The following is a 57671-nucleotide window of genomic DNA, read 5'->3' as shown; positions in this document are numbered from 1 at the left end:
GCCGGGCTGACCCGGTTCGGCGAGGAGGTGGTCCGTGAGATGAACCGGCTCGGCGTGCTCGCCGACCTCTCCGGCGCCTCCGCCGACACCATCCACCGCGCCTTCGCCGTCTCCAAGGCGCCGGTCCTGTTCACCCGCTCCGCCGCCCGCGCCCTGCGCCCCCACCCCGCCAACCTCCCCGACGACCTGCTCACCGAGCTGGGCGCCGCCAAGGGCCTGTGCATGGTGCCGCTCACGGCGGAACAGACCGGCCCGTCCGTGCGCGACGTCGCCGACCACCTCGACCATGTGCGCGAGGTGGCGGGCCCGGAGTGCGTCGGCCTGTCCGGTACGTACGACGCCGGCACCGCCCACCCCCAGGACCTCGGCGACGCCTCCTGCTACCCGCACCTCATCGCCGAGCTCCTGCACCGCGGCTGGTCCGAGCCCGACATCGCCCTGCTGACCTGGGGCAACGTCCAACGCGTCGTACGCAGCGCCGACTTCACGGCCCGCGCCGCCCAGCAGCGCCGCGAGCCGTCCACGGCGAAGATCGCCGACCTGGACGGTTAGCCGACGGGACCTGCGGCCGCTCGGTTCAGCAGGCGCAGAGGCAGAACGGGTGGCCGGCCGGGTCGGCGTATACGCGGAACGTCCGTGAGCGGTCGTCGGTGTCCAGCGGTTTGGCGCCGAGCGCCAGGACGCCTTCCTCGGCCTTGTCTAGGTCCTCGACGGTCAGGTCCAGGTGGAACTGCTGCGAGTGGTCGGGTGCGGGCCACTCGGGGGCGACGAAGCCGGGGGAGGCCTGGAAGGCCAGCGCCCGGCCGTCGGGGGTGGTGAGGTCCGCCCAGCCGTCCTCCACCTCGACCGTGCCGCCCAGCAGCTCGGCGTAGAAGCCGACGAGCGCGCGGGGGTCGGGGCAGTCCAGGACGACGGCACCGAGCTTGGCGAGAGCCATGACTTCCTCCAGGTGTTACCGGTAGATGCGCTCAAGGAGTAACTGTTACTGCATGCTCCCGCATTGGAGGTAACATCGCAAGGGGAAATGCGGAAGGTAGCGTGCAGCCATGAGCGATGGGAGATCGGCCGCGCCCGGGGGCCTGGCTCTGGTCGAGTCCCTGGTCAACACCCTGGACATCGAGTCGGGCGCCGACGCGCTCGGCACGGCGGACGGCAGGGCACGCTTCGGGCTCACCGAGGACGAGGCCGAGGGGGCGCGCGAGCTGCGGGAGTCGCTACGGGTGGCGCTGCTGGCGCACGCGGGCCATCCGCCGCACGCCCGGGTGACGCCCCTGGGCGACCTGCTGGCCTCGGCGCCGCTCAGGGTCACCGTCGACCCGGCGGACGGCTCCGCGGCCCTCGCCCCCACCGACGCCGACGCGCTCCACTCCCGTGTCGCCGCCGCCGTGGCCCAGTCCCTGGTCGACGGCACCTGGGCCCGCCTCAAGGCCTGCGAGGCCGAGACCTGCCACTGGGCGTACTACGACCGCAGCCCCGCCGGGCGCGGCCGCTGGTGCTCGATGCAGGTGTGCGGGGCGCGCGCCAAGATGCGGCGGTACCGGGCCAAGTAGTTCCCCGGCCGCGGCACAGGCCGGTGGTGCAGAATGCAACCAGACGCCGGTTCGGCCGACTGAGCCTCGGCCGAACCGGCGTCGTGACGTCTGGGCTTCCGAAGTGGTCAGGCCTGCGGGCGGCCCATCGCCCGGTACGTCCAGCCGGCCTTCCGCCACAGCGCCGGGTCGAGCGCGTTGCGCCCGTCCAGGACCACCCGGGCCGCCGCGACCTCGCCGAGCGCCGCCGGGTCCAGCTCGCGGAACTCCTGCCACTCGGTGAGATGCAGTACGACGTCGGCGCCCCGTACGGCCTCGACCGCGCTGTCGGCGTAGCCGAGGGTCGGGAAGACCCGGCGGGCGTTGTCCATGCCCTTCGGGTCGTACACCGTCACCTGGCCACCCTGGAGGTGGATCTGCCCGGCGACGTTCAGCGCGGGGGAGTCCCGGACGTCGTCCGAGTCGGGCTTGAAGGTGGCGCCGAGCACCGCGACCCGCTTGCCGAGGAACGGCCCGCCGCCCAGTATCTGCCGGGCCAGCTCGACCATCTGCCCGCGCTGGCGCATGTTGATCGAGTCGATCTCGCGCAGGAAGGTCAGCGCCTGGTCGGCGCCCAGCTCACCGGCGCGCGCCATGAACGCCCGGATGTCCTTCGGCAGACAGCCGCCGCCGAAGCCGATGCCGGCCCGCAGGAACTTCTTCCCGATCCGGTCGTCGTACCCGATCGCCTCCGCCAGCTTGGCGACGTCGCCGCCGGAGGCCTCGCACATCTCCGCCATCGCGTTGATGAAGGAGATCTTGGTGGCCAGGAAGGAGTTCGCGGAGGTCTTCACCAGCTCGGCGGTCGGGAAGTCGGTGACCACGAAGGGCGTCCCCTCGGAGATCGGCGTCGCGTACACCTCCCGCAGCAGCCGTTCCGCCCGCTCGCTCCGGACGCCGACCACGAGCCGGTCGGGGTGCAGCGTGTCGTCCACGGCGAACCCCTCCCTCAGGAACTCCGGGTTCCAGGCCAGCTCGGCGTCCTCGCCGGCGGGGGCGTTCTCGGCGAGGAAGCGGGCGAGCCGGTCGGCGGAACCCACCGGCACCGTCGACTTGCCGACGACCAGGGCCGGGCGGGTCAGATGCGGGGCGAGAGCGGCGAAGGCGGAGTCGACGTACGACATGTCGCAGGCGTACTCGCCGTGCTTCTGCGGGGTGTTGATGCACAGGAAGTGGACGTCGCCGAAGGCCCCCACCTCGGCCCAGTCCATGGTGAAGCGCAGCCGCCCGGTGGACCCCTCGATCCCGGCGACATGCTTGCGCAGCAGCTCGTCGAGGCCGGGCTCGAACATCGGGGCCTCGCCCCGCTCCAGCATCTCGATCTTCTCCGGCACCACGTCCAGACCGAGCACCTCGAAGCCCAGCTCGGCCATGGCCGCGGCGTGCGTGGCGCCGAGGTAGCCGGTGCCGATCACGGTGATCTTGAGGCTCATGCGTGCTCCAGAGGGGGGACGGGGTGGCTGCGCTGCCCGAGCATATCCGGGGCATGTCGGGGGCCTTCCCGGGGCACTTTTCCCCCTGTCGCCAAGCTCACGTATCACTCGCGTGGACCGCCCCCTAAAATTTGAGTTACTTAACGGTAATTAGCGTCGGCAATCACAGCGTTTTGGAGCGTGAGAGACCTTGGCCGGATCGGCTGACTTCGACCTGTACCGCCCGTCCGAGGAGCACGACATGCTCCGTGACGCGATCCGTTCACTGGCCGAGGCGAAGATCGCGCCGCACGCCGCCGCGGTGGACGAGGAGGCCCGCTTCCCGCAGGAGGCCCTGGACGCGCTGGTCGCGAGCGACCTGCACGCGGTGCACGTACCCGAGGAGTACGGCGGCGCGGGCGCCGACGCGCTGGCCACGGTGATCGTGATCGAGGAGGTGGCGCGCGTCTGCGTCTCGTCCTCCCTGATCCCCGCGGTGAACAAGCTGGGCTCGCTCCCGGTGATCCTCTCCGGCTCCGAGGAGCTGAAGAAGAAGTACATGACCCCGCTCGCCAAGGGCGACGGAATGTTCTCGTACTGCCTCTCCGAGCCGGACGCCGGCTCGGACGCGGCCGGCATGAAGACGAAGGCTGTCCGTGACGGCGACTTCTGGGTCCTGACCGGCGTGAAGCGCTGGATCACCAACGCCGGCGTCTCCGACTACTACACGGTCATGGCGGTCACGGACCCGGCCAAGCGCTCGAAGGGCATCTCCGCCTTCGTCGTCGAGAAGTCGGACGAGGGCGTCTCCTTCGGCGCCCCCGAGAAGAAGCTCGGCATCAAGGGCTCCCCGACCCGCGAGGTCTACCTCGACAACGTCCGCATCCCGGCGGACCGCATGATCGGCGACGAAGGCACCGGCTTCGCCACCGCCATGAAGACCCTGGACCACACCCGCATCACCATCGCGGCCCAGGCCCTCGGCGTCGCCCAGGGCGCCCTCGACTACGCCAAGGGCTACGTCCAGGAGCGCAAGCAGTTCGGCAAGCCGATCGCCGACTTCCAGGGCATCCAGTTCATGCTCGCCGACATGGCCATGAAGATCACGGCGGCCCGGGCCCTCACCTACCAGGCGGCGGCGGCCTCGGAGCGCGGCGACAGCGACCTCACCTTCCAGGGCGCGGCGGCGAAGTGCTTCGCCTCGGACGTGGCGATGGAGGTCACGACGGACGCGGTCCAGCTGCTGGGCGGCTACGGCTACACCCGCGACTACCCGGTGGAGCGGATGATGCGCGACGCCAAGATCACCCAGATCTACGAGGGCACGAACCAGGTCCAGCGGATCGTGATGGCGCGGAACCTGCCGTAACGCCGTCACAAGGCGTGCGGAATCCGCCGTAACAAGGCATCAAGGCATCGAAGAATCAAGACATTACGGAAGCCCCGGCCCGGACAGGTCGGGGCTTCTTCCGTCCCGCCCGGGCTCAGTCGTCCAGCCCCTCCGCCGTCCGCCTCTCCCGCAGTTCCATGATCTCCCGGCGCCTCGCCAGGCGATGCGTGCGGCGGATCTGGGCCTCCTGGTACCGCCGCTTGTCCTTCTCCGTCTCCGGGTGGACCGGGGGTACGCGGCGGGGCTTGCCGTCGGAGTCGACCGCGGCGAAGACGAGGTAGGCGGAGCCGACCTGGGTGGCGGGCGTCGACTCGTTCCAGCGCTCGGCCAGGACCCGGACCCCCACCTCCATCGACGTCCGGCCCGTCCAGTTGACCTGCGCCTTCACATGGACCAGGTCGCCGACCCGGACCGGCTCCAGGAACGCCATCTCGTCCATGGACGCGGTGACCGCGGGCCCGCCGCTGTGCCGCCCGGCCACGGCGCCCGCCGCGTCGTCGACCAGCTTCATGATCACGCCACCGTGCACGGTGCCCAGCAGGTTCGTGTCGTTGTGGGTCATGATGTGACTGAGCGTGGTCCGGGACGCCGAGGTGGGCTTGCCCGGGATCTCCGGAGTATCCGTTTCCGTGGCCTGGGCCTGGTCTGTCATGGCCCCCACCTTATGCCGACCGGACATCTGCGGACTTTGTGTTGGGTTCGCAACAGCAGTGCCCTGATTTTCCTACGACCCTTGTAAAGGGGACCGCCGCTCCCTGCACACTGGGGCCCATGAACGATTGGCCCGAGGGATGGTCCGGAGACAACCGCGGCAACCGGTACGGGGGCGGCAGCGCGAGCGCACAGCCTGAGAGCGCTCGTGTCATGCGCCAGGTCCGCCGGCCCGCCTCGGGCGCGTACGGGGGCTCCGGCCCGTCCGCGCCGCCGTACGGCCAGGGCATGCCCCAGCAGCCGACGTATGTCGACGGCCAGGGGTACGGCGGCAATCAGTACGGCAACGACCAGTACGGCAACGACTACGACAGCGGCTACAACACCGGCCAGGTCTACGGCGGCGGGTCCGGCGGTCCCGGCGGCCCGGGCGGCGAGCCGCGGCCGCGGCCGAACTGGCGGCGCCGTATCAAGTGGACGGCGATCACGCTGGTGACGGCGTTCGTCGTGACGTCGGTGGCCACGTACTTCTGGGCCGACGGCAAACTGCACCGGGACGTCGACCTCTCCACGGTCATCGACCGTCCCGAGGCGGGCGACGGCACCAACTACCTGATCGTCGGCTCCGACAGCCGCGCCGGGCTCTCCTCCGCGCAGAAGAAGGAGCTGCACACCGGCTCCGCGGAGGGCAAGCGCACCGACTCGATGATGATCCTGCACGTCGGCGACAGCGGCGACACGCTGATCTCGCTGCCCCGCGACTCGAACGTGACGATCCCCACGTACAAGGGATCCACGTCCGGGAAGACCTACCAGGGCACCGGCCGCCAGACGAAGCTGAACGCGGCGTACGCGGAGGACGGGCCGACGCTGCTGGTGCGCACGGTCGAGGCCAACATGGGCCTGCACATCGACCACTACGTGGAGATCGGCTTCGCCGGCTTCGCGAACATCGTGGACGCGGTGGGCGGTGTCGACATCACCATCGACAAGGCCTTCAAGGACAAGTACTCGGGCGCCGACTTCAAGGCCGGCAAGCAGACCCTCAACGGCGAGCAGGCGCTGGCCTTCGTCCGCACCCGGCACGCCTTCGCCGCCTCCGACCTCCAGCGTACGAAGAACCAGCAGAAGTTCCTGTCGGCGCTGGCCCACCAGGTGGCGACGCCGTCCACGGTCCTCAACCCCTTCAAGCTGTACCCGACGATGAGCGCGGGCCTGGACTCCCTCACCGTCGACAAGGACATGAGCCTGTGGGACCTGGCGTCCATGTTCTGGGCCATGAAGGGTGTCAGCGGCGGTGACGGTACGTCGATGAACATGCCGATCTCCGGCTCGACCGGCGGCAACCTCGTCTGGGACAAGGCGAAGGTGAAGACGCTGGTGAACGAGCTCAACAACGACCAGAAGGTCACGGTCTCGAGTGACTGACAGCAACATCACCGACAGCAGACCGCCCTTCGGGGCGGTTCTGTGTGACGTCGACAACGTGGTCCGGTCCTTCGACTCCGCCCGTCTGGAGGCGTTGGAGCGGGCCGCGGGGATCTCCGAGGGCACCACCAAGAAGGTGGCGTTCGCGCCGGAGACCGACCTGCCGCTGCTGCTGGGCGAGATCACCCCGCAGGAGTGGGCGGAGCGGATAGCCGACGGCCTCGCGGGCCTGATCCCCGAGCCACAGACGGCGTACGAACTGGCCCGGGCCCTCCTGGAGTCCCCCTTCCACGCGGACGACGAGGTCGTCGCCCTCCTGCGCCGGGCCCGCATCCGGGTCCCCCTGGTCCTGGTCTCCAACGCGTCCCTGGACCTGGAGTCCGACCTCGACTCCCTCGGCCTGACCGACCTCGCCGACCACGTCGTCAACAGCGCCCGGGTCCGCCTCGCCAAACCCGACCCACGCATCTACCACCACGCGGCCGACCTGGCGGGCGTACGCCTCGAACGCTGCCTGTTCGTCGACGACAGCGAGGAGAACGTCGAGGCGGCGGCCGCGCTCGGCATGCGGACGGTGCACTTCCACGAGGCGGCGGACCTGGCACGGGCGCTGGAGCCGCTGTTCACCTAGCCGACGCCGCTGTTCACGCAGCGGTCGCGGAGGCGAGCAGCGCAATGTGCGGGAGGAGCAGATTCCCGTCCCCCTGGGCGAATTCGGTACGGAGGCGGTCGTACTCCGCCCGGATCCGCGCGGTGGTCTCCTGGTCCGGCGGAGTGACATACGCCGGTCTGAGGTAGAGCCGCGTGCCCAGTCCGCCCCACCACCACTCGACCCGGGTCTCATGGCTCCAGGCGACCTCGGCCGCCTCCGCCTGTGCGAATCCGGTCCCGTCGAGCAGCTCCAGGACTCCGGCGGGTGTGCGGACGAAGTCCTCGGCCGGGTCGAGCGGCGGCGGGTCCGAGGGCGCATCGCGGTCCAGCCGGTCCGGCGGCAGTACGACGCCGCCCGCGGCGCAGGCCCGCGGGAGCAGGTCCTGGCCGGCGCCGCGTCGCTCGCTCCACAGCGTCAGCGCGATCCGGCCGCCGGGCCGCAGAACGCGCCGCAGTTCGGCGAGCGAGGTACGCGGACGCTCGACGTGGTCGAGGACGAAGTTGGCGAGGACCATGTCGAACTCGCCGTCGCCGTAAGGCAGTTGCGGCAACGCGTGCCGGATCGCGTCCACCCCGCCGCCTCGCGCGTGCATGATCGCCAGGGGATCGGTGCCCACGGCCCGTACCCGGGCACCACGCTCCACCGCCGCCCTGGCCGCCTTCCCGGCGCCGACGTCGAGGACGTACGCTCCCTCCGCCACCCCGGCCGCGTCCAGCAGCGCGTCGACCGTGTGCTCGCGCAGCTCTTGAAAGGTCCGGTCGTACTGCTGGGAATCCGCTATCCAGAGGATCGCCTCGCGGTCGCTCAGACCGTCTCTGGCTCCCGTGTCCGCCATCCCCTCAGCATCCCCGCGCCAAGGGGCGAGGACACCCGCCGTGGCAGGTGCCCTCGATCACGGTCAGGTGGACGTCACATCGTCGCGCCCGCCATCGCCCGGCACATCTCCGCGCAGCGGCGACACGCCTCCGCGCAGCGCATCATCTGGGGATCGTCCGGCATGGACATACACGCCTCGGCGCACATGTCGCAGGCCTTGGCGCACATCGCGCACATCTCGGCCGACATGGGGGAGCGGCGCATCATCATGTCCGCGCACATGCGGGTCATCTCGGAGCAGTCGATGAGCGCGCGCATGATCTGCATCTGGGCCTGGCCGCCCATCTGCATGCAGGAGCTCATGGTCTCCTCGCAGATGCCGTGGCACGCCATGCACGCCTCGACGCAGTCCTGCATCTCCTTGCTCATCGCGGTCATGGGTCCGGTCTGGGTCATGGCTCCTCCTAGGGGGTGAGGCCCGGGGGTGGGCCCTGTGCCCTTCCCGTCCTACGCCCGCCGCGTACCGGGCGCCATCGGGCGGACGGGAACAATCCGCCCATTCGAGTTACGACCCATGTCTACGGACACACCACCTGGTCCCCCGTGACCACCCCGAACTCCCCCTGCGTCGCGTCCTCCGCCCGAACCTTCCGTACGTCCTTGAAGTCCGCCCCCACGATCACCTTCAGCGTCGGTCCCAGCCCCTTCACCGCCCGCAGTTCGCTCCCGGGCAGCGCGGCCGCCAGCGACTTCGCGGAGCGGTCCCAGCGGGGGTCGTACTCGACGATCGTGCGCTTGAGCGTGCGGTCGGCGGAGTTGGCGGGGGTGCGGGTGGTGCGGAAGCCGGTGCCCGCAAGGGCGGTGTCCACCTGCCTGCCCAGACCCGCCGTCGCCGTGCCGTTCTCGACCTGGACGCGGATCTGCTGCGGGGCGACGTCGACGCGGACCGTCCGCGGGGCGGGCGGGCGGTGCACGGTCAGGGGCTTGTCGTCGCGGAGGTCCTGGAAGAGGCGGTCTGCCTTCGCGGTGTCCCACTTCAGGGTCGAGCCGATGCCCTTGACGACGTATCCCATCTGGCCGATGGGGACGGTCGTGAACTCCGAGGAGGACGGGGAGAAGTTGCGCATCGCGCGGCCGAGGTCGAGGAGTTCGTCGGTGCCGAAGCCCTTGTCCGCGCGGACCGAGCCGAGGACCGCGTGGGTCACGTCCCGGAACTTCATGGGGTTGAGGAGGATGCCGGAGGAGGTCGCGCGGTCGATCAGCGCGGCCAGGAAGCGCTGCTGGCGCTTCATCCGGCCGAGGTCGGAGGCGCCGTCGACGTGCCGGGCGCGGACGAACTGGAGCGCCTGGCCGCCCATGAGGGTGTGTGTGCCGGCCGGGAGGCCGAGGCCGGTGTACGTGTCCTTGAGGGGTTCGGTGGTGCAGATCTTGACCCCGCCGAGGACGTCCACCGTCTTCATGAAGCTGGTGAAGTCGACCTCCAGATAGTGGTCGATCTTCACGTGCGTCATGTCCTCGACCGTCTGCACGGTGAGGTTGGGGCCGCCCTCCGCGTACGCCGCGTTGATCTTGATGGGGTGGCCGTTGTGCCGCCGCCCGGTGGTCTCGTCGACGTGCGGCGGCGTCATGGCGTACGAGTCGCGTGGCAGGCTCACCACGCTCGCCCGCTCCCGGTCCTCCGAGATGTGCACGATCATGATCGTGTCGGTGCAGTGACAGGGGGCGCCGCCCAGGTGGTAGCGGTGCCGCTCCTGCTCGGTGATCCTGTCGCGCCCGTCCGTGCCGACCAGCAGCACGTTCATGCCGTGACCGGCGGCCGGACGGTTCTTCATGTCCTTGAAGGGGTCGACCCGGGCGATGTCCGCGTCGAGGCTGGTGACCACCGCGTGCCCGATCCCGGCGGAGGCGAGCACGACGACCGACAGGGTCGTCACCGCCCGCATGGCCCAGCGGGGCTTCTTGCGCCGGACGGGGGGCCGAGGGCCGCGCTGCTGCGGGGCACGGGCGGGGTGGGGGCGGCGCTGCGGACGGGGCGGGGCGGCGGACCGAGGCGGCGTGGGCAAGGGGGACACCTCCGGGCGACGGCCGTACGTGGGATCCTGAGCACCGTAGGTCCATACGATCTGTGGCCCGGTCCGCCGCCCCGGCGGGGCGCGAAGGTGTCCCCCGTTCGCGGTAACGTGAGCACCGATGAACGCCAATTCCGACGTGCGACTCCCCGCCGTGTCTGTGATCATGCCCGTCCTCGACGAGGAGCGGCATCTGCGCGGAGCCGTCCAAGCGATCCTCGCGCAGGAGTACGCCGGCGAGATGGAGGTCGTGCTCGCCCTCGGTCCGTCCAAGGACCGCACGGACGAGATCGCGGCCGAGCTCGTGGCCGAGGACCCCCGCGTGCACACCGTCCCGAACCCGGTCGGCCGTACGCCCGCCGCCCTCAACGCCGCGATCAAGGCCTCCCGCCACCCGATCGTCGTCCGCGTCGACGGCCACGGCATGCTCTCGCCCAACTACATCGCCACCGCCGTACGGCTCCTGGAGGAGACCGGCGCGCAGAACGTCGGCGGCATCATGCACGCCGAGGGCGAGAACGACTGGGAGCACGCCGTCGCCGCCGCGATGACCTCGAAGATCGGGGTCGGCAACGCGGTCTTCCACACCGGCGGCGCCGCCTGCGAGGCCGAGACCGTGTACCTGGGCGTCTTCCGGCGCGAGGCGCTGGAACGGCAGGGCGGGTACAACGAGGAGTTCATCCGCGCCCAGGACTGGGAGCTCAACTTCCGGATCCGCGAGGCCGGCGGGCTGATCTGGTTCTCGCCGGAGCTGAAGGTGTCGTACCGCCCGCGGCCGAGCGTGAAGGCGCTGGCCAAGCAGTACAAGGACTACGGGCGTTGGCGGCACGTCGTCGCCCGCTACCACGAGGGCTCCATCAACCTGCGCTACCTCGCCCCGCCGACCGCGGTGCTGGCGATCGCGGCGGGTCTGGTGGTCGGTGCGGCACTGACCCCGTGGGGCTTCCTGATCCCCGGCGGCTACCTCGCCGCGATCGTCCTGGGCTCGCTCCCGGCCGGCAAGGGGCTGCCGCTGAAGGCACGGCTGCAGATCCCGGTCGCCCTCGCCACCATGCACATGTCGTGGGGCTGGGGCTTCCTGACCAGCCCGAAGGCGCTGGCCAGGAAGGTCATCGCGTCGCGGCGGCCGGCGGTCGTCACCGCCGGCTGAAGTACTGCGGGGCCAGTGGTATGTGACATAGCACTGGCCCTCCCGACCCGGACTACCAGGTGTAGTCCGGGTCGACGTGCATGCACGCCTTGCTGTCCGCCCCGTTCAGCGCGCTCGCCGAGGCCGGCGTCGTGTCGTCGTCGGCGGTGTACTTGGTGCCCGAGCGCCAGTCCGCGCCGACGACCAGTGTGACCCCGGAGACGTCCGTCGACTTCTTCACCTGGCTCGTCGGGATGCCGAGGGCCTTGGCGACGGCCTGCGCGTCACCCTCCAGGTCGGCGCTCGGGTAGCGGACGACCGTCTCGTCCTCGCTGAGCAGCGTCGAGGAGTCCGCGACCGCCTTGTCGAAGCCCTTGCCGACGAGGACCCCGGCGACGGCGGTGGCCCGCCCGGTCACCGCGGACTCGGTGTCGGACCGGGTGCCGTTCTGCACCTGCACGGCGATCTTGTCGTCCGCCGCGGCCGGATCCGAGGACGTCTTGGTGGCCGTCTTCTTCTTGTCCTTGCCGTCCAGCGCGATGTCCTCGCGGACCAGGCGGAACAGCTTCGCCGCGTCCGTCGGCTTGGGCAGCACCCGGTTGCCGTCCGAGGAGTACACCCACGGCATCGTCGTCATGGTGATCCGCTTGGTGGGCACCTCCTTCAGCTGCTTGCTGAGGTCGTACAGCTTGGCCACGGTCCCCAGAGCGTCGTCCACCGTCAGCGACTTGGTGGCCGTCTCGGCGAGCGCCCGCAGCTTGCCCGGGTTGCTGAGCGTCGCGTTGGCGCGCAGCTGGCGGACCATCGAGTTCATGTACATGTGCTGGGCCTTGGTGCGCGCGATGTCGCTGCCGTCCTCGAAGCCGTACCGGGTGCGCAGCCACTGCAGCGCCTGCTTGCCCTTGACCGCGGTGGTGCCCTTCTTCAGCTTCAGGCCGGAGCCGTGGCCGGAGGAGGTGTGCGAGTAGATGTTGGCGTCGACGCAGACCGGGACGCCACCGATGGCGTCGGCCATGGACACCACACCCGAGAAGTCGACCATCATGAAGTGGTCGATGTGGATGTTGGTGAGCTTCTCCCAGGTGGCGACCGTGCAGCCGGGGCCGCCGCGTTCCAGGGAGGCGTTCGTCATCGTCGAGGTGGTCGCCGCGTAGACCTTGCCGGTGTCGGGGTCCGTGCACTTCGGGATGGAGACCAGGGTGTCGCGGGGCATGCTCACGACCGACATGTTGGTGCGGTCCGCGGAGACGTGCAGCAGCATCTGGACGTCCGCGCGCGGCGCGGTGTTGTACGTGTCCTTCGCGCCGCCGAGCTTCTGGTTCTCGGCGGAGTCGCGGGCGTCGGAGCCGATCAGGAGGATGTTCAACGGGGTCTGCCCGGCCGCGTTGGCCTTCGACTTGGCCGCGCGGTCCGTGGCGTCCGCGTTGTTGAGGTTCTCCTTCTGGATGTTGTCGTTGAGGTGCTGGTAGTAGAGATAACCGGCACCCGCGGTGCCCACTATCACCACCGCCAGGACCGTCGCCGACCAGCGAAGTATTCGCCGTCTGCGGCGCTTGCGGTCGCCGTCGCCGGGACCGCCCCGTCTGCGGCCGCCGCCGTCGTGCCGCCGCTGCTCGGGCACCCGCTCGCCGCCCACCGGGGTGAGGGACATGGTGTCCTCGACCGCGGGGACCTCCCCGCGCACACTGCTCCGCGCCAACTCCGTGTCCTCCCACCCGAGCGCCTGACACAGCGCCGTGGATCGCCGAGTCGGCCCGGGGGGCTCTCGGACTTGAGCGCGCATCATCTTTCTGTAGAGAGATAAGAGTTTGCTGTGGGTGCCTGAGGGGAAAGCGCCCGTTTCTGTTACTTCCAGGTGAAGCCCGGGCTGACGTGCATACAGGCCCCGTCGTCCGCGCCGTTGAGGGCCTGCGCGGACTCGGGGGTACGGTCGTCCGCCCCGGGCGCCTTGTACGCCGTACCCTCCCGCCAGTCGGCGCCCACGACGAGGGTGATCCCGGAGACGTCCGTCGACCGCTTCACCGCACTCACCGGGATGCCCAGAGCCTTGGCGACGGCCTGGGCGTCGCCCTCCAGGTCGGCGCTCGGGTAGCGGACGACGGTGGTGGGCTCGCTCGGCAGGACCGACTGGTCGGCGGACGCCTCGGCGAAGCCCTTGTCCCGCAGCAGCCCGGCCACGGTGGTCGCCCGGCCGCGGGCGGAGGCGAGGGCGTCGGTGCGGGTGCCGTTGCGCACCTGTACGGCGATCTTGTCGTCCGCCGCGGCCGGGTCCGAGGACGTCCTGGTGGTCGTCTTCTTCTTGTCCCTGCCGTCCAGGGCGATGTCCTCGCGGACCAGGCGGAACAGCTGCTCGGCCTCCTCGGTGGGCTCGACGCGGGCGCCGACGTACCGGTTCGGCATGGTGGTCATCGTGATGCGCTTCGGCTCGACCTTGCGCAGCTCGTCGCTGAGGTCGTAGAGCTTCTTCACGGTGTCCAGGCCCGGGTCGACGGTGATCGCCCTGGTGGCCGTCTCGGCGAGGGCGCGCAGCCTGCCCGGGTTGCCGAGCGTCGCGCCCGCGCGCAGCTGGCGGACCATCGAGTTCATGTACATGTGCTGGGCCTTGGCCCGGGCGAGGTCGCTGCCGTCCTCGAAGCCGTACCGGGTGCGCAGCCACTGCAGGGCCTGCTCGCCCTTGACCGAGGTGGTGCCCTCGGGCAGCTTCAGCCCGGAGCCGTGCCCCGAGCCGTCCCGGGACAGGATGTTGGCGTCCACGCAGACCGGGACGCCGCCGATGGCGTCGGCCATGGAGACCACGCCGGAGAAGTCGACCATCATGAAATGGTCGATACGGATGCCGGTGAGCGCCTCCCAGGTGGCGACCGTGCAGCCGGGGCCGCCGTGGCCGAGGCTCTGGTTGGTCATCACGCGGCCGTCGCTCGCCGGGTAGGTCTTCCCGGTGTCGGGATCCGTGCACTCGGGGATCTTCAGCAGGGTGTCGCGGGGCATGCTGACGACTGACATGTCGGCCCGGTCCGCGGACAGGTGGACCAGCATCTGGACGTCCGCGAGCGGGGTCGAGCCGAAGGTCTCGCGGGCGCCGCCGAGTTCCTGGTTCTCCTTGGTGTCCCGGGCGTCCGAGCCGATGAGCAGGATGTTCAGCGGCGTACGGCCCGCCTCGTCGGGGGTCGGCGCGGGCGCCTTGGCGTCGCCGAGGTTGAGGTCGGCCTGCTGGATGTTGCCGTTGAGGTGGCGGTAGTAGAGGTAGCCGGCACAGGCCGAGCCGAGTATCAGCACGGCCAGGGTCGTCGCGGCCCATCTGAGCACACGGCGGCGCCGCTCACTGTTCTGCCCCAATTTCCTCTGCTCCCCACCCGGTTGCGCACCCCTGGACACCCACGGCTCAGGCCCGCCGTACGTCCAGGAGACATACGAGGGGCCTGTGAGGTTGCCCTGAGCGCGTCAACCGGCGCACTGCGCCTGCTCGGCGGTCAACCGGCGCACTGCACCTTGTCGGCCGTCGACTTGTCCACGTTCGCGGCGGACGCCGAGGTGGAGTTCAGCTTCACGCCCGCGCCCTTGAAGTCCTTGCCGAGGGTGAGGGTCATGGTGGGCAGGCCCTGGGCGTTGGTGACGCTCTTGCCGGGCTTCAGGGCCGCGCCGGACAGGCCGAGGACGTCGGCGAGGCGGCGGGCCTGGGCGGCCTGGTCGGGGGCGTATTCGAGGGTGGTCCTGGCGAGTCGGGCGTCCGCGTTGCCGTCGTTCTCGGACTTGGTGACGCCCGCCTCGGTCTGGAGCCAGGTCAGCTCGGTCTGGGCGCTGCCGGCGGGGGCGCCGCCGTTGAGGATCCGCACCCGGACCTCCGAGGCGGCCGACCTGGTGCCCTTGAGGCGGGCGGCGACCTCGGCCTTCTCCTTGGCCTTCGCCTTCTTGACCTCGGTGAGCGACTCGTCGTTCCTGATCAGGTCGAAGAGCTGCGGGCCCCGGGACTCGTCGACGACGACCGTCGCCCGGATCTTCTCGGCCGGGTTGTCCTTCACCGGCACGGTGGTGAAGGAGATGTTCTTCGTCGGCACCTTCTTCAGCTCCAGGGCGATGTCCTTGAGCGTGCCGACATGGCCGATGGCCTTGTCCACGGTGAGCGCGTCGGTGGCCGCCTCGGCCAGCTTCCACAGCTTGGTGGGGCTGGTGAGGGTGTCTCCGGAGGCCATCTTGCGCATCAGCGAGCCGAGGAACTGCTGCTGGACCTTGATGCGGTCCAGGTCGCCCTGGTTGCCGAAGCTGTGCCGGGTGCGCACGAAGGCGAGCGCCTTCTCGCCCTCGACCTTCGACTCGCCCGCGGGCAGGACGAGCTTGGACTCCTTGTCGTTCACGGCGTGTTCGACACAGACACCGACCCCGCCGACCGCCGTGGTCAGGGTCTTCACCGCGTTGAAGTCGGCCATCATGAAGTGGTCCGGCGAGATGCCGGTGGCCGCCTTCACCGTGCGCATGGTGCAGCCGGGGTCGCGGCCGCTCTCGCCGAGGCTCCGGTTGAAGCGGACGCCCTGCTGCCCGGCGACGACCGTCTCGGTGCCGTCCGCCTGCTTCGTCCGGCAGTCCGGGATGTCGACGATCAGGTCGCGCGGGATGCTCAACGCGGTCGCGTTCGTACGGTCCTTGGAGACGTGCAGCAGGATGTTGGTGTCGGCGTGCCCGACGCTGCCCTTGTCGCCGTACCCCTCGTTCCCCTTACCGGTGCGCTTGTCCGTACCGATGATCAGGATGTTGAAGGCCTCGTCCTTGCTGAAGTCGCTCTTGGCCGCGTTGCCGACGTCCTCCGTGTGGACGTTCCCCTCCAGGTGCCTGATGTAGAGGTAGGCGGCCGAGCCGACGGCGACCAGGACGAAGGCCATGGTGCCGCCGGTCCACAGCAGGGCCTTCTTCGCCCGGCCCTTCTTCCTGACCGGCCGGCGTCCGCGCCGCCCGGCCGGCGGCTCACCGGGGGCGGTGCGGCGCCCGCGCTGCGGCGGGACCTGGCCGCGGGTTCCGCGCGGGCCGGGCACCGCCGGGCGGGACGGCGCCGCGGCGGACCGCAGTTCGTATTCGCCGGTGCGGGGGTTACGTACCCACTGGTCTGCGGGATCGACACCGTCCGCCCGCCCACGGCCTTGCACATCCACTGGTCTCAGAGCCTCCGTCAGACATGGATCACCCACAGTATCCGCACAGTTGGCTCCTGCTGTCGACGGGCGGAGGCCCCGGGGCCTACCACTGATAGGGCTGGTAGACGGGCATGCACTGGCTCTTGTCCGAGCCGTTGATGGCGTCCGCGTTGCTCGGCAGCGTGTCGTCGGACTTCGACTGCTTCGGATACGCCGTACCCTCCCGCCAGTCGGCGCCCACGACGAGCGTGACCCCGGAGACGTCCGTCGACCGCTGCACCGAACTCAGCGGAATCCCCAGGGACTTGGCGATCCGCTGGGCGTCGCCCTCCAGCTCCGCGCTCGGATAGCGCACGACCGTCCGCTCCGCGGAGAGCCCGGCGGTGGCGTCCTTGGCCGCCCGCGCGAAACCTTTCGTCACCAACTCCTGGGCGACCGCGCCCGCCCGCCCGGGGACCGGGCCGAGCGTGGTGGTCCCGGTGGCGTTCTGCACGGTCACGCCGATCTGGGCGTCCGGCGCCGAAGGGGCCTTCGTGGCCTCGGCCTTGGCCGTCGCCTTGGCGGCCGTCGCCTTGCCCTTGCCGTCGAGCGGGACGTCGTCGCGGAGCAGCTGCCAGAGCTTTGCGGCGCCGGTGGCCTCCGGCACCAGGTGGTCGCGGTTCTGCGGGTCCTCGACGTTCGGCATCGTCAACGAGGTGATGCGGTCCGTCGGCACCGACTTGAGCTGCATGCCCAGGTCGTACAGCTTCTTGACGGTGCCGATCTCCTCGGAGACCGTCAGGGACTTGGTGGCCGCCTCGGCCAGGTCCATCAGCCTGCCGGTGTCGGTGAAGACGTTCTGCCCCTTCAGGGTGCGGATCATCGAGTTGAGGTACATGTGCTGGGCCTTGGCCCGCAGCGGGTCGCTGCCCCAGGCGTGCCGGGTGCGCAGCCACTGCAACGCCTGCTTGCCCTCGACCTTGTGCGTGCCGGCCGTCAGCTTCAGCCCGGAGCCGCCGGGCACCGCGGCCGTCGGCCGGTCCCACACGTTCTGCCGTACGCAGACGTCGACTCCGCCGATGGCGTCCGCCATCTGCACCACGCCCGCGAAGTCGATCGTCATCCAGTGGTCGATGTAGACCCCGGTGAGGTTCTCCCAGGTGGCGAGCGTGCAGCCGGCGCCGCCGCGGGCCAGCGACTCGTTGATGATGGTGTTGGTCGCCGGGTAGACCTTGCCGGTCTTCGGGTCCGTGCACTTGGGGATGTCGACCCGCGTGTCCCGCGGGATGCTCACCATCGCCGCGCTCTTGCGGTCCGCGGAGAGGTGGATCAGCATCTGCACGTCCGCCCGCGGCGGGCTGCCCCGGTCGTACTTCGCGCCGCCCAGCGCCACGTTCGCGTCGGAGTTACGGCTGTCCGAGCCGATCAGCAGGATGTTCAGCGGCGTCTGCCCGGCCGCGTTGGCCCCGGTCTTGCGGGCCTTCCCGTCGCCGCTGCTGCGCTCGCCCTTCTGGATGTTGCCGTTGAGGTGCTCGTAGTACAGGTAACCGGCGCCGGCCGTCCCGAGTATCAGCACCGCCAGCGTGGTCGCCGACCAGCGCAGCACCCGCCGCCCCCGCCGCGGCGGCCCCGACCTGCGATGGCCGCCCCCCATGTCCCCCGTGCCGGGTCTGCCGGAGTTCTCCCGGTCCTGCGTGGCCCCCCGGCCACCGGAACCGTCCCGAACCCCCGGCCGGGTCCCCTCTCCACGCACACTGCTCTGCGTCATTCCCCGTCCTCCCCACCCTCGCGCCCTCGAAAAAGGCCTGCCGTACGTCCTGTTAGACGCACGACAGGCCCCTCAGGTCACTTCACTTGGCGCACTCGACCTTGTCGGCCGTCGTCTTGTCGACGTCCGGCGCCTTGGTCGCCGCGCTGTACGACTCGCCCGCCCCCGGGAAGTCCTTGCCGAGCGTCAGTGTCATCGTCGGCAGGCCCTGGTCGTTGGTCACGCTCTTGCCGGGCTTCAGCTGCGAACCGGACAGGCCCAGGATGGCGGCGAGCCGGCGGGCCTGGTCGGCCTGGTCCGGGTCGTACTCCAGCGTGGTCTTCGCCTGCGCCGCGTCCGCGTTGCCCGCGTTCGACGACTTCAGCACACCCTCGTCGTTCTGCAGGTAGTTGAGCTCCGCCTGCGCGCTGCCGGCGACCGCACCGCCGTTGAGGATCCGCACCCGGACCTCCGAGGCGGCCGACTTGGTGCCCTTGAGCCGGGCGGCCACCGCGGCCGCCTCCTTCTTCTTCTGTGCCTTCACCGCGGTGAAGGAGACGTCGTTCTTGATCGCGGAGAAGACCGCCGGTGCCGTCGAGTCGTTCAGTACGACGGTCGCCTTCACCTTCTCGGCCGGGTTGTCGAGCACCGGCACCGTGGTGAAGGTCAGGTTCTTCGGGTTGAGCTTGCCCAGCTCCAGACCGAGGTCCTTGAGCTTGCCGATGCTGTCCAGGTTGGAGTCGACGGTCAGCGCCTTGGTGCCCGCCTCGGCGACCTTGATCATCTTCGCCGGGTTGGTGAGCGTGTCGTTCGACTTCAGCTTGCGCATCAGCGCGCTGAGGAACTGCTGCTGAAGGGTGATCCGGCTCAGGTCGCCGCCGAAGCCGACCGCGTGCCGGGTGCGCACGAAGGCGAGCGCGGTCTCGCCCTCGATGTGCTGCATGCCCTTCTTCAGGTTCAGGTGCGAGTCGGGGTCGTTGATGTCCTTGCCGAGACAGACGTCGACCCCGCCGACCGCCGTGGTCAGCGTCTTGACCGCGTTGAAGTCGGCCACCATGAAGTTGTCCGGCGTGATCCCGGTCAGCTCGGTGACGGTCCGCGCGACACAGCTGGGCGTCCGTTCGTCCTGCCCGAGGCTGGTGTTGAAGCGGACGTCGCTGGTGCCCGCGATGACCTTCTCGGTGCCGTCCGACTGGGTGGTCGGGCAGTCCGGGATGTCGGTGATCAGGTCGCGCGGGATGCTCAGCGCGGTCGCGTTCGAACGGTCCTTGGAGACGTGCAGCAGGATCGTGGTGTCCGCGTGGCCGACGCTGCCGGAGTCGCCGTACTTGGTGTTGCCCGCGCCCGTGCGCTTGTCGGTGCCGATCAGCAGGATGTTGATGGCCTTGCCCTTGCTGAAGCCACCGGTGCTCGCGCCGTCGTCGGAGACCGACGTGATGTTGTCGTTGAGGTGCTTGATGTAGAGGTAGGCACCGCCGGCCCCGGCGACCAGCACGAAGGCCATGGTGCCGCCGGTCCACAGCAGTGCCTTCTTCGCCCGGCCCTTCTTCTTCACCGGCCGGCCCCGGCGCCGGCCCGGCAGCGGCTCCTCGGGCGCACCGCGCCTGCGCCGCGGAGGCGGAACCTCCCGCCCCGGCGCCCGCTCGGGAGCGGCCGTACGACTGCGCACGGCACCCTCCGCGCCCCGGCCGGCGGCTCTGCGCGGACCGGGGACGCCCGACTGCGGTCCGGAAGGAGTCAGTCGCAGTTCGTATTCGCCGGTGTTCGGGTTGAGCACCCACTGGTCAGCGGGATCGATGTCATCCGCCCGCCCACGGCCTGTCGCGTCCACGATTGTCCGAATCCTCCGTCGGGGCGCGGCGCCTTCCCCCCTCAAAGGCGCTCGGTCTCGGTCACACAGTGCCCGACGCCAGGACGGACCTGGCTGCCGGATGCACCGGATCGCTCACACTATCCGGCCGGTTCGGCGCCCAGTGACGACGGTGAGAAATTCCACGCTCACAGGCAGGGCAATGCGCCGATTTTCTCGGACATAAGTGCGGCGATTTGGTGAGCGCTTTACCCGCAGGTGTCTTCGGCGGCGGTGTTCCCGCGGAACGTCGGCGCGGGAGAAGGGCTGTTCGACGACGTACCGGAAGGCATTCTCCCCGACTTTCCGTCGTCGTATCCGTACTCCGTGTAGTCGCCCATTGCGACGGAATCCCGCGGGACTTCCTTCGTGACGGTGACCGGCGCGTCCTTGCGCAGTCGTTCGAACAGCTTCTGCGCCTCCGGCTCCACGAGCTGGTCGCGATTGCTGTCGTAGACGTACGACTCCCGCGGCACGGTGAGGAATTGCACGCGTTCGGTGGGGATGTCGCGCAGCCCGCGCACGAGGTCGTAGAGCCCGCGCAGACTCGCCAGATCCGGATCGGTGGTCAGCGACGAGGTGGCCGCGTCCAGCACGGGATACAGCTTCACCGGATTCAGCAGTACGTCGTTGCTCTGCACCTTGTTGACCAGCGCGCCCAGGAACCGCTGCTGACGGTCCATCCGGTCGGTGTCGCTGCCGTCCCCCAGTGACTTCCGTGCCCGCACGTACCCGAGCGCCTGCTCCCCGTCGAGCGTCACCCTGCCCGCGGGCAGATTCAGCTTGGCCGCCTTGTCGTGAATGGGCCGGCTCAGACAGATCCGCACCCCGTCCACCGCGTCGACCATCTCCTTGAACCCGTGGAAGTCGACGACGATGTGATGGTCGATCCGCACATTGGTCAGCTGCTCGACGGTCCGGATGGTGCAGGCCGAACCGCCCATCTGGAAGGCGTGGTTGAACATCGCGAACATCGGCTCGGACCGCGTCCCGTCCGACCGCAGACAGGCCGGCACGTCCACCATCAGGTCACGCGGCAGGGAGATCGCGGTGGCGGTGCGCCGCCCGGCCGCCAGATGCAGCAGGATCGTGGTGTCCGACCGCTCGGTCCCCGAGTCCCGCCCGTACCGCGCGTTCCCGTCCCCCGACCGCGAGTCCGACCCGATCAGCAGAATGTTCTGCGCGTCCTTGACGAGCGAGGTGGGCCGCTCCTTCTCGTACCGCGCGAGCTCGGCGGCGGCCGCGTTGTCGGGCGTGATGTTCCCGTCGAGCTTGACGTAGACGGCCCAGCCGACGCCTGCGGCGACCACGACCGCGACGGCGACCCCGAGCCCCCCGTACCGCACCCACTTCCGCCGACGCCGCCGCACGAGCCCTTTCCCGGTGGCCGACGCCCCGGCACCGGGCCCCAGGGTCCCTCGGCTGTCGGTCACGAGCGGGCCACCCCTCACGGCGTACGAACGTGGTCTTGATTACGACCATGGCGTGGAAAGGGGAGGGGCGGCGGGCCGGACTGCTCTATACGGGTGAGTGCGACCCCCTGGGGGCGCGGGGCTGTATCGATTTGCGGCTCCGCCGCGCGGGCGCGACGGGCCATGACGCACCCGCAGTCGCCGGCCGGCCGATCGCACCCGTCTCAGCGGCGCACCACACCCACCCGCTCGCTCTCGATCCGCTTGGCGAGTGCCTCCTCGCCCAGCGACTCCAGATGCCGGCACAAGACCACGGACCCCCCGTTCGCGAGCGGTCCGTACAACCCGGCGTTCAGCCCTTCCCAGGTGTCGTACGACAGCCCCGACAGAACCCGGCCCTCGAATTCCCCCCGCGCCTGCTCCACGACCTCCGCCCCACTGAACTCCCGCCCGGCCACGATCAGCGCGGCCTCCTCGGGATCCACCGGCGCGAAGGCCACGAACCGGTCCCCCTGGCTCGGCACCTCGACGGCGTAGTCGACGAACCCGTCCGGGACCTGCGGGAAACGCCCGCCGAGCGGCCGTAGCGCGAGAGCCACCCGCTCACCGCGGCAGGCCCGCGCCGTCTCCAGCGAGTCCGGCCCGCTCACCACCACGTCGGCGGCCTTCGGGTCGCCGCCCACGTCCGCGACGGCCCCCACCGACGCGCACGCCAGCAGCCACACCGCCGTCTGCCAGTGCGCCGGCAGCAGCAGCGCGACCCGGTCGCCGGGTCCCGCCCCCAGGTCGCCCTGGAGCAGGTTCGCGGTCTTGGCCACCCAATTGGCGAAGGTGGCCACGGACAGTTCGACCCGCTCGCCCGTGGCGTCGTCGTAGAAGGTCACCAGCGGACGTCCGGGATCCGCGGCGAGCGCGGAAGACAGCAGGTCGGCAGGGGTGCGATCGGTGGCGTTCACCCGCGCAAGCGTACGCGGGCGCGGGCCCGCGCACCCGGCGCCCGGGCCACCGGTTCGGCGGAACGGAAGCCGACGGTCCGTCAGTTCCCAAATGGACAGATATGTATGACTATGTTCAAGATCAGGAGCATGCGTGGATTCCTTGCTTCCTCGATCGGCGTCACGTGCGCGGCCGCCCTCGCCCTTCCGCTCACCCCGCCCGCTGCCGCCATGACGGCGGGCGCGGCGCCGAGCGGCGCGAGATCCGCACCGGTGGCCGCCGCCGCCCCACAGGAGACCTCCGCGGAGGTCCTCGGCAGCACCCAGTCGCTGCCCCTCGCCCCCCTCACCCGCGACCGCGCACTCGGCCCGGTCGCCCCCGAACAGGGCCTGACCCGTGACGACGTACGGCACTTCTCGCTCGTCGGCGTCATCTGGGACAACCCCGACACCCCGCTGCACGGCAGCGTCCAGGTCCGCACCCGGGCGACCGGGTCCGGCGCCTGGACCGGCTGGCAGGACCTGGAGACGCACAACGACGACGCCGCCGACCCGGGCACCGCCGAGCGCACCTCGGGCCGGGTCCGCGGCTCCACCGCCCCGCTGTGGGTGGGCGATTCGGACGGCGTGGAGGTCAGGGTCCGCGCCGAAGGCGAACGCCGTACGGACGAGACGGCCCGCGGCACCCGCACCGCCACGGCCGTGACCCCGCTGCCCTCGGGCCTGCGTCTGGAACTCGTGGACCCCGGCGAGCAGCCGCGCACGCGGGCCGCCGTCCCGCCGACCGCGCTCGGCGCCACCGAGCTCCCGGCACTCGGCCGGGCGGCGACCGAGCGGGAGCTACTGGCCGTGCGGGGCGCCGAGTTGACGGAGGCTCAGCGCGCGCGGCCGTACATCGGTCCGCGGCCCCGCATCATCACGCGCCGCGGCTGGGGCGCCGACGAGAAGCTGCGGGAGAAGAAGTTCGTCTACACGAAGAAGGTCAAGGCGGCCTTCGTGCACCACACGGCGTCCGGCAACGGGTACCGCTGTTCGCAGGCCGACTCCGTCATCCGCGGTATCTACCGCTACCACGTCGAGAGCATGGGCTGGCGCGACATCGGCTACAACTTCCTCGTCGACAAGTGCGGAAACATCTACGAGGGCCGGGCCGGGGGAGTGGCCAAGGCGGTGCTGGGCGCCCACACCCTCGGTTTCAACAGCAACAGCATGGGGATCGCGGTGATCGGCACCTTCGGCTCGTCGAAGCCGCCCGCGGCCGTGCTCAAGGCCATCGCCCGGCTCACGGCCTGGAAACTCGGGCTCTACGGGGCCAATCCGCGCGGAAAGACATATCTGAAGTCCGGCGGTGGCAATCTCTACCGAAAAGGAAAGAACGTACGACTGAATGTGATCTCCGGCCATCGTGACGGTTTCGCCACGGAGTGCCCGGGCTGGCAGCTCTACCGCAAACTCGGCACGGCCCGCTCGACCGCGGCCCGCTACCAGGGCCGGTAGGGCCGGCCGAAAACGCCTGCCAGGGGGCCGCGTTCACCGCCGTCGGGGGACAGGTTTCGGAACCACGGAACGCCACCGGGCCGTCGAAGGCGTCGCACGACGATCTGCATACACTGGCCGGCCGAAAGACAGTTCGGCTGGTCCCGGCAGGAAGCAGAGACGACAGGTGACAGAAGCGATCCTCCTGGTCGGCGGCAAGGGCACGAGGCTGCGTCCGCTCACGGTCCACACGCCCAAGCCCATGGTCCGGGCGGCCGGGGTCCCCTTCCTCACACACCAACTGGCCAGAGCGAGAGCGGCGGGGGTGGACCACATCGTCCTGGCCACCTCCTACCTCGCCGACGTCTTCGAACCGTACTTCGGCGACGGCTCGTCGCTCGGTCTGCACATCGAGTACGTCACCGAGGAGGAGCCCCTCGGCACGGGCGGCGCCATCCGCAACGTGGCCGCGCGTCTGCACTCGGGCCCCGACGAACCGGTCCTGGTCTTCAACGGCGACATCCTGACGGGCCTGAACATCAGGGCCCTGGTCGACACCCACGAGTCGACGGGCGCCGACGTCTCCCTCCACCTCACGCAGGTCACCGACCCGCGCGCCTACGGACTCGTCCCCACGGACGGGACGGGCCGCGTCCTGGCCTTCCTGGAGAAGCCGCAGACGCCCGAGGAGATCGTCACCGACCAGATCAACGCGGGGGCGTACGTCTTCCGCCGCTCGGTCATCGACACGATCCCGGCGGGCCGCCCGGTGTCGGTGGAGCGTGAGACCTTCCCGGACCTGCTGTCCGCCGGAGCCCACCTCCAGGGCATGGTCGACTCCACGTACTGGCTGGACCTCGGCACCCCCGCGGCCTTCGTCCGGGGCTCGGCGGACCTGGTCCTGGGCCGGGCCCCGTCCCCCGCGGTCCCCGGCCGCTGCGGCGACCGCCTGGTCCTCCCCACGGCCACGGTGGCCCCCGACGCGAAGCTGACGGGCGGCACGGTGGTGGGCGAGGGCGCGTTCGTGGCGGAGGGCGCGCGGGTCTTCGGCTCGACGATCCTCCCCGGCGCGGTGATCGAACCGGGCGCGGTCATCACCGACTCCCTGATCGGCACCCGCGCCCGCGTCGGCGAACGCTCGGTCCTCACCGGCACGGTCATCGGCGACGGAGCGGTGATCGGCCCCGACAACGAACTCCGCGACGGAATGCGGGTGTGGTGCGACGCGAGGATCCCGGCGGGGGCGGTGCGGTTCTCCTCGGACCAGTAGAGCGACCTCTCGAACCAGGAGGGCGACTTCGCGGACCAGCAGGGCGACTCCTCGACGCCGGTCGGCACCACTCAGCCCGTCCGGCGTTTGAGGACGATGCTCGCCATCCCTAACCCCCACCCACCCGGAGGGGGCGGCGTCGTCTTGGTCCCGGCCGTGGTCTCCAGGCGGTCCGGTGTTTGAGGGCGATGCCCGCCATCCCTATCCCCCACCCGCCCGGAAGGGGGCGGCGTCGTCTTGGTCCCGGTAGTCGTCTCCAGCCCGTCCGGCGTTTGAGGACGAGGCCCCTTCAGGGCCGACGGGGGTCGAAGGGGCGGAGCCCCCTGGTGGGGTCGAAGGGGCGAAGCCCCTGGTGATGGGACGGGTAGGGGCGGCGGGGGCGAGAGACCTCCCGGCGCGTCACAACCGTCCGATGTCACCTTTCGGCATCCGCGGTGCCCTCCTCGCCGGTGTCCGCCCACTCAGCAGAATCAACCGAGCCGCCCGATGCCGCTGCCCCGCATAAGGCTCCAACAGCTCCAGCATCACCGAGTCGTCCGCATCCCGGTCCCCGGCCAGCGCGAACCCCACGATCCCCGGCAGATGCAGATCCCCCACGGTCACCGCATCCGCCGCACCGTGACTCCGCTGCACGACCTCCGCCGAAGTCCACGGCCCGATCCCCGGCAGGACCTCCAGCCGCGCCTGCGCCTTCTCCGGCGACATCCCGACCGCCTCCTCCAGCCGCCCCGCCACCCGGACCGCCCGCAGAATCGTCGACGCCCGCTTGTTGTCGACCCCGGCCCGATGCCACTCCCACGACGGGATCAACGCCCACGTCCGGGGCCCCGGCATCACCCACAACCGCCCGCCGGCCGCAGGCCCCGGCGCCGGCTCGCCGTACTTCCGTACCAGCAACCGCCAGGCCCGATAGGCCTCGTCGGTCGTCACCTTCTGCTCCAGCACCGACGGAATCAACGACTCCAGCACCAGCCCGGTCCGCGTCAGCCGCAACCCCGGCCGCCGATGCCGGGCCATGGCCACGACCCGGTGCCGGGGCACGAAGGCCGCCGGTTCGTCCGCGCCGCCGAGCAGCTCCGGCAACTGCTCCAGCAGCCACTCGGCCCCGGGCCCCCAGGCCTCCCCGCGCACGGCACCCCCGCCGACGGACACCCGCAGGGTCCCGGGCCCGCCCGGCGTCAGACTCGCCCGCCACACCGACCCGTCGGGCATGGCCCGGAACGTCGGATCCCCGGGCCCCCGCCGCAGCGGCCCCAGCACCAGCCCGAGATCGAGCGGCCCCTCCGGCACCACCGTCCGCACCCGCCCCGCCGCGGCAGCCTGCCGAGGCACCCCGGCAGGCACGACGACATGCCCACCCCGCACGGTCGTACGAGTGGGCCGCGGAGCGAACCGTCCTGCCACGAATGAAGTCCCGGAGTCACGAGTCCAGAAAAGGGCCCTACGAGAGTAGGCGTTCGGGCGCCTGAGTCGGCGCGCCTTGATACCTGCGTCAGCGCACCTCGATGAAGCTCCCCGCATCCCGCTCGGGCCGTGCCTTCGGCTCCTCCGCCGGATGCCCCACCGCCACGGCCCCCATCGGATCCCAGTCCTCCGGCAGCCCCAGCACCTCCCGTACGACGTCCCGGCAGAACATCGTCGACGAGACCCAGGCCGACCCGAGCCGCTCCCCGGCCAGCGCGACCAGGAAGTTCTGCACCCCGGCCCCGGCGGCGACGACGAACATCTCCCGCTCGGCCCCGTCCCGCCGCACGTCCCCGTAGGTGTGGGACCCGTCCATCACCAGACAGGGCACCACCAGATAGGGCGCGTTCCGCAGTACGTCCCCGCGCCGCACCCGCTTCGCGACGGACTCCTCCGACTTCCCGTCCCGCCGCAGATCCGCGACCCACGCGTCCCGCATGGCGTCGAGCAGCCGCCCCCGTGACTCGGTCGACTCCAGCAGCACGAACCGCCACGGCGTCGTGTGATGCGGTGCCGGCGCGGTGACCGCCAGTGCCACCGCCCGCCGCACGGCCCCGGGATCCACGGGCTCGTCGGAGAACGCCCGTACCGTACGGCGCTGGGCCACCGCCTCCCGTACCGCCTCGGAGGTCCCCAGCCGGAACATGTCGTCGCGCGCACCCCGCACCATGGCCCGTGCCCCTTCCCCGTCGTCCTCGGCCACCACCTGCGGCAGCCCGCGTACGACGGCGACGGGCCGCCCGGCCGCCTTGCCCTTCACCAGGTCACCGGCGGCGGCGAGTTCGTCCGCCGTCGCCACGACCGTCGCGCTGAGCGGATTGCCGTACGCGTCCGTGCCCCCGCGCAGGTCGTCGAGCACCCGCACCCCGGCGGCGCCGATCGCGACGTCCGTGAGCCCGGAGCGCCAGGGCCGACCGAAGGTGTCGGTCACCACGACACCGACACTGACGCCGAGCGCGTCCCGCAGCCCGTCGCGGATCGCGCGCGCGGACGCGTCCGGGTCCTCGGGCAGCAACAGCACGGTGCCGGCGGGGGTGTTGGACGCGTCGACGCCGGCGGCGGCCATGACCAGCCCCTGCCGGTTCTCGACGATCCGCAGCGTCCCGCGCCGCGCCACGACCCGCACGGTCTCGGCGTCGATCGCCGCCTCCCGGTCGTCGGCCGCGACGACCCGCCCCTCGGCCTTGGACACGATCTTCGAGGTGACGAGCAGCACGTCCCCGTCGGCCAGCCCGGGCTCGGCGGCGGCGATCAGCTTGGCGAGATCGTCCCCCTGCTGCACCTCGGGCAGCCCAGGGACGGCCCACACCGTGTAACCATTCCCGGGCACACCGCCCGCATCACTGGCGGCCTCGCCGCCCGCGCCACTGGCGGCCTCGCCGCCCGCGCCACTGGCGGCCTCGCCGCCCGCGCCACTGGCGGCCTCGCCGCCCGCATCACTGGCGGCCTCGCCGCCCGCGCCACTGGCGGCCTCGGCGGCCGCAGCACCGGCGGGCACGCCGTCCGCACCGCCGGGCACGGCCCCCGCACCACCGGCGGACGGCACCCCCGAGCCGTCGGCAGACATCCCGCTCAAGCCGCCCGCACCTCCTCCGCCAGCGCCAGCGCCTCGCGTGCCATCTCCGCGGTCGCGTCCAGGTCGGTCATCATCAGTGGCACCGCCCGGCACCGGATCCCGGCCGCCTCGACCCGCTCCACGACGCCCGCGTCCACGGTGTCGACGAGCCAGCCGTCCAGCAGCCCCGAGCCGTAGTGTTCGGCGACCGCCGCGGCCGTCGACTCCACGCCCACCGCGGCCAGCACCTTGTCGGCCATCCCGCGCACGGGCGCGTCCCCGACGATCGGGGAGAGGCCGACGACCGGCACCCCGGCCTCGGCGATCGCCTCCCGGATCCCCGGCACGGCGAGGATGGTGCCCACGGACACCACCGGGTTCGACGGCGGGAAGAGGATGACGTCCGCCTCCGCGATGGCCTCCAGCACACCCGGCGCCGGCTTCGCCTGTTCCGCCCCGACCGGCACGACCGCATGGGCCGGCACGGAGGCCCGCAGCCGCACCCAGTACTCCTGGAAGTGCACCGCCTTGCGCTCACCGTCGACCTCGACGGCCACATGCGTCTCCACCCGGTCGTCGGTCATCGGGATCAGCCGCACACCCGGCTTCCACCGGTCGCACAGCGCCTCGGTCACCGCGCTGAGCGGATACCCGGCACCGATCATCTGCGTCCGCACGATGTGCGTCGCGAAGTCACGGTCGCCGAGGCCGAACCACTCGGGCCCCACGCCGTACGCGGCGAGCTCCTCCTTGAGGTGGAAGGTCTCCTCGGCCCGCCCCCAGCCCTGCTCCTCGTTGATACCGCCGCCGAGCGTGTACATCACCGTGTCGAGGTCCGGGCAGACCTTCAGTCCGAAGAGGTGGATGTCGTCCCCGGTGTTGCCGATGACGGTGACGTCCGCGTCGGGCGCGGCCTGCTTCAGACCACGCAGGAACCGGGCACCACCGATGCCGCCTGCCAGAACCACAATGCGCATGGGTCCCAGTCTTACAGGCGGGTACGACAATGCGTCATGCGGTTACGACGTCCAACTCGTCGTGCGCCGCGGGGGCCGCCGTGCACGCGGAGTGCATGGGCATCTCGGTCAGGCCGGGGTAGTAGACGTGCAGGCTGACGGCCGGTTCCAGGGCGTCGTTGACGACCTCGTGGACGTAGCCCGGGGCGAACACCCGCTGGGCTCCCGCGGCCAGCGCGCGCGTGCCGCGTTCGGTCCGTTCGGTCAGCGTGCCCTCCAGGACGGTCAGCACCCCGGAGGAGCGGCCGTGGTCGTGCAGCCCGCTGCCCTGTCCGGGCACCCAGGACAGCAGCCACACCTCGTAGCCGGGGCCGGTGCGCAGCCGGTGGTACCAGCGCGTGGTGGCGTCGTACCGGACGAGGTGCTCCCACTGGGAGCGGTCCGCGGCGATGGAGCGGGCGAGGCCGACGAACTCGGCCACGGTGCCGGGGTGCTCGCGCGGGGGCTGGAGCAGGTGCTGGACTTCGAGGATGTCGCCGGCGATCTGGAGGTCGCTGTCGCTGTTCATGGGGTGCGTGGTTCCTCAGTGAAGAAAGGTCAGAGGGAACGGAAAGCTGGAGCGGAGAGAGCTCAACAGCTGCAACAGCAACAGCTACAGCGAGCGCGGGCAGCACCGTGGGACCCGGCGGTGCGGGTCGAGGTGAGTGCCGAGTTCGCGAGCATGCCCACAAGGACAGCGGGTCACACCTCCACTGTCAACTCGACACCCGGTATGTGGGACGGGTTTCACCCCATCCGGTACATAGCGGAGGTGAAAGGTTTGTTCAGGTGCTGACCGGGACACATGGCGCACAACCGGGCGCACAGGCCTCCTGTGGAACGGGATCGATCGTCCGGGCGTCCTTCCCCGTACAGGCTCTGCGCGGGGCTGGAGGCCCTTCCGGGCCTCGTCTGCATGTCAAGGTTTATGCCGATTTGAACACTTTCCGCATGGCCTTGGTTCCGCAGAGTGAATAAGGGGCCCAATAGCAGATCTCGGCTTGACTCGCCCGGAGCGGCACACTTGTAATTTCACTCGTGTCGTTCAGCCGGAATCGGTAACGGCTAGATCACGGGGACGCGAAAGACAGACGAGGGGCGCACATGACCGAGCTGGTGCAGCAACTGCTGGTCGACGACGCGGACGAGGAACTCGGCTGGCAGGAGCGCGCGCTGTGCGCCCAGACCGACCCCGAGTCCTTCTTTCCCGAGAAGGGCGGTTCCACCCGCGAGGCGAAGAAGGTCTGCCTCGCCTGTGAAGTCCGCTCCGAGTGCCTCGAATACGCCCTCGCCAACGACGAACGCTTCGGCATCTGGGGCGGTCTGTCCGAGAGGGAACGCCGCCGCCTGAAGAAGGCCGCCGTCTGATCTCAAGCTCATGTACGGCCCGTCGCAGGTGGGTTATCCACAGGCGGCGGGCCGCCGTCGTGCCCAGCCGATAGTGTGGTCGCTCGTCCGAGACGCCTCGCTGCCCCCAGGCGGCACAGACGTCCACCGCAGTCCATCGAACCGGGGCCCGTACCTCGATGTCCGTGCACAGCCACACGGCAGCCCAACACGACGCTGCCACGCCAGAGTTTCCGCGTCACGTGGTGACGGCGGTGGTCGTCTCCCACGACGGCGCCCGCTGGCTGCCCGACGCGCTCGCCGGGCTGCTCGGCCAGGAGCGCCCCGTCCAGTACGCCATGGCCGCCGACACCGGCAGCGCGGACGACTCCGCCCAGCTGGTCACCGACTCCCTCGGCGCCGACCGCGTACTGCACCTCGCCCGGCGCACCGGCTTCGGCCAGGCCGTCGAGGAGGCGGCCCGGACCGCTCCCGTGCTGACCCCGGACGAGCTGCCGTACCTGAAGCGGCCCAGCGGCTGGGACCCCGTCACGCGCACGTGGCGCGACGACGCCTACGACATGCCGGAGCTCCCGCACGGCGAACCGGTCCAGTGGCTGTGGCTGCTGCACGACGACAGTGCCCCCGAACCCGACGCCCTGGCCCAGCTGCTGCGCGTGGTGGAGAACGAGCTGGAGCTCGGCCGCGACGACGTGGCCGTCGTAGGACCGAAGCTGCGCGGCTGGTACGACCGGCGGCAGCTCCTCGAGGTCGGCGTCAGCATCGCCAACTCCGGCCGCCGCTGGACCGGCGTGGACCGCCGCGAGCAGGACCAGGGCCAGCACGACCACGTGCGCTCGGTGCTGTCCGTGTCCACCGCCGGCATGCTGATCCGGCGCGACGTCTTCGAGCAACTCGGCGGCTTCGACAAGCGGCTGCCCCTGATGCGGGACGACGTCGACCTGTGCTGGCGCGCCACCGCCGCCGGGCACCGCGTCCTGATCGCCCCCGAGGCGGTCGTACGGCATGCCGAGGCCGCCTCCCGCGAGCGCCGCACCGTCGACTGCGTGGGCCGCAGCGCCGCCTCCCCGCACATGGTCGACAAGGCCGGCGCCGTCTACACCCTCCTGGTCAACATGCGCACGGCCGCGCTCCCCTGGGTGCTGCTGCGCGTGGTGCTCGGCACGCTCCTGCGCACGGTCGCCTACCTCGTCGGCAAGGCCCCCGGACAGGCCGTCGACGAGATCCGCGGCCTCCTGGGCACCCTGCTGCGGCCCGAGCGGATCATCGCCGGACGGCGCAGGCGCGGGGTGCCGCAGATCGACAAGGGCGAGCTGCGCGCGCTGTTCCCGCCGCCCGGCGCGACCGTGCGGGCCACCGTCGAGCAGGTCGCGGGCGACCTCTTCGGCAGCTCCGACGCCGAGGCCGCCTCCGGTGCCGGACGGCACGGCGGCGCGGTCGAGTCCGGGCCCGGCGGCGACGACGCCGACTTCCTGGAGATCGAGCAGTTCGCCCGCCTCAAGCGCATCGGCCGCAAGCCCGGCCCGATGCTCTTCCTGGTGCTGCTGCTCGTCTCCCTGGTCGCCTGCCGCGACCTGCTCGGCGGCGGCGCGCTCGCGGGTGGCTCGCTGCTGCCCGCCCCGGCCGACTCCGGCGAGCTGTGGTCGCGTTACCTCGACTCCTGGCACGCGGTCGGCGCCGGCGGCACCCCGTCCGCGCCGCCGTACCTCGCGATCGTGGCGATGCTGTCCTCGGTGCTGTTCGGCTCGACCGGGCTCGCGGTCACGGTCCTGCTGGTCTGCTCGGTGCCGCTGGCCGGCTTCACCGCCTACTTCGCCTCCCGCCCGCTCGTCGAGTCCCGCCTGCTGCGCGCCTGGGCGGCCGTCGTCTACGCCTTCCTGCCCGCCGCGACCGGCGCCCTCGCCGGCGGCCGCATCGGCACCGCCGTCCTGGCCGTGCTGCTGCCGCTCGTCGCGCGCGCCGGGATCGCCGCGAGCGGCCTGGCGAACAGCTCGGGCGCGTCCGGCAGCTGGCGCGCCACCTGGGCGTACGCGTTGCTCCTGACGGTCACCACGGCGTTCACGCCGATCGTGTGGCCGATCGCGCTGATCCTCGGCATCGCGGTGCTGGCGCTGCGCCGCACCGAGATCACCGCCTACGGCCTGCGCTTCCTGGCCCAGCTCGGCACGCCCCTGCTGGTCCTCGCGCCCTGGTCGCTGACGCTGCTCCCGTTCGGCTTCTTCCAGCAGGCCGGCCTGGAGTACGGCTCCTCGGCCGCCTCCGCCCTCGACCTGCTCGGCATCAGCCCGGGCGGTCCGGGCACGGTCAGCGGGCTGATGCTGATCGGCATCGTGCTGGCGGCGCTGGCCGCCCTGCTGCGCTCGGAGCGTCAGTTCGGAATCTGGACGGCCTGGGCGGTCGCCCTGGTGGGCCTCGTCTTCGCGGTCCTCTCCAACGGCTCGACCTGGGCCGGACCCGCGACCCTCGTCTACGGCATCGCCCTCCTGTCCGCCGCCGCCCTCGGCGCCGACGGCGCACGCACGCGCGTGGCCGAGCAGAGCTTCGGCTGGCGGCAGCCGGTCGCCGCGCTGATCGCCCTCGCCTCGCTCCTGGGCCCGCTGGTCCTCGCCGTCGGCTGGATGGCCCGCGGCGCCGACGGCCCGGTGGAGCGGCGCGATCCCACCCAGGTGCCCGCGTTCGTCGCCGAGGAGAGCGGCAGCCGCGACCAGGCCCGCACCCTCGTCCTGGACAGCGACTCCACGGCCCGCGTCGGCTACACCCTGGTCCGCGGCTCCGGCGCCCGCCTCGGCGACGCCGAGACCGCCGCGGCCGACGGGGAGAACGCCAAGCTCGACAAGGTCGTCGCCAACCTGGTCGCCGGCTCCGGCGCCGACCAGGCCGACCAGCTCGGCAAGTTCGCGGTGCGCTACGTCCTCGTCCACAAGGGCGCGCCCCGCGAGGTCACCCGCGTCCTGGACGCCACGCCCGGCCTGAGCCGTCTCAGCCAGCAGGGCGGCAGCGCGTTGTGGCGGGTCGACCAGGAGGTCGCGCGCGCCACCATCACGGCCGCGTCCGGCTCGGGCACCCCGCAGCCGGTCGCCGCCGGCCCGGTCGAGATCCACACGACGATCCCCGCCGGCTCCGACGGCCGCGTCCTGCGCCTGGCCGACACCGCAGCCGAGGGCTGGACGGCCACCCTGGACGGCAGGCCGCTCACCCGCACCACGGTCGACGGCTGGGCCCAGGGCTTCGAACTCCCCGCCTCCGGCGGCAAGCTGGACGTCACCTTCGACGACCCGATCACCCACACCGCCTGGCTGTGGGCGCAGGGCTCCCTCGCCCTGGTCCTCGTCGTCCTGGCCCTGCCGGGCCGGCGTCGCGACATCGACGACGACCTCCCCGAGGAGCCGTCCATCCCCGCCCAAGCGGTGGCCGGCGAGGGCCGCCGCGCCCGCCGACTGCGCGCCCAGGCGGAGACCGAGGCCGAACAGACCGACCAGAGCGAGGAGTTCCCGACTCCGCCGGTGGAGGAGACCCCCGTCGCGATCCCGCAGCAGCAGGGCTATGACGAGTGGGACCAGGCCAGTTACGCCGGTGCCCAGTACAACAACGGCTACGGCGACCAGTACCAGGGCGCCCAGCAGTACCCGGCGGGCGCGTACGACCAGACGTACCAGGCGGACCCGTACCAGGGCGGCCAGTACGACCCGTACGCCTACGGGGGCACGGGCCAGGGGTCCTACGACCCGAACACGTACGACCAGAACGCGTACGACCCGTCGTACCAGCAGCAGGGTTACGACCCCGGGTACGACCCGGCGCAGCAGCACCCGCACAACCCTGAGCGCCCCGACGGGAGTCAGCAGTGAACCGCACCACCCTCTCCCTGATCGCCGGCACGGCCGCGCTCGCCGCCATCACCGGGGTCGCCTCGCTCACCGCGCCGGGCGCCTCCGGAGCGGACACCGCCAAGGCGGCCGCCGTACTGCCCGTTGAGCGCACCACGCTGCTGTGCCCCCGGCCCAGCACCTCCGACCTCGCGGAGACGTCGTACACGTCCTTCACGCCCGTCACCAAGGGCACGGGAAGCGACGGTCAGGCCGAACTCCAGGCCGCCACCGCGCAGTCGGACGACACGACGGGCGACGACACCAGCGGCAAGGACAAGAAGAGCAAGGGCAAGAAGACCACCGCCAAGCCGGTCCTCACGCCCAAGGAGCCCGGCACTCCGGTCACCGGTGACGCCTCCGGTTCGGACACGCCCGCGCTGATCGGCACCGGCGAGGGCAAGTTCGCGCCCGGCTGGTCGGTGCAGGAGACCACCGAGGTCGCGGCGGGCACCGGGCGCGGTCTGCAGGGCGTCGACTGCACCGCTCCGGACACGGAGTTCTGGTTCCCGGGCGCCGGCACGGACACCGGCCGCACCGACTACGTGCACCTGACCAACCCCGACGACTCCGCCGCCGTCGTCGACATCGAGCTCTACGGCAAGGACGGCGCCCTCAAGTCGACGGTGGGGGAGGGCATCACGGTCGCGCCGCACTCCAGCGACCCGGTGCTGCTGTCCACGCTCACCGACGAGAAGCAGACCGACCTCACCGTGCACGTGAACGTGCGCAGCGGGCGCGTGGGCGCCGCCGTGCAGGCCCTGGACGACAAGGCGGGCGGCGACTGGCTGGCCGCCGCCACCGACCCGGCGGGCAGCCTCGTGCTGCCCGGCATCCCCAAGGACGCCACGTCGGTGCGGCTGATCGCCTTCACGCCGGGTGACGCGGACGCCGACCTGAAGGTGCGCCTCGCCTCCCCGTCCGGGCTGATCACGCCCGCCGGGAACGAGACGCTGCACGTGAAGGCCGGCATGACGACCGCCGTCGACCTCGGCGCGGTCACGCGCGGCGAGGCGGGCTCCCTGGTGCTGACGCCCACCGACGACTCCGTGCCGGTGGTGGCCGCGCTGCGGGTCGTGCGCGGCAAGGGCGCCAAGCAGGAGACTGCGTTCATCCCGGCCACCAGCCCGGTCGGCACGCGCGCGACGTCCGCCGACAACAGCGGCAAGGGCTCCACCCTCTCCCTCTCCGCCCCGACCCGCACCGCCCGGGTGAAGGTCACCGCGTCGGCGGGCAGCGAGGGCGGTACGGCGGTCTCGAAGACGTACACGATCAAGGCCGGCACCACCGAGGACATCGACGCCCCGGTCCCGAGCGGCCTCAAGGGCACCTACGCCCTGACCGTGGAGCCCCTCTCCGGCGGACCCGTCTACGCGGCCCGCACCCTGGCGGCGACGGAGGACGGCGTGCCGGGTTTCACCATCCAGACACTGCCGGACGACCGCGGAACGGTGGCGGTACCGCAGGCGGACCAGGATCTGTCCGTACTGCAGAAGTAGTAGACGGGGCCGGGGCGGCGGGGGTCAGTCCTCGCCGTACCGCGGGTCGACCGTCTCCGGGGTGAGGCCCAGGATCTCCGCGACCTGTTCCACGACCACCTCGTGCACCAGCGCCGCCCGCTCGTCGCGCCCCTTGGTGCGGATCTCCACCGGCCGCCGGTAGATCACCACGCGGGCCCGCCGTCCCTCGCGCGAGGGAATCGTGCCGCCCAGCGGGACCGCCTCGTCGTTCCAGGCCTGGCCGGGGCCGTCCAGGCGCGGCACCTCCAGGACGAGGAAGTCGATGTCGGCGAGCTGCGGCCAGCGGCGCTCCAGGCGCTCCACGGAGTCCTGCACCAGGTCCGCGAACGCGTCGGCGCGGCTCGCGGCGAGCGGCACCTGGGGCGGCGCGATGGGGCCGCGCATGCCCCGGCCGTGGCGGTCGCGGCGGCGGGGCCCGGGGCCGGTGGCGCGGGGCGGTACGGGGTTGTCCATCACCGGTGAAGCGTAGTCCCCGCCGGGACCGGCCGCCCGGCCCCACGCGGCATACCGGACGCCGTCCGGCCGCCCGGGACGGCATGTCGCAGGATGACCATTCCAGCCAAGGTTGGGCTCGTTTCCGTATCTCTCCGAGACCGTCGACGTCGAGGCAAATGACGGTGTTTGTACCGAGAGTTGATCGGATGCAGGGCTGCGCCATGCCCTGTGAATGGACGTCCGTGCAGGTCAGGAAGGTGGGGCGGGAGGGGTGTGTGGGGTGATTCACAGCACGACACGGTGGAGTGACCTGGGGGAGAGTCGTCGCGGCCCGCTCAAGAGTGCGGTACCGTCCAACGTCGTGAGCCCTGTACGTCGCTGTTCGCGCACCGCTTGCGGCCGCCCCGCCGTCGCGACGCTGACGTACGTCTACGCCGACTCGACCGCGGTCCTCGGCCCGCTCGCCACCTACGCCGAACCCCACTGCTACGACCTGTGCGCCGAGCACTCCGAGCGCCTCACCGCCCCCCGCGGCTGGGAGGTCGTCCGGCTCCTCGACGGCTCCGCTCCGGCCCGCCCGAGCGGCGACGACCTGGAAGCGCTTGCCAACGCGGTGCGCGAGGCGGCCCGTCCGCAGGAGCGGGCGGCCGGTGCCGCCGGCGGTGCCCGCGCGGCGGACCCGATGGAGGTCGCGCGCCGCGGCCACCTGCGGGTGCTGCGCTCGCCGGACAACTGACCGCACCCTCCCCGGCGTTCACTCCTCGGTGTGCGTTCCGTGCACGTTCCGCTCAGTGACGCACGCCCATTGACGGGCGCTTGTCGCGGACACGACCATTCCGTAACCGGCGGGAAATCGCTTTCCGCATGCCGGAATCCGGGGAGGCGCCCGTGTACGTCCAGCAACTGGAACCCGTCGCCGACTCGCTCGGCCTGTCCGCCCTCGTCGCCGCACTGCCCCTGGTGATCGTCCTGATCCTGCTCGGCGGTGTCCGCCTCAAGGCCCATCTCGCGGGCCTGGCGGGCCTTCTGGCGGCCGTACTGGTCGCCTGGCTCGCGTACGGCATGCCGCTCGACCAGACGGTCTCCAGCGCCGCCCAGGGAGCCGTCTTCGGGCTCTTCCCGATCCTGTGGATCGTCGTCAACGCCCTCTGGGTGTACCGGATGACCGTCCGCACCCGGCACTTCGACATCCTGCGCCGTTCCTTCGGGCGGCTCTCCGACGACCCGCGCATCCAGGCGCTCGTGGTCGCCTTCTGCTTCGGCGCGCTCCTGGAGGCCCTCGCCGGCTTCGGCGCGCCGGTCGCGATCTGCTCGGTCATGCTCGTCGCGCTCGGTTTCGACCCGGTGCGCGCGGCCGTGGTCTCCCTGGTCGCCAACACCGCGCCCGTCGCCTTCGGCGCGATGGGCACACCGGTGGTGACGCTCGCGCAGGTGACGGGGCTGCCGCTGGACGACGTGGCGTCCGTGGTGGGCCGTCAAACGCCGTTGCTGGCCCTGGTGGTGCCGCTTCTCCTGGTCGGCCTGGTGGACGGCCGGCGCGGGCTGCGCGAGACCTGGGTGCCCGCCCTGGTGTGCGGAGTCGCCTTCGCCGTGGCCCAGTTCGCCGCCTCCAACTACGTCTCCGCGCAACTCGCCGACATCGCCGCCTCCTTGGCCGGCGCGGGCGCCCTGGTCGCCGTACCGCACGCGCGTGTGCCCGCCGCCGAGTCGGTACGCGCGTCCGTGCTGACCGGCGCGCGCAGCGAGGAGCTCGACGAGGCAGACCCGCGCCGCGAAGTCCTGCGCGCCTACGCCCCGTACGCGCTGATCGTGGTGATCTTCTCGATCGCGCAGATCCCGGCCGTCAAGGACTGGCTGGCCGAGGCGACCCGGATGTACGACTGGCCGTTCCTGGACGTCGCGGGGCCGGACGGGAAGCCGGTCGGCGGGAACGTCTTCACCTGGCCGATCGTGTCGACCGGCGGCACGCTCGTGCTGATCGCCGGGGTGTGTACGGCCGTTGTGCTCGGCGTGCACGCGCGCGTGGCCGTCAAGGAGTGGCTCGCGACCGTGCGCGAACTGCGGTTCGCGATCCTGACCGTGACGTCCGTCCTGGCCCTCGCCTACGTCATGAACCTCTCCGGACAGGCGGCGACGATCGGCCACTTCGTGGCTGCGGCGGGCGCCGGGCTGGCGTTCCTGTCGCCCGTCCTGGGCTGGTTCGGGGTGGCCGTCTCCGGCTCGGACACCTCGGCCAACGCGCTCTTCGGAGCCCTTCAGGTGACCGCGGCCCGCGAGTCGGGTCTTTCGCCGGAACTCCTGGCCGCCGCCAACAGTTCGGGCGGGGTCCTCGGCAAGATGATCTCGCCGCAGAATCTCACCATCGCGTGCGCGGCCGGCGGACTCGCGGGCCGAGAGGGGGACCTCCTGCGCAAGGTGCTGCCGTGGAGTCTGGGCCTGCTCCTGGTGATGTGCCTGATCGTGGTCCTGCAGAGCTCGCCGGTCCTGGGCTGGATGCTGCCCTAGGACACGGTGCCGGCGACCCCGGAAGCCACGCGGAGGCCTTCTTACCCCGCTCTGACCTGAGGTTACGGCTCGGAGTCCTCTTGGAGACCGCACAGCGCGCACCCATCCGGTACGGGTAGTTTGGGGCGACCGACAGGACTTCAGGAAGGTTGGCCGTGGCTGCTGATCTGTCACAGCTCGTGAAGGCGTACGACGTCCGCGGAGTCGTCCCGGACCAGTGGGACGAGCCGCTGGCCGAGCTCTTCGGAGCGGCCTTCGTGCGGGTAACGGGGGCGGACGCGATCGTGACCGGCCACGACATGCGGCCCTCCTCGCCCGGCCTGTCGCGTGCCTTCGCGCGCGGGGCGGCCGCCCAGGGCGCCGACGTGACCGAGATCGGCCTCTGCTCGACCGACCAGCTGTACTACGCCTCGGGCGCGCTCGACCTGCCGGGCGCCATGTTCACGGCCTCGCACAACCCGGCGCAGTACAACGGCATCAAGATGTGCCGGGCGGGCGCGGCGCCGGTCGGCCAGGACACGGGCCTCGCGCAGATCCGCGAACTCGCCGAGCAGTGGCTGGAGTCGGGCGCTCCGGAACCGGTCGCCGAGCGCGGAACCATCACCTCCCGCGAGACGTTGTCGGACTACGCGGCCCATCTCCGCTCGCTCGTGGACCTCACCTCCATCCGCCCCCTGAAGGTGGTCGTCGACGCGGGCAACGGCATGGGCGGCCACACCGTCCCGACGGTGTTCGACGGCCTGCCCCTGACCGTCGTACCGATGTACTTCGAGCTGGACGGCACCTTCCCGAACCACGAGGCGAACCCGCTGGACCCGGCGAACATCGTGGACCTGCAGCAGCGGGTGCGCGAGGAGTCCGCCGACCTGGGCATCGCCTTCGACGGCGACGCGGACCGCTGCTTCGTCGTGGACGAGCACGGCGACCCGGTCTCCCCGTCCGCGATCACCGCCCTGGTGGCCGCGCGCGAGCTGGCGCGCAACGGCGGCAAGGGCGTGATCATCCACAACCTGATCACCTCCTGGTCGGTCCCGGAGGTCGTCAAGGAGCACGGCGGCACCCCGGCCCGCACCCGGGTCGGCCACTCCTTCATCAAGGCCGAGATGGCGAAGTCGGGCGCGATCTTCGGCGGCGAACACTCGGCCCACTACTACTTCAAGGACTTCTGGAACGCCGACACCGGCATGCTCGCCGCCCTGCACGTCCTCGCGGCCCTCGGCGGCCAGGCAGGTCCGCTGTCCGCCCTCACCGCCGAGTACGACCGCTACGTCGGCTCCGGCGAGATCAACTCCACGGTCGCCGACCAGGCCGACCGCCTGGCCGCGATCAGGTCGGCCTACGCCGACCGCGAGGACGTCACCCTGGACGAGCTCGACGGCCTCACCGTCACCTCCGCCGACTGGTGGTTCAACGTCCGCCCCTCCAACACGGAGCCGCTGCTGCGCCTCAACGCCGAGGCGAGGGACGAGGCGACGATGACGAAGGTGCGGGACGAGGCCTTGGCCGTCATCCGCGCCTGACGGTCCCTTCCCGGGGGCCGGTGCCGCAACGGACGCAGCTCCGGGGGCCACGGCCCCCACCTCGCCCCAACCCCGGCGCCCGGCCCCCCACGGCGGTACCCTGACCAGGCACATCCACGCCACGCGCGCGTACCCGTACACACCCCCGAAGGGACACCCCATGCCGCTCGAAGCCGGCCTCCTGGAGATCCTCGCCTGCCCGGCCTGCCACGCGCCCCTCAAGGAGCAGGACACCGAGCTGATCTGCACCGGCGCGGACTGCGGCCTGGCCTACCCCGTCCGCGACGGCATCCCGGTCCTCCTCGTCGACGAGGCCCGCCGCCCGGCGTAGGGCTTTGGCTCCGCGTAGGGCCCCGCCACCTGTGAGGGGCCGCCTCGCGCAGGGTCCTCGCCCCGCGTAAGCCGGCGCTCGGCACAAGGCCCTCGCCCCATGCGGAGCCGGAGCCCCGCGTACAGCTGTCGCAGGCGCAAGGCCACCGCCCCGCGCAGAGCCGGCAGCCCGGCCCGGGCAGAGCCGACGCCCGCGCAAGCCCCGCCCGCCCCGTCGCCGCAGGCACCCCGCCACCCCGACGAGGCATCCGTACCAGCCCCACGAGGCACCAAGGAAACCCCGGCGATCGGAGGCTGCCGCCCATGCTCGACGAGTCGCTGCTCGACACCCCCGAGGCACTCTCGGCGGCCGACCACCGCGGACTGCTGCGCGGTGCCGCCGAGGCAGGCGCCCGCGTCCGTACGGCGGCCCGGCACGCCGCCGAGGCAGGGGTCAACGACCTCAAGCCCGACGGCCGCCCCCGCGCCGTCCTCATCGCAGGGCCCGGCGCCGCCGCCACCTGCGCCGCCGACCTCCTCGGCACGCTGGCCGGCCCCGGCAGCCCCGTCATCCGCCTCGCCCCCACCGGCGTGGCCCCCGCCGCCGGCGCCCTGCGCTGGGAGCTCCCGGGCTGGGCCGGCTCGGTCGACCTGCTCCTGATCACCACCCCCGACGGCACCGAACCGGGCCTCTCGCTCCTCGCCGAGGCGGCCTACCGCCGCGGCTGCACGGTCGTCGCCGTCGCCCCCGCCGGCACGCCCCTCACGGAGGCGGTGGAGGGCGCCCACGGCCTCTTCGTACCGATGGCGACCGCCCCTTACGAGCAGGACGAGGAGCAGCAGCTCGCCGCGTCCGCCCCCGGCGTCCTGTGGGCGCTGCTGACGCCCCTGCTCGTGCTCCTGGACCGCATCGGCCTGCTCACCGCCCCGGCGGACGCCGTCGAGAAGGTCGCCGACCGCCTCGACCACATCGCCGAGCGCTGCGGCCCCGCCATCGCGACCTACAGCAACCCCGCCAAGACCCTCGCCGCCGAACTCGCCGACGCGCTGCCGGTCGTCTGGACCGAGGGCGTCTCGGCCGGCCCCGCGGGCCGCCGCTTCGCCGCCGCGCTCGCCGAACTCGCCGGCCGCCCCGCCGTCGTCGCCGAGCTCCCCGAAGCCCTCGCCGCCCACAGCGCCCTGCTCGCGGGCCCCCTCGCGGCCAGCGCCGACCCGGACGACTTCTTCCGCGACCGCGTGGAGGAGGCCCCCGCGCTGCACGCGCGCGTGGTGCTCCTCCGTGACCGTCCGATCGGCGGCCTCACCGCCGCGCCCGCAGCCCGTGACCTGGTGCTGAGCCACGACACGCCGATCAGCGAGCTGGAGCCGGAGGAGGGCGACGACCTGGAGACCCTCGCCGAACTGATCGCCATCACGGATTTCGCCGCCGTTTACCTGGCGCTCGCCTCGGGAGCCTGATCTTGACGCCGACGCCCTGACCGCCGTACGCCCCGCGAACACGAGCAGTCGTACGCACGAAGAACCGGCAGAAAGAACCGCAACCGCATGGATCGCCTCGACAACACCATCCGCCCCTACGCCTGGGGTTCCACCACCGCCATCCCCACCCTCCTCGGCGTCGAGCCGAGCGGTGAGCCGCAGGCGGAGATGTGGATGGGCGCCCACCCCGGCGCCCCCTCGCGCACCGAACGCGGCACGCTCGTCGAGGTCGTCGACGCCGATCCGGAGCGGGAACTCGGCCCGGCCGCCGTCGCCAGGTTCGGCCCCCGCCTGCCCTTCCTCCTCAAGATCCTCGCCGCCGGCGCCCCGCTCTCCCTCCAGGTGCACCCCGACCTCGCCCAGGCGAAGGAGGGTTACGACGACGAGGAGCGCCGAGGCATCCCGGTGGACGCCCCGCACCGCAACTACAAGGACGCCAACCACAAGCCCGAACTGATCTGCGCGCTCACCGAGTTCGACGGCCTGTGCGGCTTCCGCGACCCGCTCCGGGCCGCCGACCTGCTGGCCGGCCTCGGCGTCGACTCCCTCAAGCCCTACGTGGACCTGCTGCACGCGCACCCCGAGGACGCCGCCCTGCGCGAGGTCCTCACGGCGATCCTCACCGCCGACCCCGAGGAGATGCGGCACACGGTCGCCGCGGCCGCCTCCGCCTGCACCCGCCTGGGCGGCGAGTACGCCCCCTACGCGGACATCGCCCACCACTACCCGGGCGACCCGGGCGTCATCGCCGCGATGCTCCTCAACTACGTGCGCCTTCAGCCCGGCGAGGCCCTCTTCCTGGGCGCCGGCATCCCGCACGCGTACCTGAACGGCCTCGGCGTCGAGATCATGGCCAACTCAGACAACGTCCTGCGCTGCGGCCTGACCCCCAAGCACGTCGACGTCCCCGAACTCCTGCGCATCGTCCGCTTCGAGGCGAGCGACCCAGGCGTGCTGCGCCCCGAGGCGTCACCGGACGGCGAGGAGGTCTACGAGACCCCGATCGACGAGTTCCGGCTCTCCCGGTACGTCCTCCCCGAGGGCACCGGCGCGCACGACCTCACCCGCGCGACCCCGCAGATCCTGCTGTGCACGGCCGGTTCGGTACGGGCCGGCGAGCACGAACTGCGGCCCGGCCAGTCGGTCTTCGTCCCGGCCGGCGAGAAGGCCGAGGTGTCCGGCGCGGGCACGGTATTCCGGGCCACTGTCGTCGCATGAACTCGGATATTGCGATCGTATGACCGGACTTGTGGATACCTGACGCGCCGTCGCCGGACAGGGCTGCAAGAATGGCCCACCGGCAAAGCACGGGCAAAGGCCTGGACGGCGTAGGTACGAAGGCGAAGGGACAACGCGGACACATGAGCGCGTCAGGCGGGACCAGGGCGATCGTGGCGGCACTCGGCGCGAACCTCGCGATCGCGGCATCGAAGTTCGTTGCGTTCGCGTTCAGCGGCTCGTCGTCGATGCTCGCCGAGGGCGTCCACTCGCTCGCGGACTCCGGCAACCAGTTCCTGCTCCTGCTCGGCGGCAAGAAGGCCGAGCGCGAGGCGACCCCGCAACACCCCTTCGGCTACGGCCGCGAGCGGTACATCTACGCCTTCCTCGTCTCCATCGTCCTGTTCTCGGTCGGCGGCATGTTCGCCGTCTACGAGGGCTACGAGAAGATCCGCCACCCGCACGACGTCGAGCACTGGTACTGGCCGGTGGGCGTGCTCGTCTTCGCGATCATCGCCGAGGGCTTCTCGTTCCGGACGGCCATCAAGGAGTCGAACGAACTGCGAGGCAAGCTGTCCTGGTCGCAGTTCATCCGCCGCGCCAAGGCACCCGAGCTGCCGGTCGTCCTCCTGGAGGACTTCGGCGCGCTCATCGGCCTGGTCCTCGCCCTCGGCGGCGTCGGCCTGGCTCTGCTCACCGGCGACGGCGTCTGGGACGGCATCGGTACGGTCTGCATCGGTGTCCTGCTCGTCCTGATCGCCCTCGTGCTCGCCGTCGAGACCAAGTCCCTCCTCCTCGGCGAAGCCGCGGGCGTGGACGAGGTCAAGAAGATCGAGGCCGCCATCGTCGACGGCGACACGGTCACCGGCATCATCCACATGCGCACACTGCACCTCGGCCCCGAGGAACTGCTGATCGCCGCGAAGATCGCCGTCCAGCACGACGACACGGCCGCCGAGGTCGCCTCCGCGATCAACGCCGCCGAGGCCCGCATCCGCGAGGCCGTCCCCATCGCCCGCGTGATCTACCTCGAACCCGACATCTACAGCGAGACCGAGGCCGCGAAGGGCCCTGACCGCGAGGCAACGCCGGGAGGCCCGGCACCGCATCCGGCGGGGCACTGAGGGGCAGCGGGGCACGCAGGGGAGCGGTAACAGGGGAGCGGTAACGGGAGGGGGACGGGGAAGGGGCACGGGCGGAAGAGGTACGGGCGGAAGCGGTACGGCAAGGTGCGAAAGTGCCGGTTGCTGCTGGTCTGTTGCCTCCTGTTCGCCCGTTCGCCGGTGTCCTGTTGTCGCTGTCCCCGCCCTTCCCTGCCTTCACCCGCGGCGCACCACGATCGGCGCGATGTGTTCGAAGGCGGACTGGGGGCGGCCGGGTCGGCCGGTGTAGCTTGGAACAGAGCCAGACGTCGCTGCTGATGGCGGTCGGGCGGTCCCACCGCGGACCGGCCGAGGGAGAGAGGGCCTCCGACGGACTGCGCTGCGCGCACGCGGGCATGCCTGTGTCCTCTTCTGGCACTCCTGTATCCGCCGCCGCGCAGAACAGCCGTACCCGACCTCGCCCCAACCCCGAGGAGCAGCTCGCAATGACGACTGTCGACAACCGACAGGACTTCAAGGTCGCCGACCTCTCCCTGGCCGACTTCGGCCGCAAGGAGATCACCCTCGCCGAGCACGAGATGCCCGGCCTGATGGCGATCCGCAAGGAGTTCGCCGCCGCCCGGCCGCTGGCCGGCGCCCGGATCATGGGCTCGCTGCACATGACCGTGCAGACCGCCGTCCTGATCGAGACCCTGGTCGCCCTGGGCGCCGAGGTCCGCTGGGTGTCCTGCAACATCTTCTCCACCCAGGACCACGCCGCCGCCGCTATTGCGGTCGGCCCCAACGGCACGCCCGAGAACCCGCAGGGCGTCCCCGTCTTCGCCTGGAAGGGCGAGACCCTGGAAGAGTACTGGTGGTGCACGGAGCAGGCCCTGACCTGGCCGAACAGCCCCACCGGCGGCCCGAACATGATCCTGGACGACGGCGGCGACGCCACCCTCCTCGTCCACAAGGGCGTCGAGTACGAGAAGGCCGGCAAGGTCCCCTCGGTCGACACCGCCGAGAACGAGGAGCACCGCGTCATCCTCGAGCTCCTCAACCGCACCATCACCGAGGGCTCGCAGAAGTGGACCCAGCTCGCCTCGGAGATCCGCGGCGTGACCGAGGAGACCACGACCGGCGTCCACCGCCTGTACGAGATGCAGCGCGACGGCGACCTCCTGTTCCCGGCGATCAACGTGAACGACGCCGTCACCAAGTCGAAGTTCGACAACAAGTACGGCTGCCGCCACTCCCTGATCGACGGCATCAACCGTGCCACCGACGTCCTCATCGGCGGCAAGACCGCGGTCGTCTGTGGCTACGGCGACGTGGGTAAGGGCTGCGCGGAGTCCCTGCGCGGCCAGGGCGCCCGCGTCATCGTCACCGAGATCGACCCGATCTGCGCCCTTCAGGCGGCGATGGACGGCTACCAGGTCACGACGCTCGACGAGGTCATCGACAAGGCCGACATCTTCGTCACCACGACCGGCAACAAGGACATCATCATGGCCTCGGACATGGCCAAGATGAAGCACCAGGCGATCGTCGGCAACATCGGTCACTTCGACAACGAGATCGACATGGCCGGCCTCGCGAAGATCCCCGGCATCGTCAAGGACGAGGTCAAGCCGCAGGTCCACACCTGGAAGTTCCCCGACGGCAAGGTCCTCATCGTGCTGTCCGAGGGCCGCCTGCTGAACCTGGGCAACGCGACCGGTCACCCGTCCTTCGTGATGTCCAACTCGTTCGCGGACCAGACGCTGGCCCAGATCGAGCTGTTCACCAAGCAGTCCGAGTACCCGATCGGCGTGTACACGCTGCCCAAGCACCTGGACGAGAAGGTCGCCCGCCTCCACCTGGACTCGCTCGGCGTGAAGCTGACGACGCTCCGCCCCGAGCAGGCCTCCTACATCGGCGTGAAGGTCGAGGGCCCGTACAAGTCGGACCACTACCGCTACTGAGCAGTCCGGTACTCGCAGTCCGGCATTCAGTTGCCCGGCACTCCGTAGTCCGGCACCACCCGTGGCGAGCGCGTCGGTGCGCTGACGCGCTCCCCACCGGCAGTTCCTCCGAGGCAGGCCCCCGCACCCCCGTGTCGGGGGCCTGCCCCTTCGGCCCCGCGGCCCTTCGGTCGGGCCGGCCCGTCAAGACCCAGGACCCCCATGCCCCGCGGCCGTTATTCGCTCCACGATCCGCACGATCACACCCCCCTCGCAGAAGAGCACTTCCACTGCGCCCCCGGCCCGTCCGGTTGGCGTTACGTCTCCCAGCTCATCGCCCCTTCGGGCGAGCACAGCGGCTCCGTCGACCTCGCCCTCGACGAACTCGGCCGCCCCATCCGCCTCGAACTCCATGCCGCGGGCTGGCAGGTGCGCGGCGCCGCCCTGGACGGCGTCACCTGGGTCCGCACGGACCCCACCGGCGCCGATGCCACCGAAGGCAATGTCCGCGCCCACGCCTTCACCGGCACCTCCCCCGCGTTCCTCATCGCCACCAGCCGTCTCCTGCGCCTCACCCCTTCCGCCTCGGCAACCCGCGTACGCCTCGTCGCTTTCACAGACCCCGTCCTCGCCCCGCGCACCGTGGACCAGTCCTGGGCTCTGGTGAACAGCGAAACACACGCCACTGACAACGGCCCTCTGACCGTGGACGAATACCAGGTCACAGCCCTGGACACGGGCGAGCAGCACGCGGTGCACATCGCCGGCGACGTCGTCATCGCGGCACCCGGCATCGAGCTGGAGGACCTCGCCTCACCGCCGTCCGTATTCGACTGAGCGAGGCGAGGGGCGGGCCGACCGGGTGCGCTTTGTCTACGCCGGGGGCGCGAACCCGGTTGTGCCGCGGGGCTTGGAGGTCTCGGCGGGGGAGGGGGCGGTCGGCGAGGTGCCTTGCGGGGCGGGGAGCGGCGCGTGGGGCGGCTCGGCCACGGGCGCGGTGACTGACGGCACCGGAGCGAAGGGGTCGGGGGCTACGGGTGCCGTAGCCACAGGCGTCGTAGCCACAGGTACCGGCCCACTCGTCGCCGGACCCTTCGCGAAGGCCCGCCGTACCTCCCGCGCTTGCCGTTCCTGCAACACGGCCGCCAGATACGCCGCCGGCGGAACCCCCTGCGGAACCGGCGTGCCCGTCCGAGCCGACAGATCCGAGGCGAGCCGCTCCGCCATGGCCCAGCCGACCTGCGGATCCAACTGCTGCATCCGCGCCAGATACTGACGGACGGCGAGCCACAACCCGTCGGGAACGGCGGACAGATCGAGCTCCGTGAACCGCCCGGCCAGCCAGGGCGGCGGAGGAGGCAGGAAACCGGTCCGCGCGACCGGCACCCGCTCGCGTACGACGAGAGTGCCGGCGAACACGTCGCCGAGCCGCCGCCCGCGCGCCGACACGAGCGAGGCGATACACGCGACGACACCGAACGTCATCAGGATCTCGAAAACGCCGATCCCACCGCGGACCAGCGCATGCCGGAACCGGATGGGGCCGCCGTCGTCCCGGACGACCCGCAGCCCGCACGCCAGTTTCCCGAGCGACCGCCCATGGCTCAGCGTCTCGACCACGATCGGTCCGCCGACCAGGACCAGCACGAAGGTCGCGATCGACACCGCGACCTGTGCCGCGTCGTCCATGGAGGCCGTGGCCGCGACAACCCCGATGGTCAGGGCGATATAGACGGCCATGGCCACGATCAGGTCGAGCAATATCGCAAGCGCCCTGCTGGGCAGCCTCGCGGGGCGCAACTCCAGCGCCACCGCCTCGCCCGTCACCAGCTCACTCACGCCCGTCGTCCTTCCCCTGGCCTGCCCTGCGAACAGCCAGTCTGCCAAGCTGAGAGCGCATCGCGCCCCAGTACGACAAGCTGACTCCCACGACGAGCCGCCGACGATCAGCCGAGGAGCAGGCAAACCGATGGACCTCGACGTCTTCGTCACCGCCCACCGGGCCGAGTGGGACCGTCTCGACGCACTGCTCGGCCGCCAGCGCCGTCTCACCGGTGCCGAGGCCGACGAACTCGTCACGCTCTACCAGCGCACGGCCACCCACCTCTCCCTGATCCAGTCCAGCGCACCCGATCCGCAGCTGACCGGACGACTCAGCCAACTCGTCGCACGCGCGCGTAGTGCGGTAACAGGAACGCGACGTGCCTCCTGGCGAGACGTCACACGCTTCCTCACCCACGGTTTCCCGGCCGCGGTGTACAGATCCCGACGCTGGTGGGTCCCCACGGCACTGCTCTCCACGGTCGTCTCGGTCATCCTGGGCTGGTGGATCGGCACCCACCCCGAGGTGCAGGCGAGCATCGCCGCCCCCAGCCAGCTACGTGAGCTCACGCGCCCAGGGGGCCAGTACGAGACGTACTACTCGAGCCACCCAGCGGCCTCCTTCGCCGCCCAGGTGTGGACGAACAACGCCTGGGCCGCCGCCCAGTGCCTCATCCTGGGCGTCTTCCTGGGCCTGCCCGTGCTCTGGATCCTCTTCCAGAACATGCTCAACCTCGGCGTCGGCTTCGGCCTGATGTCCTCGGCCGGCCGCCTCGACACCTTCCTGGGCCTCGTCCTCCCGCACGGCCTGCTCGAACTGACCGCGGTCTTCGTGGCCGCCGGCACGGGACTGCGCCTCGGCTGGACGGTCATCGACCCGGGCCCACGCTCCCGGCGCACCGCCCTCGCCGAGGAGGGTCGAGCCGCGATCGGCATGGCGATCGGTCTCGCCCTTGTCCTTTTCGTCTCCGGCGCCATCGAAGGCTTTGTCACCCCGTCGGGCCTGCCCACATGGGCCCGCATAGGCATCGGAGTCACCGCCGAGCTGGCCTTTCTCGCATACGTCTTCGTCCTGGGCGGCCGTGCGGCACGCACCGGCGAGACGGGTGACGTCGAGGCGGCCGAGCGCAGTGCCACAGTGCCGACTGCCGCCTGATGTGCGGACACGCCTGCTGAGCTGTTAGTCTCTCCTTCGCCCCGCAGGGATCGTTGACACGGACCAAGCGGGGAGGTAGATTCGAACAGTTGCCTGGAACCGGATCCTGTCCGTTCGGCAGCAGTGAGTGTCTGTCTGCTTCTCGAAACGTCGATTTCGAAGAAGCCACCTCCCGATGAATCGGAAATGAGCGGCCGGTCAGACCGGCTCAGAACTTCTGATAAAGTCGGAACCGCCGGAAAGGAAACCGCGAAACAAAAGCGGGAACCTGGAAAGCACCGAGGAAATCGGATCGGAAAAGGATCTGATAGAGTCGGAAACGCAAGACCGAAGGGAAGCCCGGAGGAAAGCCCGCGAGGGTGAGTACAAAGGAAGCGTCCGTTCCTTGAGAACTCAACAGCGTGCCAAAAATCAACGCCAGATATGTTGATACCCCGTCTCCGATCGTCTTGGTCGGGACGAGGTTCCTTTGAAACAAAACACAGCGAGGACGCTGTGAACTGCCGGATCATTCCTCCGGTGGTTCCGCTCTCGTGTGTGTAATCCCGATGACGGGAAAACATTCACGGAGAGTTTGATCCTGGCTCAGGACGAACGCTGGCGGCGTGCTTAACACATGCAAGTCGAACGATGAACCACTTCGGTGGGGATTAGTGGCGAACGGGTGAGTAACACGTGGGCAATCTGCCCTTCACTCTGGGACAAGCCCTGGAAACGGGGTCTAATACCGGATATCACTCCTGCAGGCATCTGTGGGGGTTGAAAGCTCCGGCGGTGAAGGATGAGCCCGCGGCCTATCAGCTTGTTGGTGAGGTAACGGCTCACCAAGGCGACGACGGGTAGCCGGCCTGAGAGGGCGACCGGCCACACTGGGACTGAGACACGGCCCAGACTCCTACGGGAGGCAGCAGTGGGGAATATTGCACAATGGGCGGAAGCCTGATGCAGCGACGCCGCGTGAGGGATGACGGCCTTCGGGTTGTAAACCTCTTTCAGCAGGGAAGAAGCGCAAGTGACGGTACCTGCAGAAGAAGCGCCGGCTAACTACGTGCCAGCAGCCGCGGTAATACGTAGGGCGCAAGCGTTGTCCGGAATTATTGGGCGTAAAGAGCTCGTAGGCGGCTTGTCACGTCGGGTGTGAAAGACCGGGGCTTAACCCCGGTTCTGCATTCGATACGGGCTAGCTAGAGTGTGGTAGGGGAGATCGGAATTCCTGGTGTAGCGGTGAAATGCGCAGATATCAGGAGGAACACCGGTGGCGAAGGCGGATCTCTGGGCCATTACTGACGCTGAGGAGCGAAAGCGTGGGGAGCGAACAGGATTAGATACCCTGGTAGTCCACGCCGTAAACGGTGGGAACTAGGTGTTGGCGACATTCCACGTCGTCGGTGCCGCAGCTAACGCATTAAGTTCCCCGCCTGGGGAGTACGGCCGCAAGGCTAAAACTCAAAGGAATTGACGGGGGCCCGCACAAGCAGCGGAGCATGTGGCTTAATTCGACGCAACGCGAAGAACCTTACCAAGGCTTGACATACACCGGAAACGGCCAGAGATGGTCGCCCCCTTGTGGTCGGTGTACAGGTGGTGCATGGCTGTCGTCAGCTCGTGTCGTGAGATGTTGGGTTAAGTCCCGCAACGAGCGCAACCCTTGTTCTGTGTTGCCAGCATGCCCTTCGGGGTGATGGGGACTCACAGGAGACCGCCGGGGTCAACTCGGAGGAAGGTGGGGACGACGTCAAGTCATCATGCCCCTTATGTCTTGGGCTGCACACGTGCTACAATGGCCGGTACAATGAGCTGCGATACCGTGAGGTGGAGCGAATCTCAAAAAGCCGGTCTCAGTTCGGATTGGGGTCTGCAACTCGACCCCATGAAGTCGGAGTTGCTAGTAATCGCAGATCAGCAGTGCTGCGGTGAATACGTTCCCGGGCCTTGTACACACCGCCCGTCACGTCACGAAAGTCGGTAACACCCGAAGCCGGTGGCCCAACCCCTTGTGGGAGGGAGCTGTCGAAGGTGGGACTGGCGATTGGGACGAAGTCGTAACAAGGTAGCCGTACCGGAAGGTGCGGCTGGATCACCTCCTTTCTAAGGAGCAATAGCCGACTGCAGGCAAATGTCTTGCACGGTTGCTCATGGGTGGAACGTTGATTATTCGGTCCGGTTCACGGGTCGGAGGCTGTGAGTACTGCCCTCTCGGGGGCGTGGAAAGCATGATCTCCGGGCGGGACCGGTCCGGGCACGCTGTTGGGTGTCTGAGGGAATGAATTCCCTCGACGCCGGCCCCAGTGAACTCGAGCCGATGGCTTGGGGTGATGGGCGACTGGTCGTTGTTTGAGAACTGCACAGTGGACGCGAGCATCTGTGGCCAAGTTTTTAAGGGCGCACGGTGGATGCCTTGGCACCAGGAACCGATGAAGGACGTGGGAGGCCACGATAGGCCCCGGGGAGTCGTCAACCAGGCTTTGATCCGGGGGTGTCCGAATGGGGAAACCCGGCAGTCGTCATGGGCTGTCACCCTTGCCTGAACACATAGGGCAAGTGGAGGGAACGCGGGGAAGTGAAACATCTCAGTACCCGCAGGAAGAGAAAACAACCGTGATTCCGGGAGTAGTGGCGAGCGAAACCGGATGAGGCCAAACCGTATGCGTGTGAGACCCGGCAGGGGTTGCGTATACGGGGTTGTGGGATCTCTCTTTCACAGTCTGCCGGCTGTGAGGCGAGTCAGAAACCGTTGATGTAGGCGAAGGACATGCGAAAGGTCCGGCGTAGAGGGTAAGACCCCCGTAGTCGAAACGTCAGCGGCTCGTTTGAGAGACACCCAAGTAGCACGGGGCCCGAGAAATCCCGTGTGAATCTGGCGGGACCACCCGCTAAGCCTAAATATTCCCTGGTGACCGATAGCGGATAGTACCGTGAGGGAATGGTGAAAAGTACCGCGGGAGCGGAGTGAAATAGTACCTGAAACCGTGTGCCTACAAGCCGTGGGAGCGTCGGGCGAGCACTTGTGCTTGCCTCGTGACTGCGTGCCTTTTGAAGAATGAGCCTGCGAGTTTGCGGTGTGTTGCGAGGTTAACCCGGGTGGGGTAGCCGTAGCGAAAGCGAGTCCGAACAGGGCGTTTTAGTAGCACGCTCAAGACCCGAAGCGGAGTGATCTAGCCATGGGCAGGTTGAAGCGGAGGTAAGACTTCGTGGAGGACCGAACCCACCAGGGTTGAAAACCTGGGGGATGACCTGTGGTTAGGGGTGAAAGGCCAATCAAACTCCGTGATAGCTGGTTCTCCCCGAAATGCATTTAGGTGCAGCGTCGTGTGTTTCTTGCCGGAGGTAGAGCACTGGATAGGCGATGGGCCCTACCGGGTTACTGACCTTAGCCAAACTCCGAATGCCGGTAAGTGAGAGCGCGGCAGTGAGACTGTGGGGGATAAGCTCCATGGTCGAGAGGGAAACAGCCCAGAGCATCGACTAAGGCCCCTAAGCGTACGCTAAGTGGGAAAGGATGTGGAGTCGCACAGACAACCAGGAGGTTGGCTTAGAAGCAGCCACCCTTGAAAGAGTGCGTAATAGCTCACTGGTCTAGTGATTCCGCGCCGACAATGTAGCGGGGCTCAAGCGTACCGCCGAAGTCGTGTCATTGCAGCAATACTCCCAACGGAGGCTGTGATGGGTAGGGGAGCGTCGTCTGCCGGGTGAAGCAGCCGCGGAAGCGAGTTGTGGACGGTTGACGAGTGAGAATGCAGGCATGAGTAGCGATTCACACGTGGGAAACGTGTGCGCCGATTGACTAAGGGTTCCTGGGTCAAGCTGATCTGCCCAGGGTAAGTCGGGACCTAAGGCGAGGCCGACAGGCGTAGTCGATGGATAACCGGTTGATATTCCGGTACCCGCTGTGAAGCGTCAAACATCGAACCAGGCGATGCTAAGTCCGTGAAGCCGCCCCGGAGCCTTCGGGTGAAGGGGAGTGGTGGAGCCGACGGACCAGACCTGTAGTAGGTGAGTGATGGGGTGACGCAGGAAGGTAGTCCAGCCCGGGCGGTGGTTGTCCCGGGGTAAGGGTGTAGCCCGAGTGGTAGGCAAATCCGCCACTCACATGGGGTGAGACCTGATGCCGAGCCGATTGTGGTGAAGTGGATGATCCTATGCTGTCGAGAAAAGCCTCTAGCGAGTTTCATGGCGGCCCGTACCCTAAACCGACTCAGGTGGTCAGGTAGAGAATACCGAGGCGTTCGGGTGAACTATGGTTAAGGAACTCGGCAAAATGCCCCCGTAACTTCGGGAGAAGGGGGGCCATCACCGGTGATGAGTCTTGCACTCTGAGCTGGGGGTGGCCGCAGAGACCAGCGAGAAGCGACTGTTTACTAAAAACACAGGTCCGTGCGAAGCCGTAAGGCGATGTATACGGACTGACGCCTGCCCGGTGCTGGAACGTTAAGGGGACCGGTTAGTCACATTTCGGTGTGGCGAAGCTGAGAACTTAAGCGCCAGTAAACGGCGGTGGTAACTATAACCATCCTAAGGTAGCGAAATTCCTTGTCGGGTAAGTTCCGACCTGCACGAATGGCGTAACGACTTCTCGACTGTCTCAACCATAGGCCCGGTGAAATTGCACTACGAGTAAAGATGCTCGTTTCGCGCAGCAGGACGGAAAGACCCCGGGACCTTTACTACAGTTTGATATTGGTGTTCGGTTCGGCTTGTGTAGGATAGCTGGGAGACTGTGAACTCCGGACGCCAGTTCGGGGGAGTCGTCGTTGAAATACCAGTCTGGTCGTGCTGGATGTCTAACCTGGGTCCGTGATCCGGATCAGGGACAGTGTCTGATGGGTAGTTTAACTGGGGCGGTTGCCTCCTAAAGAGTAACGGAGGCGCCCAAAGGTTCCCTCAGCCTGGTTGGCAATCAGGTGTTGAGTGTAAGTGCACAAGGGAGCTTGACTGTGAGACCGACGGGTCGAGCAGGGACGAAAGTCGGGACTAGTGATCCGGCGGTGGCTTGTGGAAGCGCCGTCGCTCAACGGATAAAAGGTACCCCGGGGATAACAGGCTGATCTTCCCCAAGAGTCCATATCGACGGGATGGTTTGGCACCTCGATGTCGGCTCGTCGCATCCTGGGGCTGGAGTCGGTCCCAAGGGTTGGGCTGTTCGCCCATTAAAGCGGTACGCGAGCTGGGTTTAGAACGTCGTGAGACAGTTCGGTCCCTATCCGCTGCGCGCGCAGGAATATTGAGAAGGGCTGTCCCTAGTACGAGAGGACCGGGACGGACGAACCTCTGGTGTGCCAGTTGTTCTGCCAAGGGCATGGCTGGTTGGCTACGTTCGGGAGGGATAACCGCTGAAAGCATCTAAGCGGGAAGCCTGCTTCGAGATGAGTATTCCCACCCACTTGATGGGGTAAGGCTCCCAGTAGACGACTGGGTTGATAGGCCGGATCTGGAAGGCAGGTAACTGCTGGAGGTGACCGGTACTAATAGGCCGAGGGCTTGTCCATATTTGCTCGCGTCCACTGTGTTAGTTCTGAGGCAACGACCGTGTTGTTTTCCGGTCGAGTTTCATAGTGTTTCGGTGGTTATAGCGTGAGGGAAACGCCCGGTTACATTCCGAACCCGGAAGCTAAGCCTTACAGCGCCGATGGTACTGCAGGGGGGACCCTGTGGGAGAGTAGGACGCCGCCGAACAAATTTTGAGAAAACCCCCGTACCGATAATTGGTACGGGGGTTTTCTGCGTTTAAGGCTGCGTTTAAAGGCCCTAATTTAAGGGCCCTAACGGGCCGCCTGATTACAGGCGACCCGCCGTCTTCAGTGCGAGATACGCGTCCGCCAGCGCCGGTGCCAATTCGTCCGGCGTCTCGTCGACGACCGTAACCCCGTGGCGGCGGAGTTGTTCCGCGGTGCGGTGGCGTTCGCTCTGGGCCTGGGCTGCTGCTGCGGCCTCGTACACCGCGTCGGTGTTTCCACGAGCCTTTGCCATGCGTGCGATGAATGGGTCCGCCACCGAGGCCACCAGGACTGTGTGGCGCTGGGTGAGTTGAGAGAGAACGGGGAGGAGGCCTTCCTCCACGGGGGCCGTGTCGAGGCTCGTGAGCAGGACGATCAGGGAGCGGCGAGGGGTCGTACGGAGGGCTGTGGCAGTGAGGCTGCGGGCGTCCAGCTCGACCAGTTCGGGTTCCAGGGTTGCCATCGCGTTGACCAGGGACGGGAGTACGTCACGTGCCGTGCGGCCCTGGACGAGGGCGCGTACCCGGCGGTCGTATGCGAGGAGGTCTACGCGGTCGCCGGCGCGGGAGGCGAGGGCGGCCAGGAGCAGGGCCGCGTCCATGGAGGCGTCGAGGCGTGGGGCGTCGCCGACGCGGCCCGCGGCGGTGCGGCCGGTGTCGAGGACGACCAGGATGTGGCGGTCGCGCTCGGGGCGCCAGGTGCGTACGGCGACCGTGGACTGGCGGGCCGTTGCGCGCCAGTCGATGGAGCGGGTGTCGTCGCCGGGGACGTACTCGCGGAGGCTGTCGAATTCCGTGCCTTCGCCGCGGATGAGGACGCTGGTGCGGCCGTCGAGTTCGCGGAGGCGGGCGAGCTTGGAGGGGAGGTGTTTGCGGCTGGTGAAGGGCGGCAGGACGCGTACCGTCCAGGGGACCTTGTGGGTGCCCTGGCGGGAGAAGAGACCGAGGGGGCCGTATGAGCGGATCGTGACGCGGTCTGCCTGCCGGTCGCCGCGGCGGGTGGGGCGTAGGCGGGTGGTGAGGCGGCGGCGTTCGCCTGCGGGGACCGTGAGGCGATGGCGGGATGCTTCGACCTCGGTGCCGGGTTGCCAGCTGCTCGGCGGCCACGCGTCGCGCACGCGCGCGCGTAGCGGGCGAGCGGACGGGTTGGTGACTGTCAGGGTCACGTCGGCGGCCTCGCCCAGGCGGGCGGAGGTGTCGCCGGAGCGGGTCAGGCCGAGGCGTCGTACTGGTGCCGCGAGGGCGAAGTCGCAGGCGCAGGCCACGGCCAGGGGCGCGTTCACGACGAGCATGCCCGTCCAGCTCGGGCCCCAGATGCCGACCGGGATTGAGCCCAGAGCCGCCAGGAGTGCGGCGCGTCCGGTGAGGGCCATCAGCGGGGGACGGGGACGTGGGCGAGGATCGCGTTGATGACCGAGTCGGCCGTCACGCCCTCCATTTCGGCCTCCGGGCGGAGCTGTACGCGGTGGCGGAGGGAAGGGAGGGCCAGGGCCTTCACGTCGTCCGGGATGACGTAGTCGCGGCCCGTGAGCCACGCCCACGCGCGTGAGGTGGCCAGGAGGGCGGTCGCGCCACGGGGAGAGACGCCCAGGGTGAGGGACGGGGACTCGCGGGTGGCGCGGCAGATGTCGACCACGTAGGCGGTGATCTCGGGGGAGACCGTGGTTTTCGCGACGGCGGCGCGGGCCGCTTCGAGGTCGGCGGGGCCGGCGACCGGTCGTACGCCGGCGGCGCGCAGGTCGCGCGGGTTGAAGCCCTCGGCGTGGCGGGTGAGGACGTCGATCTCGTCCTGGCGGGAGGGGAGAGGGATCGTCAGTTTGAGGAGGAAGCGGTCGAGTTGGGCTTCGGGGAGGGGGTACGTGCCCTCGTACTCGACCGGGTTCTGGGTCGCGGCGACCAGGAACGGGTCGGGGAGCGGGCGGGAGGTGCCGTCGACCGTGACCTGGCGTTCCTCCATGGCCTCCAGGAGGGAGGACTGGGTCTTGGGCGGGGTCCGGTTGATCTCGTCGGCGAGGAGGAGGTTGGTGAAGACCGGGCCGGGCTGGAAGGAGAACTCGGCGGTGCGGGCGTCGTAGACCAGGGAGCCCGTGATGTCGCTCGGCATCAGGTCCGGGGTGAACTGCACTCGCTTCGTGTCGAGTTCGAGTGCGGATGCGAGGGCGCGGACGAGCAACGTTTTGGCGACTCCGGGGACTCCTTCAAGGAGAACGTGTCCGCGGCAGAGGAGGGCGACGACGAGGCCGGTGACTGCGGGGTCCTGGCCGACCACGGCTTTGGCGATCTCGGCGCGCAGGGCCTCCAGGGAGGCTCGGGCCTGGCCCGGGTCCCCGGTGTTCCCGGCGTTGTCAGTGGTCGGGGCCATCATGGACGGCGTACCTCTCTTTCGAGGGCGTCGAGTTGGTCGGCGAGGGCGATGAGGGCCGCGTCGTCGCCGGGCGGCGGGCCGAAGAGGAGGGGGTGCAGGGCCTGGCCGTCGCCGTGGAGGTGGGCGGACAGGGCGGGGAGCAGGGTCTCGGGCGCGTGCGCCTGGGAGACGGGGACGCCGGCGAGGGGGGCGAGGCGGGTGCGGGTGGTGGAGCGGAGAGCGGCGGCCGCGCGGTCGCGGGCGTTGGATTTGCGGTAGAGGCGGGCGCGGCCTTCGACGGTTTCGGAGGCGCGGATCGCCACGGGGAGTTTTTCGGGTACGAGGGGGCCGAGTCGGCGTGCCCGCCAGAGAGCGGCGAGGGCTGCCGCGAGGAAGAGCTGTGCTGTTCCCCAGATCCAGCCGTCGGGGAGCAGGTCGAAGAAGCTCTTCTCGTCGCCCGAGCCGGTGGCCGAGATGTCGGAGAGCGAGGGGA

Annotated in this window: 43 protein-coding genes and 3 rRNA genes (2 of these 46 cut by a window edge); 24 read left to right on the top strand and 22 right to left on the bottom strand. The window is 70.0% G+C overall.

Annotated elements, in window-relative coordinates:
* Nucleotides 1–552: the 3' portion of a dipeptidase gene (locus ACQEWB_RS19795; RefSeq protein ID WP_432832763.1), read on the top strand. It extends 567 nt beyond the left edge of the window; 552 of the gene's 1119 nt are visible here — the last part of the coding sequence; its start codon lies beyond the left edge, outside the window; its stop codon occupies nt 550–552.
* 25 nt (nt 553–577) lie between these two features.
* On the opposite strand, the gene ACQEWB_RS19790 is transcribed toward ACQEWB_RS19795, so the two are convergent.
* On the bottom strand, nt 578–937 hold the full coding sequence (locus ACQEWB_RS19790) for a VOC family protein (protein ID WP_432832761.1): 360 nt from the start codon (nt 935–937) through the stop codon (nt 578–580).
* 109 nt (nt 938–1046) lie between these two features.
* Here ACQEWB_RS19790 and ACQEWB_RS19785 point away from each other — a divergent pair, with 109 nt between their 5' ends.
* Nucleotides 1047–1550: a CGNR zinc finger domain-containing protein gene (locus ACQEWB_RS19785; protein ID WP_432832759.1), complete on the top strand. Its 504-nt coding sequence runs from the start codon at nt 1047–1049 to the stop codon at nt 1548–1550.
* Between the two features lie 107 nt (nt 1551–1657).
* Here the strand turns inward: ACQEWB_RS19785 and ACQEWB_RS19780 are convergent, their stop codons facing one another.
* Nucleotides 1658–3001, bottom strand: coding sequence for a UDP-glucose dehydrogenase family protein (locus ACQEWB_RS19780; RefSeq protein WP_432832757.1), 1344 nt, complete (start codon nt 2999–3001; stop codon nt 1658–1660).
* 190 nt (nt 3002–3191) lie between these two features.
* Between ACQEWB_RS19780 and ACQEWB_RS19775 the strand changes: the two genes are divergently transcribed.
* Nucleotides 3192–4349, top strand: a complete 1158-nt coding sequence (locus ACQEWB_RS19775; RefSeq protein ID WP_432832755.1) for an acyl-CoA dehydrogenase family protein — start codon at nt 3192–3194, stop codon at nt 4347–4349.
* Nucleotides 4350–4464: 115 nt separating this feature from the next.
* On the opposite strand, the gene ACQEWB_RS19770 is transcribed toward ACQEWB_RS19775, so the two are convergent.
* On the bottom strand, nt 4465–5022 hold the full coding sequence (locus ACQEWB_RS19770; RefSeq protein ID WP_432832753.1) for an acyl-CoA thioesterase: 558 nt from the start codon (nt 5020–5022) through the stop codon (nt 4465–4467).
* A 119-nt stretch (nt 5023–5141) separates the two neighbouring features.
* Here ACQEWB_RS19770 and ACQEWB_RS19765 point away from each other — a divergent pair, with 119 nt between their 5' ends.
* Both ACQEWB_RS19765 and ACQEWB_RS19760 read left to right on the top strand, forming a co-directional pair.
* A complete protein-coding gene (locus ACQEWB_RS19765) occupies nt 5142–6449 on the top strand; it encodes an LCP family protein (protein WP_432832751.1) in 1308 nt (435 codons plus the stop codon).
* Complete coding sequence (locus ACQEWB_RS19760) at nt 6442–7080, top strand: HAD family hydrolase (RefSeq protein WP_432832749.1); 639 nt, start codon at nt 6442–6444, stop codon at nt 7078–7080. Before ACQEWB_RS19765 ends, ACQEWB_RS19760 begins: the two co-directional genes overlap by 8 nt.
* A gap of 13 nt (nt 7081–7093) precedes the next feature.
* Here the strand turns inward: ACQEWB_RS19760 and ACQEWB_RS19755 are convergent, their stop codons facing one another.
* The 3 genes from ACQEWB_RS19755 to ACQEWB_RS19745 form a co-directional block, all read right to left on the bottom strand.
* A complete protein-coding gene (locus ACQEWB_RS19755; RefSeq protein WP_432832747.1) occupies nt 7094–7936 on the bottom strand; it encodes a class I SAM-dependent methyltransferase in 843 nt (280 codons plus the stop codon).
* Nucleotides 7937–8010: 74 nt separating this feature from the next.
* Nucleotides 8011–8373, bottom strand: coding sequence for a four-helix bundle copper-binding protein (locus tag ACQEWB_RS19750; protein ID WP_432832745.1), 363 nt, complete (start codon nt 8371–8373; stop codon nt 8011–8013).
* 122 nt (nt 8374–8495) lie between these two features.
* Entirely contained in the window at nt 8496–9860 is a 1365-nt protein-coding gene (locus tag ACQEWB_RS19745; protein ID WP_432843899.1) for an LCP family protein, read from the bottom strand.
* A gap of 247 nt (nt 9861–10107) precedes the next feature.
* Between ACQEWB_RS19745 and ACQEWB_RS19740 the strand changes: the two genes are divergently transcribed.
* Nucleotides 10108–11136 carry a glycosyltransferase family 2 protein gene (locus ACQEWB_RS19740; protein WP_432832743.1) on the top strand — a complete coding sequence of 343 codons (1029 nt, stop codon included), beginning with the start codon at nt 10108–10110 and terminating at the stop codon, nt 11134–11136.
* Nucleotides 11137–11188: 52 nt separating this feature from the next.
* On the opposite strand, the gene ACQEWB_RS19735 is transcribed toward ACQEWB_RS19740, so the two are convergent.
* The 7 genes from ACQEWB_RS19735 to ACQEWB_RS19705 form a co-directional block, all read right to left on the bottom strand.
* A complete protein-coding gene (locus ACQEWB_RS19735; RefSeq protein WP_432843897.1) occupies nt 11189–12766 on the bottom strand; it encodes an LCP family protein in 1578 nt (525 codons plus the stop codon).
* A gap of 194 nt (nt 12767–12960) precedes the next feature.
* Nucleotides 12961–14451 (bottom strand): LCP family protein, encoded by a 1491-nt coding sequence (locus ACQEWB_RS19730; protein WP_432832741.1) that lies wholly within the window; start codon nt 14449–14451, stop codon nt 12961–12963.
* Between the two features lie 134 nt (nt 14452–14585).
* Nucleotides 14586–16256, bottom strand: coding sequence for an LCP family protein (locus tag ACQEWB_RS19725; RefSeq protein WP_432832738.1), 1671 nt, complete (start codon nt 16254–16256; stop codon nt 14586–14588).
* Nucleotides 16257–16341: 85 nt separating this feature from the next.
* The gene (locus tag ACQEWB_RS19720; RefSeq protein WP_432832736.1) at nt 16342–17985 is read right to left on the bottom strand and encodes an LCP family protein; all 1644 of its coding nucleotides are present in this window, start codon (nt 17983–17985) and stop codon (nt 16342–16344) included.
* An 82-nt stretch (nt 17986–18067) separates the two neighbouring features.
* Complete coding sequence (locus ACQEWB_RS19715) at nt 18068–19795, bottom strand: LCP family protein (RefSeq protein ID WP_432832734.1); 1728 nt, start codon at nt 19793–19795, stop codon at nt 18068–18070.
* Nucleotides 19796–20022: 227 nt separating this feature from the next.
* A complete protein-coding gene (locus ACQEWB_RS19710; protein WP_432832732.1) occupies nt 20023–21246 on the bottom strand; it encodes an LCP family protein in 1224 nt (407 codons plus the stop codon).
* Between the two features lie 203 nt (nt 21247–21449).
* The gene (locus ACQEWB_RS19705) at nt 21450–22181 is read right to left on the bottom strand and encodes a TIGR03089 family protein (RefSeq protein WP_432832730.1); all 732 of its coding nucleotides are present in this window, start codon (nt 22179–22181) and stop codon (nt 21450–21452) included.
* A 129-nt stretch (nt 22182–22310) separates the two neighbouring features.
* On the opposite strand from ACQEWB_RS19705, the gene ACQEWB_RS19700 reads away from it, so the two are divergent.
* Nucleotides 22311–23657: a peptidoglycan recognition protein family protein gene (locus tag ACQEWB_RS19700; RefSeq protein ID WP_432832728.1), complete on the top strand. Its 1347-nt coding sequence runs from the start codon at nt 22311–22313 to the stop codon at nt 23655–23657.
* Nucleotides 23658–23823: 166 nt separating this feature from the next.
* Entirely contained in the window at nt 23824–24906 is a 1083-nt protein-coding gene (locus tag ACQEWB_RS19695; RefSeq protein WP_432832726.1) for a sugar phosphate nucleotidyltransferase, read from the top strand.
* Between the two features lie 399 nt (nt 24907–25305).
* Here the strand turns inward: ACQEWB_RS19695 and ACQEWB_RS19690 are convergent, their stop codons facing one another.
* The 4 genes from ACQEWB_RS19690 to ACQEWB_RS19675 all read right to left on the bottom strand — a co-directional run bounded on the left by ACQEWB_RS19690 (nt 25306) and on the right by ACQEWB_RS19675 (nt 29449).
* Nucleotides 25306–26310 carry a DNA-3-methyladenine glycosylase family protein gene (locus ACQEWB_RS19690; RefSeq protein WP_432832724.1) on the bottom strand — a complete coding sequence of 335 codons (1005 nt, stop codon included), beginning with the start codon at nt 26308–26310 and terminating at the stop codon, nt 25306–25308.
* An 88-nt stretch (nt 26311–26398) separates the two neighbouring features.
* Nucleotides 26399–27937, bottom strand: a complete 1539-nt coding sequence (locus ACQEWB_RS19685) for a coenzyme F420-0:L-glutamate ligase (RefSeq protein ID WP_432843895.1) — start codon at nt 27935–27937, stop codon at nt 26399–26401.
* Between the two features lie 5 nt (nt 27938–27942).
* On the bottom strand, nt 27943–28902 hold the full coding sequence (gene cofD / locus ACQEWB_RS19680) for a 2-phospho-L-lactate transferase (protein ID WP_432832722.1): 960 nt from the start codon (nt 28900–28902) through the stop codon (nt 27943–27945).
* 34 nt (nt 28903–28936) lie between these two features.
* Nucleotides 28937–29449: a cysteine dioxygenase gene (locus ACQEWB_RS19675; RefSeq protein ID WP_432832720.1), complete on the bottom strand. Its 513-nt coding sequence runs from the start codon at nt 29447–29449 to the stop codon at nt 28937–28939.
* Nucleotides 29450–30024: 575 nt separating this feature from the next.
* On the opposite strand from ACQEWB_RS19675, the gene ACQEWB_RS19670 reads away from it, so the two are divergent.
* The 3 genes from ACQEWB_RS19670 to ACQEWB_RS19660 all read left to right on the top strand — a co-directional run bounded on the left by ACQEWB_RS19670 (nt 30025) and on the right by ACQEWB_RS19660 (nt 35632).
* A complete protein-coding gene (locus tag ACQEWB_RS19670; RefSeq protein WP_003975777.1) occupies nt 30025–30288 on the top strand; it encodes a WhiB family transcriptional regulator in 264 nt (87 codons plus the stop codon).
* A gap of 158 nt (nt 30289–30446) precedes the next feature.
* Nucleotides 30447–34115, top strand: coding sequence for a glycosyltransferase (locus ACQEWB_RS19665; RefSeq protein ID WP_432832717.1), 3669 nt, complete (start codon nt 30447–30449; stop codon nt 34113–34115).
* Nucleotides 34112–35632, top strand: coding sequence for a DUF5719 family protein (locus tag ACQEWB_RS19660; RefSeq protein ID WP_432832715.1), 1521 nt, complete (start codon nt 34112–34114; stop codon nt 35630–35632). Before ACQEWB_RS19665 ends, ACQEWB_RS19660 begins: the two co-directional genes overlap by 4 nt.
* Nucleotides 35633–35656: 24 nt before the next feature.
* Here the strand turns inward: ACQEWB_RS19660 and ACQEWB_RS19655 are convergent, their stop codons facing one another.
* Complete coding sequence (locus ACQEWB_RS19655; RefSeq protein ID WP_432843893.1) at nt 35657–36106, bottom strand: metallopeptidase family protein; 450 nt, start codon at nt 36104–36106, stop codon at nt 35657–35659.
* 292 nt (nt 36107–36398) lie between these two features.
* Here ACQEWB_RS19655 and ACQEWB_RS19650 point away from each other — a divergent pair, with 292 nt between their 5' ends.
* From ACQEWB_RS19650 to ACQEWB_RS19610, 9 genes are all read left to right on the top strand, one after another.
* Nucleotides 36399–36824 carry a DUF3499 domain-containing protein gene (locus ACQEWB_RS19650; RefSeq protein ID WP_432843891.1) on the top strand — a complete coding sequence of 142 codons (426 nt, stop codon included), beginning with the start codon at nt 36399–36401 and terminating at the stop codon, nt 36822–36824.
* Nucleotides 36825–36976: 152 nt separating this feature from the next.
* Nucleotides 36977–38593 (top strand): L-lactate permease, encoded by a 1617-nt coding sequence (locus ACQEWB_RS19645; RefSeq protein ID WP_432843889.1) that lies wholly within the window; start codon nt 36977–36979, stop codon nt 38591–38593.
* A 155-nt stretch (nt 38594–38748) separates the two neighbouring features.
* Nucleotides 38749–40113 carry a phosphomannomutase/phosphoglucomutase gene (locus tag ACQEWB_RS19640; RefSeq protein ID WP_432832713.1) on the top strand — a complete coding sequence of 455 codons (1365 nt, stop codon included), beginning with the start codon at nt 38749–38751 and terminating at the stop codon, nt 40111–40113.
* A 160-nt stretch (nt 40114–40273) separates the two neighbouring features.
* Nucleotides 40274–40444 (top strand): Trm112 family protein, encoded by a 171-nt coding sequence (locus ACQEWB_RS19635; protein WP_242765862.1) that lies wholly within the window; start codon nt 40274–40276, stop codon nt 40442–40444.
* Between the two features lie 302 nt (nt 40445–40746).
* Nucleotides 40747–41880 (top strand): SIS domain-containing protein, encoded by a 1134-nt coding sequence (locus tag ACQEWB_RS19630; RefSeq protein WP_432832710.1) that lies wholly within the window; start codon nt 40747–40749, stop codon nt 41878–41880.
* Between the two features lie 87 nt (nt 41881–41967).
* Nucleotides 41968–43119 (top strand): mannose-6-phosphate isomerase, class I, encoded by a 1152-nt coding sequence (gene manA, locus ACQEWB_RS19625; RefSeq protein ID WP_432832708.1) that lies wholly within the window; start codon nt 41968–41970, stop codon nt 43117–43119.
* A 143-nt stretch (nt 43120–43262) separates the two neighbouring features.
* Nucleotides 43263–44243, top strand: coding sequence for a cation diffusion facilitator family transporter (locus ACQEWB_RS19620; RefSeq protein ID WP_432832706.1), 981 nt, complete (start codon nt 43263–43265; stop codon nt 44241–44243).
* Nucleotides 44244–44707: 464 nt separating this feature from the next.
* A complete protein-coding gene (gene ahcY / locus ACQEWB_RS19615) occupies nt 44708–46165 on the top strand; it encodes an adenosylhomocysteinase (protein WP_432832704.1) in 1458 nt (485 codons plus the stop codon).
* 201 nt (nt 46166–46366) lie between these two features.
* On the top strand, nt 46367–46981 hold the full coding sequence (locus ACQEWB_RS19610; protein WP_432832702.1) for a hypothetical protein: 615 nt from the start codon (nt 46367–46369) through the stop codon (nt 46979–46981).
* 36 nt (nt 46982–47017) lie between these two features.
* On the opposite strand, the gene ACQEWB_RS19605 is transcribed toward ACQEWB_RS19610, so the two are convergent.
* Nucleotides 47018–47983 (bottom strand): RDD family protein, encoded by a 966-nt coding sequence (locus tag ACQEWB_RS19605; protein ID WP_432832700.1) that lies wholly within the window; start codon nt 47981–47983, stop codon nt 47018–47020.
* Between the two features lie 130 nt (nt 47984–48113).
* Between ACQEWB_RS19605 and ACQEWB_RS19600 the strand changes: the two genes are divergently transcribed.
* The 4 genes from ACQEWB_RS19600 to rrf all read left to right on the top strand — a co-directional run bounded on the left by ACQEWB_RS19600 (nt 48114) and on the right by rrf (nt 54794).
* Nucleotides 48114–49121 carry a stage II sporulation protein M gene (locus ACQEWB_RS19600; protein WP_432832698.1) on the top strand — a complete coding sequence of 336 codons (1008 nt, stop codon included), beginning with the start codon at nt 48114–48116 and terminating at the stop codon, nt 49119–49121.
* A gap of 562 nt (nt 49122–49683) precedes the next feature.
* Nucleotides 49684–51209 (top strand): 16S ribosomal RNA (locus tag ACQEWB_RS19595).
* A 278-nt stretch (nt 51210–51487) separates the two neighbouring features.
* Nucleotides 51488–54607, top strand: a 23S ribosomal RNA gene (locus ACQEWB_RS19590).
* A gap of 70 nt (nt 54608–54677) precedes the next feature.
* Nucleotides 54678–54794: ribosomal RNA gene (rrf, locus tag ACQEWB_RS19585) — 5S ribosomal RNA — on the top strand.
* Together the 16S, 23S and 5S rRNA genes form the textbook arrangement of a ribosomal RNA operon.
* A gap of 102 nt (nt 54795–54896) precedes the next feature.
* Here rrf and ACQEWB_RS19580 read toward each other — a convergent pair.
* The 3 genes in view from ACQEWB_RS19580 to ACQEWB_RS19570 are tightly spaced (each overlapping or abutting the next) and all read right to left on the bottom strand, a layout consistent with a single transcriptional unit that may run on beyond the window.
* A complete protein-coding gene (locus ACQEWB_RS19580) occupies nt 54897–56207 on the bottom strand; it encodes a DUF58 domain-containing protein (RefSeq protein WP_432832696.1) in 1311 nt (436 codons plus the stop codon).
* Nucleotides 56207–57199 carry an AAA family ATPase gene (locus ACQEWB_RS19575; protein ID WP_432832694.1) on the bottom strand — a complete coding sequence of 331 codons (993 nt, stop codon included), beginning with the start codon at nt 57197–57199 and terminating at the stop codon, nt 56207–56209. Before ACQEWB_RS19575 ends, ACQEWB_RS19580 begins: the two co-directional genes overlap by 1 nt.
* Nucleotides 57196–57671, bottom strand: partial view of a DUF4350 domain-containing protein gene (locus ACQEWB_RS19570; protein ID WP_432832692.1) — the 3' end only. 721 nt of this gene lie beyond the right edge of the window; 476 of the gene's 1197 nt are visible here — the last part of the coding sequence; the start codon falls outside the window, past its right edge — the gene reads right to left on this strand; its stop codon occupies nt 57196–57198. Before ACQEWB_RS19570 ends, ACQEWB_RS19575 begins: the two co-directional genes overlap by 4 nt.

Source organism: Streptomyces sp. CA-249302 (assembly GCF_050936785.1).
In the GTDB taxonomy this organism is placed as follows: Bacteria; Actinomycetota; Actinomycetes; order Streptomycetales; family Streptomycetaceae; genus Streptomyces.
Note: the sequence above shows the minus strand (reverse complement) of the source record. Positions and strands in the feature narration are given on the sequence as shown.

Excerpts from the sequence above, each read along its gene's own strand:
- ACQEWB_RS19790 (WP_432832761.1), bottom strand. The coding sequence starts at position 937 with ATGGCTCTCGCCAAGCTCGGTGCCGTCGTCCTGGACTGCCCCGACCCC.
- ACQEWB_RS19785 (WP_432832759.1), top strand. The coding sequence starts at position 1,047 with ATGAGCGATGGGAGATCGGCCGCGCCCGGGGGCCTGGCTCTGGTCGAG.
- ACQEWB_RS19780 (WP_432832757.1), bottom strand. The coding sequence starts at position 3,001 with ATGAGCCTCAAGATCACCGTGATCGGCACCGGCTACCTCGGCGCCACG.
- ACQEWB_RS19770 (WP_432832753.1), bottom strand. The coding sequence starts at position 5,022 with ATGACAGACCAGGCCCAGGCCACGGAAACGGATACTCCGGAGATCCCG.
- ACQEWB_RS19765 (WP_432832751.1), top strand. The coding sequence starts at position 5,142 with ATGAACGATTGGCCCGAGGGATGGTCCGGAGACAACCGCGGCAACCGG.
- ACQEWB_RS19755 (WP_432832747.1), bottom strand. The coding sequence starts at position 7,936 with ATGGCGGACACGGGAGCCAGAGACGGTCTGAGCGACCGCGAGGCGATC.
- ACQEWB_RS19750 (WP_432832745.1), bottom strand. The coding sequence starts at position 8,373 with ATGACCCAGACCGGACCCATGACCGCGATGAGCAAGGAGATGCAGGAC.
- ACQEWB_RS19745 (WP_432843899.1), bottom strand. The coding sequence starts at position 9,860 with ATGCGGGCGGTGACGACCCTGTCGGTCGTCGTGCTCGCCTCCGCCGGG.
- ACQEWB_RS19740 (WP_432832743.1), top strand. The coding sequence starts at position 10,108 with ATGAACGCCAATTCCGACGTGCGACTCCCCGCCGTGTCTGTGATCATG.
- ACQEWB_RS19735 (WP_432843897.1), bottom strand. The coding sequence starts at position 12,766 with ATGTCCCTCACCCCGGTGGGCGGCGAGCGGGTGCCCGAGCAGCGGCGG.
- ACQEWB_RS19720 (WP_432832736.1), bottom strand. The coding sequence starts at position 17,985 with ATGACGCAGAGCAGTGTGCGTGGAGAGGGGACCCGGCCGGGGGTTCGG.
- ACQEWB_RS19700 (WP_432832728.1), top strand. The coding sequence starts at position 22,311 with ATGCGTGGATTCCTTGCTTCCTCGATCGGCGTCACGTGCGCGGCCGCC.
- ACQEWB_RS19685 (WP_432843895.1), bottom strand. The coding sequence starts at position 27,937 with ATGTCTGCCGACGGCTCGGGGGTGCCGTCCGCCGGTGGTGCGGGGGCC.
- cofD (WP_432832722.1), bottom strand. The coding sequence starts at position 28,902 with ATGCGCATTGTGGTTCTGGCAGGCGGCATCGGTGGTGCCCGGTTCCTG.
- ACQEWB_RS19675 (WP_432832720.1), bottom strand. The coding sequence starts at position 29,449 with ATGAACAGCGACAGCGACCTCCAGATCGCCGGCGACATCCTCGAAGTC.
- ACQEWB_RS19670 (WP_003975777.1), top strand. The coding sequence starts at position 30,025 with ATGACCGAGCTGGTGCAGCAACTGCTGGTCGACGACGCGGACGAGGAA.
- ACQEWB_RS19665 (WP_432832717.1), top strand. The coding sequence starts at position 30,447 with ATGTCCGTGCACAGCCACACGGCAGCCCAACACGACGCTGCCACGCCA.
- ACQEWB_RS19655 (WP_432843893.1), bottom strand. The coding sequence starts at position 36,106 with ATGGACAACCCCGTACCGCCCCGCGCCACCGGCCCCGGGCCCCGCCGC.
- ACQEWB_RS19635 (WP_242765862.1), top strand. The coding sequence starts at position 40,274 with ATGCCGCTCGAAGCCGGCCTCCTGGAGATCCTCGCCTGCCCGGCCTGC.
- ACQEWB_RS19630 (WP_432832710.1), top strand. The coding sequence starts at position 40,747 with ATGCTCGACGAGTCGCTGCTCGACACCCCCGAGGCACTCTCGGCGGCC.
- manA (WP_432832708.1), top strand. The coding sequence starts at position 41,968 with ATGGATCGCCTCGACAACACCATCCGCCCCTACGCCTGGGGTTCCACC.
- ACQEWB_RS19620 (WP_432832706.1), top strand. The coding sequence starts at position 43,263 with ATGAGCGCGTCAGGCGGGACCAGGGCGATCGTGGCGGCACTCGGCGCG.
- ahcY (WP_432832704.1), top strand. The coding sequence starts at position 44,708 with ATGACGACTGTCGACAACCGACAGGACTTCAAGGTCGCCGACCTCTCC.
- ACQEWB_RS19610 (WP_432832702.1), top strand. The coding sequence starts at position 46,367 with ATGCCCCGCGGCCGTTATTCGCTCCACGATCCGCACGATCACACCCCC.
- ACQEWB_RS19600 (WP_432832698.1), top strand. The coding sequence starts at position 48,114 with ATGGACCTCGACGTCTTCGTCACCGCCCACCGGGCCGAGTGGGACCGT.
- ACQEWB_RS19580 (WP_432832696.1), bottom strand. The coding sequence starts at position 56,207 with ATGGCCCTCACCGGACGCGCCGCACTCCTGGCGGCTCTGGGCTCAATC.
- ACQEWB_RS19575 (WP_432832694.1), bottom strand. The coding sequence starts at position 57,199 with ATGATGGCCCCGACCACTGACAACGCCGGGAACACCGGGGACCCGGGC.